The sequence below is a fragment of the Halorhodospira sp. 9628 genome, from assembly GCF_022228075.1.
GTDB lineage: Bacteria > Pseudomonadota > Gammaproteobacteria > Nitrococcales > Halorhodospiraceae > Halorhodospira > Halorhodospira halophila_A.
Window position 1 is genome coordinate 113,273 of record NZ_JAJNRF010000006.1, and the last position, 57,060, is coordinate 170,332.

A 57,060-nucleotide genomic window follows, 5' to 3' on the forward strand; every position below is an offset into this window, starting at 1 on the left:
GTAGAGCATCGGACTTTTAATCCGCTGGTCGCAGGTTCGAATCCTGCACGGCCCACCAGTCAAAACAACGCTTTACGGCACTCGCCGCCTAAGCGCCCCGCCCCAGAGTCACAGCAGCGTCCCACCCGCCCGGCTTCCATCACAGCGGGAGGGATGCGCTATGCACCTACAAACAAGAATCCCCGAGCACCGCACCGTCGCGGGTCTCACCTACGGCGCTCACGTTAGCGGCCCTGGCTGGTCTGGCTATTGGGTCACAAGCGGCACCGTGCCCGCGTGGGGCATCGCACGCCAGACGCCCGCCAGCGATGAACTACCGGGCGACGGTGACGACCGTGACGTGCGGGACGCTATCGTGGAGGAACTGGAGCGGTGCCACACCGCCCCAAGTCGAGGCGATACCCCTGAACCGCCACACGGGAGCAAAAACGCAGTTAGCCGCAATGACTATCGCCAGTTTTGCGTGCGGTATAAGCTGAACCCGGACGCCGAAGAGGGCCGGCGCGACTTTGACAGGGCGCGTGAAGCGTTGGCCGCGCTGGAGCGGGCGGCGGCGCGACGTGAGGCGAAGGAAAGCCAACAGGGAGGGGTGGACGATGCGCAGGGATGATGCGTTACCGGAGCCGGGGCACTGCCCCTGTGGACGCCGTGGGACGTGGGAACGGCCGATGTTTGGCCGTGTGGCTGGCTACCCGATGGCATGGGCAACATGCCCGGAGCACCCGGAACAGGCCACCGGGCCAGCCGTAGACCGTGAGGCGGTAGAGCGTCAGAGCAACACGGCTGCCTGACAGAAAAAACGCCGCCGCCGATGCCCCAGGGGAAGAGACAGGCACCGGCGGCGGCTCCCGTGATTTCACGCCGCTGGCTCACGGTGGGCCAGCAGGGGGAGGTGCCGCGCTTTCGAGGCCCGGTGCGCGGCGGACCGGGGCAAGTGTTACAGGTCTTTTGTCATCCGCCCCACCAGGTCACTGCCTGCCAAGCGCCGCAGCATGGCGTCCACTTCGTCGGGGGTTTCGCCAACCTTCGGCTGTGCCGGGGCTTGCTTGCCCAGGGCCTCAGCGGCCTTCGCGGCGCGATTGTGCATCGTGCCGACGCGGCTCCGGGCCTTGCGGGCCTTCGCGGCGGCCTCAAGGCGGTGGTACAGCTCCACAAGCCACGCCTCGGCATCGGCGCCAGCTTCGACCACCGCTTCCATTTCCGCTTTCCGGGCGCGGTAGTCAGCCAGGGCGCTTTCATGCTTCGCCTTGCTGGCGGCCTCGGCAGCCTCGCGCTTTGCTTCGGCTTCCTGGTCCAGCTTGGCGGCGTGATGCTTTAGGGCGTGCCAGTACCACAGCAGCTTGCCGCCGTCGCTGGTGCCATAAAGCCTGTCGATATATTGTTGGTCAGTCTCGCCCCGCTGGCGCGGCACACGGCTGGTGACGCCGTTGACGCCTTCGAACTGCTCACGGATATGGTCAGCCTTGCGCAGCGCCTCATCGCGGGCCAGGCGCCCGTGCTCGCCTTGCAAATCGGCCTCGCTGGGGTGGTGGCCTTTCCATTGGCTCGGCTCCATCGCCAGCAGGTCTACGGTTTCCGTTTCGCTCATCGCTTCGCCCCTCTCGCCTTCGCTTGCGCCATTTCGGTAGTGCTCAACGGATTCGCCATGTACTGCTCTGCCGACTGGTTCGCCCGCTGCTCACACGGCTCACACCGCCGCTTTACGGTTTCAGTGGTGGTAGGCCGTTGGCTCATAGCGTTGACGGCATCGTTTAGCCCGCCTTTCAATTCGCGCGGGTTCGGGTTATTGCGGTTCACTTGGGAAACTCGGTTATTCACAAAAAGCCGCTGCATTTTCATTTCCTCCGGTTGCTTAAAAAACACCTGCACGCTTAGTGCCCTTTTTCCAAATCAAAGCCTGCGCCGCCGCGTTTGCCACGTCATCCGCCCCGGCTCTCGGGTGGTCCACGCTATCAGGCCCATTACTGCGGGCGCGGCGCTCCAGGTTGCAAAGCTGATTTACAAGCCGTTCATTGTCGAGTAAATCCGCTTTTTGCCCTGCAATTCTCGGCAGCAAATCAAGATATAACTCGCTGCGATTTTGCTCTGCCGTGATGTATCGAATCCCCGCGCGGGTGAAAGCCTCTCTAATCCATTCCGCGCCGTATCTATCGCCCTTTACTTCTCTGACACCGTAACGGGCTAAATCTCTCGCGCATTGCGAAACCACGGCTTGCGGTGAAAACGGCGGTTTTACTTCTCGCACCATGTCGAGAACGTCCACGCCGTCATCCGTGGTGTGAGCCACCGCCCAGGTGAAGGAATCATTCGCACCGCCTGAAACATCGACGCCTGCCCGGTACTTAACGCCGCTTTCCTTCGGGCGCTCGGTTACGCCATCCGGCACCACGGCCTCAATCATCGGGCGGGGTAGGAAGCTCGCCACGTCATCACGCCACTCGGCCAGGTACTCAGCGCGGGCGGCGGCCTCATCCTCGGCCAGTGCCTCATCCACCACCGACTGGCTCAGGTTCGGGTTCAGCACGCGGCTTTCCGCCTGCACACTCAGCAGCGGGGCACCCTCTTTGCCGTGGTGCCGCTTCCAGCGCCGGTAAGCCGCTCCGTCCCGCTTGTGCGGCGTGCTAATCATCAGCAGCAGGCCATCCGTGAGACTCAGGGCGGGTTCAGCGGCGCGTAACACTTCGGCATCGGGGGAGGCGCCATCCTGGTGCCAGTGGCACAGCTCATCCGCTACCAGGACCGCGAAACTTCGCCCCCGGATTGTGCGGTGGCTCGCCGTCATCACGGTTATCTCGGTTCCGTTGTTAAGCTCTATTGACTCGCTTAACTCTCGCTCTACTAAGCTGCTAAGTAGCGGTGATTTCTCCAGGCCGCCGCGGATGTACCGAAGGGCCTGGCTGGCCTGCCGCTTGTCGGCTGCGACCATCGCGCCAACGATGCGCTCACCCGGCGAGCCGAACCCCTCCCAATCCCTCAGAGCGGTTTCGTACAGCGTCAGAGCGGCGCTTATGGCCGTTTTCCCTGCCCGCCTACCGCACAGCGCAAGCGCCGCTCTCAGCGCCTCTGTGGGCGGCTCACGGCCTGTCAGCTTGCGAACGGTGGCCCGCTCATCGTCGGACATGGGCAGCGCGTAGAGCGCCTTCACCACCGCCAGCCAGGCATCCCAGGTGCCGTCATGGACGCCGGGCAGCATCGGGGCCAGCAGGGCGTCATCCGTCAGCGCCGTGATGGGGTCAACGCGAGCCGGGGCGGTCATGTCCACGCCTCCACGCGCTCCACCTGGCGGCGGTCCTGCAGGTGGATTTTCAGGTGGGCATCCCGCGCGACCAGAGCGCCAACCTTCACGGGACCGTGCGGCCAATCGTTTTCATGCACCCGGAACAGCGAGCCGTCGAACACAATCACGTCACCCGGACGCAGCACCGCCAGCGAGGTCCACGCCGTGCGCTTGGGGCGCGGGACGCGCGTGGTCTGGGCGTAATCGCGGGCTGCCATCCGGTTCAGGCTCATGTCAGCCGTCCATCCGGGCGCGGTAGCGAGTTTCTTTGATGGGGCCATACAGCTTCCCTAGGGCGGCGCTAATCTTTTCCGCCCAACCCGGCGCCTCGCAGCGGGCGGCCTCAATCAGCGCCGCGCGTAGCTGCTCATCGGCCTGAACCAGCGCCCTATGGACGTTCAGGGCGTGTTCCATCTGTTTCCGTTCCTCATCCATCGCGGGGCTCTCCGTATTGCTGCGCTAGGTACGTCTGCAGGTCAGGCACGTCACGGCTGCGGCGCTTTAGCCCCAGGGCCTTCCAGACGCCCATGAGCGCGTTGATGCTTTGCGTGTGGCTGCCTTCGTCGATTGGCTCGCCACGGGCAAGGGCGGCCTCGCGTTGCTCAATCAGCGCTTCTAGCCACAGCGCACGGCGGCACAGCGAGCGTTCCTGATAGCTCAGAGCCCCAGGCCCGCCCAGGTCAGCCTGGAGCGCGTCAAGCCGCTGCCGAACCGCTTGGGCCAGCTTCGTTCGCCCGTCGAGTTTCTGAATCCAGTCCTGGGCGAATTGTTGGGGCACTTCTCTTAGCTTCTCGCTCATTTCAGGCCGCTATGTTGTGACTGTTTCGGGACGATTTTGCCGCCCGTTGACCATTATTGTCCGCTTTTCAGGGGTTTGTGTGCAATACGCAAGGGATTACATATCCCTTACCAGTTTTCCGACACGTTCCGGGCAAGGGTGGGCGACGGCGCTATCGGGGCGGTTCAGCGGGTGTGACGGCGGGAGGGTACGGCTCGGCGGAGGGGGCGTTTTTGTTCGCGGCGTGAACGATGCCTCCCGGCGCCACTTTTGGCGTCGGGTAGGCAGCAAGGGGGAAAATCCCCCCTTGCCCATAATGTCCCATAGCCGGTCATTTGCACGGCGGCAAGCGCCTCGGCTCGGGGCACTCTCAGGAAACCGGACAAATATGGACGGTTCCCACAATTAGGCGGCCCCGGTGAAACACCGGACCCCCTTTGTGATGGGGGCTTACCGTAGCCCCAGCCGCTGGGTCCAGAACATATGGTCTGGAATGCGGCACTTCGGGTTCCGGTTCCAATCCGCGCTAACGACTAGCCATTGGCCGGGGTACTGCTCTGCCAGCCTTTCGCGCACTCCCTCGGCGTCGTCGCGCTCTTTGTAGAACCCATCCTGCGCCCCGGTTTCTAGGTCGATCACAAGCCACGATTGCCCGTTATTCATTGCCGCGCCTCCTGGTGCCATCCGGCCAAACGATCCCGCACCGCGTCCAGCACTTCCCAATGCTCCGCCCCGGCGTCGTCTTTGATGTTGGCCGCGAGAATGTTCACCGCGTCCTGTGCATGGCCATATGCCCACCGCTCAATGGCCGATCCCGCCCGGACGCGACCGCTGCGCAGTACGCCGTAAAGCTCATCCAACTGGCGGCGGGCGGAACCCACGCGCTCAGCGGCTAGGCTCAACGCTTCAGCCGTGGACCGACCGCCGGGGCGCTCTAGGTACATGAACCGCGCCCTGCTCAAATCGGTATAGATCGACCGCGCGAGCCCTTGCACCCGCTCCCGGTCGGCCATGACCTGCTCAACGTCAACGCCGCTCGCGGGCGTCACCTTCTCTGATCGAAACCGCTTCACCTTACTGCGCATCGCTCTACCTCATCAGTTGCGTTAATGGATTGGTTCTCGCCTATAGCCTCAACCTATGCCCTAGCGCCTTTTGTTGTAAAAGTTGCAGCGGCGCGTCGCGAATCTGCACAAAGGCGCTAGGCGCAAGGCCAGCAAATACAGGAAGTTACGCGCTCCACCGGGGCGGTCTGGAATTAGTTGTATTTCTTGTATGTGCGTACGCGAGTACAGAAGGATGATAGGGACGCTTGTAACCTCCTCCCCTCGCGTACGCGCATACAACTTTTACAACTAATTCGCGAAGCCCCGTATGACGGGGCTTTCACGACGCCGCCCCCCGTGGAGCGGCTACAACTTTTACAACTTTTCCGCCCTCCGCTCTGCCGCCGCGTGCTCAATGGCCCGGCGGCGTTCCTCGCGGGCGGCCTTGATCCGCTCGCCTTCGGTCTGGAACCGCTCATGTACCAGCGGGTTCACGATCCAGTACCCGTCAGAACGGCGGCCCCGGCGCTTCTTGGGTTCCTCGGTTCGGTCCCACCACCATCCAAGCTCGACAAGTAGATCCACGGCGGCCTCGCTATCGCGGGCGTCAGCGCCACGCCAGCCGGTGGCCTGTCGGGTCAAATCGCCACGCTTCACCGTCTTCCACTTGTTGGCGAGAATCGCCTCAGCGGCGGAACGGGCTAGGGTTTGCGCCTCACTGGAGGCGTTGTCCATCACCGCGTAGACGGCTTCTGAATGGCGGTAGAGAACCCGCATCACGTCCAGGGCGTGCCGCATGGTCTCCGCGCCGATCACCTCAGACGGCTCCCGCTCCGCCGCTGCCGCGTGGATGTAATGCAGCGTGAGCGCCACGCGGGCGGCGAAGGCGGGAAACTTGTTGACGTGCTCGCGGAACCGGACGGAATTGGACCGCTCGACAATCGTGCGGATTGCCGTTAGGTATTCCTGGAGGAGCCCCACGGCATCGCGCGACAGGGAGAACTCCGGCGGCCCGTCAACGTGGTTTTGTGCCATGTCTGCGAGCGTATGGAAGACGCGCGAGGCGTTCGCCTGGGCCATTACGTCGTGCTCGGCCAACAGGTCGGGATCGCCTGCAGGGCGCATTTTGTAGAGCATGAACCGCTGCAGGAGTCCATCGCCGCTGCCCTGGCCCTTCTTGAACTGATTGGCCAGGATGTCCGGCTGTATGGCACCGATCACGCCGGCGGCCCAATGCGGGACGATCACCGTCTTCCGCGAGGCTCGGTTGATCGGCTTGTCTTCCCTGCCGCCCCATGCGTCGATCCACGCCGGGCGGTCTTTCGACGCGCTGCCGCTGTTGCTGTAAGCATCCATCCGGCCAAGCCAGCCGGTAAGCTCATCCAACGCCAGCGTTACGCCTTCCGGGTTTTCCGCCACAAGGTCGGACATGCCTTCTACGGTGGTATCGTCCGCGTGGCGTTGCTTCCATGCAGGCCGGGGCGGTTCCTCGCCTTTCTTCGCCTCGGCTGCCCGTTGCGCCCAATCGGCATAGGCCCGCGCGGACTGTCGCGAAACCTCGCTGTAATAGCTCATAGCGGGCGCACCGGCTGCGTTCAGAACGGGGCTTTTCCCGCCGCCGGAATCGTCCACAAGGGCCGCCCAATGGAAAGGCGGTTGCTTCCATTGCCCATTGATGCGAACGCGCACGCGATGATCCAACATGCAGCCCGCATGGACCATCATCGTGAATTGATACGCGCCCGCATCAAAACCGGAGCCAAGGGAAAGCGCGTTGGTATGGCGTTGCCATGATTCCGGCAGAACATGACTAGGAAAGGGCGGCACGGGCGCACTGGAGAAAATATCCGCCGGTTCAGGCCATACGCCGTCATCGTCTGCGGACTCCAGCGCGCGGCGCGTTTCCGCCTCCTGGGCCATGTGGACAAGCGTGCCGAGGGTGTAGCCGCCTTCCCGCTGGCTGAACGATTGCCACTTTTTCACCATCTGCGCCGGGTCATGCTTCGACGCTTTCATGCTCCAGGCTTCCCACAAGGCGAGCCCGGCACTACTGCCGCCCGTTTCGTGGTGAACCGCCATGCCGACCTTCAACCAGTCGTCGTAGTGGCGTTCATCGTTCGGGATTTCATTTAGCAGTTTGGCCACCCGGAGCAAGTCGCCGCCGCCTTGCGGTGCGCCCTGTGTGGCCTTCTCAGCGGCTTTGGGCTTGAACCCGGACGGGTCTATACCCTGCAGCTCAGCGGCGGCGTCTAGCCATTCTGCGGCGTCCTGCAGGCTGATTTCCCGCTCAGGGTTGCCGCCGATAACGCGGCATTGCCGGGGCTCGCCTTTCAGATGCCAGGAGCCGGGCCACCGGAGCGGGTGGACCAAAGGGGCGGCTGATCCATCGCCACCGGTGAGCGCCACGGCTAACCTACGCAGCCGCTTTAGCTCGGCATGTTCCTCCGGCGTGGTGGCCGGTTCGGTCAGACGCCAATGCAGATGCCGTTTCGGCTGAATCTCCCCGGTTGCCGGGTCGATCCATTCGCCGCCGCTGGCCACGTCCTGCGTACTCTCGCCCAAAGCGCGTTGCAGCAGCTCGGCGCCCTTGGCCGGGTCGTTTTCGTCCAAGTCCACCGATAAGGCCACGCCTTGGCAGAGGTTCCCCTCGCTGGCCCCGTGTTCGGTCTTAAACGTCGCCACAGGCGGGCAAAACACGGCGCTGTCGCTCTCATTGGCCACGGCCTCGGCAAGCTCGGCAGCTTGTTCGGCTACCGCGCCCAGGTCGCCAACATGAGGCGAACGCCAGCGCCCAGCAGGCTTGTCGTTACCGTCAAAAGCCCGGAGGCTGATATGCCCCTCCGTGGCGTTGCAGAGCATCGCTTGAACGAAGCGGCGAAGCTCATCACGGTCAGCCTTGAGCCGGGCGCACCCTTCCTGTCCCCTGTCCGGGGCCTCGATAGTCTGTGCAGTCATGGCGCACCCCCTTACCCGTGCTCTGCGACGGGTTCGACGGCGGCCTGCTCAAGCCAGGCGTCCAGGTCGGAGCGCCGGTAAAGGCACTTCCCGCCCGGCTTAACCCATCGGGGGCCGATGCGCTGGCTTCTCCAACGCTCCATCGTGCGACGGGTCACGGACAGGTACTCGGCCGCCTCAAGGGTGGTCATGGGGCGGTCACGGTATGGCGTGCTATCATTACGCATGGTTCAACCTCATCGGTTCCATGCGCACAGCGGCGGCCAGGGAAGGGCGGGGTGTTGACGGTGACTACACTTTCCCTTACCTTATCAATCGGGCGCTGGTACCGCCCGAGCTACAACCGCCGCCGTGCGGCTTGTGGTACAGGAGTTACAAAGCTTCACTAAGTGCGACGCCGGGGTGACGGGTGGTGCCGTTACCCTGGCGTTTTGTCGCACCCAGCTTGCCGCGAATATACCAATCTGCTAATTCCGAAATCAACACCCCTTGTGCGCGATTCTCGCGCGGATTCCCGCCCGTCATTTCTGAACCCCTTGGAAATCAATCACTTTCGCATCATTCTTCACGCCGCCTATTAAGTAAAAAAATCGCTTTTCCCAAGCCTGCAACGCCGCCGCTTTTTCGTTTTCGTAGCGGTGCGCATCATATACCGCAGCGATTCCCTTTCGCGTGTGGCCGATGGTCAATTCCGCTACAACCTCAGCAACGCCAGCGGCGGCCATTCCGGTCCGGGCGGTGCGGCGAAGGTCATGGGGACGCCAGTGGCCCCAGGTCGGGTCATCCTCATTGGCCAGTGGCTCGGCTGCCCGCTTCGCGGCCTTGCTCAAGGCTTGGGCGCTAATTGGCCGCCGTGGAGCGGACGCGAACAGGTACCCCTCATCCCGCGAAAGCTCCCGCGCCCTGGCGATTAGCTCGCGCGCCGTTTCGGTCAGATACACCCGGTGGTCGTCTTCGGTTTTGCCGCGCCGGGAACCTGGAATGGTCCACCACTCGCCGCTGATTTCTGATTCATGCAGCCCCAGAACCTCGCCCGGACGCTGCCCCGTGATTAGAACCAGTTTCAGCGCCAGCGCCGTAAGCGGCTCAATACCAGGCGCGCGCGTCACGCTCCACAGGCCGCGCATTTCACCCTCGGACAGTACGCGGTTGCGGGTTTTGGGCCTCATGGCCGGGTGAACGCGCCCAGGTTTCAATCCGGCGAGGGGGTTGCCTTGGATATACTCACGATCCACCGCTAAATCCATCGCCGCGCGAAGGTATTGCAGGGTGAGCGCCGCTTGCCGCCCGTTCCCCGCTTGCGCTTGCCGTTCCATAATCGGCACTAGGTCGCCACGGCGAACCGTGCTCACGCGGCGGCGCCCAATGGCCGGGCGGACGTGCAAGCGGAAAATATCAGCAGCCCGCCGCGCCGATGAAAGCCCGCCCATGCGCACGCTCAGGTATTCGTCCAGCAGGTCATCCATCGTGGGTTCCGCGCGCTCGCGGCGGCGCTCTTCTAGCAGGTCGGTACCGCCGTCAACCTCGCGGCGCATCTTCGCCGCCTGCTCTCGCGCGGCCTTGAGCGTCCAGATCGGATAATCCCCGATGCTCACCAGGCGGTCCCGACCGTGGTGCAGGTAGCGCAGAACAAAGCCACGCCGCCCGCTGGCGTTGATGCGCAACCCAAACCCCTTGGGGGCCTCGCGGTGGCGGTCGAAAATGATGCGCCGCCCCTTGGCCGGCGGCTCGGCTTCGCGCACCTTCTTGTCGGTTAGCTCCGTCACAGTCACACCCGCTGTGTCATCACGCTTGAGTCACAGCATAAACGCAGGTAGAGTGAGGGTCAATGTCGGAACGCTTCGGAATTACGAGGCCCGGCAGACAAGGGTTTTAGGACAGGCGGGAGGGTGTGACGCGGTTTCTGGGGGTGACTGGAAAGGGACTTTTAATCCGCTGGTCGCAGGTTCGAATCCTGCACGGCCCACCACCTTCTCTCTCCCAAGTCAGCAACCCAGCCTGCCACCGGAAACCGGCCCACTTCCTCATGGGCATGCATTGCCTCACGGCATTCGGCGGATCCGTAAAAGACCCATCTAGAGCGGCCACTCGAGGACAGGATGCGAACGCTACTGACGGTCATAGCCACCCTGCTTGTCGTCTGGGCAGGCCTGATCGGCTCCCTTTACGCCGTCGAACGGCTTGGGGAAAACCTCGGCTACGGCGTGGAGCGCATGGTCCTCGGCGATGAGACCGAGGAGGATATTGAGGAGTTTGACAGCTGGCTCGAAGCCCGGGCGGAGCGCCTGGATAAAGCCGGGGAGCACCTACCCCGAGCCAGAGCTCTGACATGGATCGCGCCCCCGGGCTTCCGCGCGGAGGTACGAGATCTGATCACCGAAGCGCGGGCCCTGCATGCCGATACCAAGGCGTTGCTCGACCAGGCTCAGGAACTCGACGAGCGCCATGAAGCCTTCGGCGGCGTCGTGGGCGAGCCCCTGTTCGTCGAGGGGCGAGGACTTCCGGATGAGCAGGCCCTGCTGCAACAGGAAGCCCTGGAGCTGACACAGGACCTGGAAGCCATCGTCGAACTCGCTCAACGCTGGCAGGAGCTGCGGCAGCAAACCCGTGAGCTTAGCGCCCGGGGGGAGGCGCTCCAGAGACGCGCCCATGCCGAGCGCGGCGCGCTCCAGCCTTTTTAAGTAGCATGTGTGGCATAAACTGAGGGCACGACCGAGGCAGAGACGCCGAGACCCGCCATGGAGACGAAGATCAGCGAGGAGGAGCGCCTGAGGCAGGTGCGCGGCCTAGATCTCTGCGAGGCCGCCGCTGAGGGGGAGCACCCTGCTCCCCTCGCTCTGATGAGCATCTACCTTGAGGATGCGGCCGGCCTGCGCGCCAGTCGCCAGACGGCCTCGGCAGACCGGCTGCTCGCCGCCACCGCTGCCCGGCTCCGGGCCGCTCTGCCGGAACAGGCCAGCCTCGGGCACTGGGAGGCCAACGAGCTCCTGGTCTGGGCGCCGGCCACGGCCCCCGGTTGCGATCCGGAGGCCATCGGCACCAGCGCCGCGGCGGCGCTCCAGGAGCCGATCACCACCGGCATGGAGCAGATCCGTCCCACCGTCGCCGTTAGCGTGGTCCAGGCGCCCGATGACGGCGAGCGCCTCGATGAGCTCACCAGCCTCCTCCACCTACTCACCGGCAACCAGCGCGGCGCCGGCCGGGTCCGGGTGGTCCAGAACGGCACCGGCCGGCTGGGGGTCTCGGAGCAGATCCATCTCGTCCAGCGCCTTGACAAGGCGCTGGACGAAGGCTGCATCGAGCCGCACTACCAGCCTCGCTTCGACCTGGCCTCCGGCGACATGACCGGGATGGAGGCCCTCGCCCGCTGGCACGACCCGAAACTCGGATGGATCTCGCCGGGCGAGTTCATCCCCCTCGCCGAGCGCACCGGGCGCATCGAGGAGCTCACCGGGGTGATCCTGCAGGCCGTTTGCCGCCAGGTCCGCGCCTGGATGGCTGAGGGGATCACCGTGCCGCCGGTGGCCGTGAACATCAGCCCGCAGGAGCTGCTCGAGCCCCGCTTCGCGCCCCGGCTGCGGCAGGCGCTTGCCGAGGCCCGCCTGGCGCAGCCGCAGGTGGAGCTGGAGATCACCGAGCGCGGCTTCAGCGAGGAGCTCCAGCCCATGGCGCTGGCCATGCGCACGCTCGCCGAGCAGGGGACCCCGTTCGCCATCGACGACTTCGGCACCGGCTACTCGTCGCTACTCTACCTCCAGCAACTGCCGGCGCAGCAGGTCAAGATCAACCGCAGCTTCACCCAGGGCCTCCTCGATGACCCCGTCTCCGGCCGGATCGTCAGGGCGACCGTGGGAATCGCCGCCAGCCTGGGCATGGAGACCGTCGCCGAGGGCGTGGAGACCGCTGCGGAGGCCGAGGCCCTAAGCCGGCACGGGGTGGACCAGGCACAGGGCTTCTACTACGCCCGGCCCATGCCGCCGGGCGACCTCTGGCCGCGCCTCGGGGCGGCGGCTCCCGCCTGATCCGCCGGCGCCCTCGCGGACCACCCGCGAGGCGCGCAGCGCAGCCAGTTAGCCGGCTGCGGCCTTCCGCTGCACGGAGACATGCTGCCGCCTACAACCACCACATTCCCCCGCGTGCGCTCGGGCGTGTCACCCCCTGTTGTCCATGACCACCATCTTGGAGGGTCAGTAGACGGGGCCGCTAACAGAGCAAGCCCTGCTACAAGCGGAACTTGCTCCGGATGCCACAAACTGTGCCGTAGCGGTGCCGGCATCCCCCCCCCAGCCTCCTCGCCTCTGAGTCGACCAGGATTCCACAGAACCTGTGGATAACCGTGTGGAGAAAGTCTGCCGAACCCGCTCCGCGAGGGCCTTCGAGGTCTATTGGACAAAGACTGCCCACCCACAAAACGCCAAAAATCAGTACCTTGCGAACAAGCCTCCAGATGTCAGCGGCTTAAGCGGGGTCTCGCATCGCCTGTGCAGAAATAACCGTTCTGGTTCTGCGTCGAGCGGGCACGCCAACCCTGCACGCCTTCGCGTGCGCATGAACGAGGCTCAGCGATTCACCCAAGCAACACCAGCAGCCAAAGCGCGACGGCATTGACGATCGCCACGAACACCGCTGCCGACCCCAGATCCTTGGCCCGCACACCATGCGCGGCACCCTATCACCCCGGGTGCCCCCACGCCGGCGACGGGGGCTTCGCAAAGCGCCCCGTCATGCCCACCCAGCTTCGAGTGCGTTACCCTTAGCCTTCGGATGGACACCCTGATCGATGCCGGCCAAGGAGAGCGTCCCACGTATGATTCCGCGTAGAAACGGTTCGCGCCAAACCGCCTTCACCACCCCACCCTACCGGGCTGACCGACCACTGTGGCGTTCGAGGACTGCTCAGCAACCAGCCGTCTGACGCTCCTGCAGGAACTCAGTGGCATCGGGCTATGGCGGCAGGACCTGACCACCGGGCAGATCGAGGCCGACGCCTACCTGCAACGCCTCTACGGCTATCAATCGGACCCTGCCTGCCCGGGTGGGGTGTTCGATGCCGAGACCTGGCGCAGCCACATCCACCCGCAGGATCGCGCCGAGGCCGAGGAGGCCATCGAGCAGGCCGTGCGGCATCACCAGCCCTGGAACCAGATCTTTCGCATCCGCCGCCTCGATGGAGGGCGGCGCTATGTGCGCTCCCAGGGCCGGATCGAACTCGATGCCGAAGGCAATGCCGTGCGCCTGGTCGGCACCGAGCAAGACGTCACCGAGCGGGAGACCCACCAGCAGGAACTCGAGGCGACCAGACAGCGCCTGGAGCAGGCCGAGCGGATCGGGCGCCTTGGCCACTGGGTGACGTACCCACGGACCGGACGGATGGTCTGGTCGCCGATGATGTACGAACTCACCGGGTTCGACCCGGAGCAGCCGCCCCCGAACTGGACGACCCTGATCCAGCGGATCCCGGAGACGGATCGCTTCCAGATCGCCGAGTACCAGTTCGAGGCGGACCCTTCGCTGGAATCGAGCCAGGGGGAGTACCGGATCCTCCACCCCGATGGGCGCACCCTGTGGGTGCGTGAAGCGGCGTGCCAGTGGCAGGACGAGTACGGCACCTGGATTGTCCAGACCATTGTCCAGGACATCACGGAATACCGACAGGTCCTGGACCGGGTTGAGGAGCGCCGCCAACAGCTTGAGGCCATCCTGCAGGCCGAGACCTCGGTCAGCCTGATCCAGACCGATCTGCACGGCACGATCTGCGAGGCCAGCCGCAGCGCCGAGTTGCTCTTCGGTTATCCGCGCGAGGCCCTCATCGGCAGAGATGTGCGCACATTGCACGAACCCGCGGATCGCGCAGAGGTCGCGGAGGGGATTGAGTGGCTCCGGCGCACCCGGCAGGAGTACACACGCGAGTACGAGCTGATCCGGTCAGACGGTGAGCGCTTCCGCGCCCGGGTAAGCGTGGCGCCCGTACTCAATGCGCAGGGCGAGCTAATCGGCAGGCTCGGCGCCTGTATGGACCTCAGCCAGCAATCCGCCGAGCAGCATCGGCTGCGGCTGGCCCAGGAGGCTGCCGGCTTCGGCGTCTGGGAGTGGGATACCCGGGCCGACGCCGTAACCCTGGATGCGACCTGCTGCCGGATGTTCGGGTTGGACCCGATGCAGCAGGCGCCACTCTCTTACGAGCAGTGGCGCTCCAGCGTCCATCCCGACGATATCGCGCCCATCGAAGCGACCCTGGAGCGCCAGCTAACGAGAGGGCACACGTTCACGTACGAGTTCCGGTATCGCTGCGCCGACGGGGATTGGCTCTGGGTCCAGGCCCGTGGGCAGACGCTGCGGCGGGCGGCGGATGGCACCCCGGCACTGATCGCCGGAACCTACGTTGAGGTGCAGCAGCTCAAGGAAACGGAGTTCGCCCTGCGCCGCCGTGAGCAGGAACTCGCCGAGGCCAAGCGGATCGGCCGACTCGGCCACTGGAGCTATGACACCCGGACCGGGGCGGTGGAATGGTCCGAGGAGATGTATGAGCTATTTGGGGCCGGGCCGCCCGACCACGGGATGACCTTCGAACGGTACAGGGCCATGATCCACCCGAAGGACCGGCCCCAAGTGGAAGCAGCCATTGAGCAGTCACTGTATGCCGGCACTCCGTACGTCATCGAACACCGCGTCCTGTGCCCGGACGGGCAGGAACGGACCCTGTACGCCCGTGGCTACACGGAGTTCGACGCAGAAGGACACCCCAGAATCCTCCGCGGCACAGCCCAGGACGTGACCGAGGACCGGGAGCTGCGGCGTTCACTGGCCCAGGCCAACGAGACCAAGGATGCGTTCCTGCGCGCCGTCAGCCACGATCTTCGCACCCCCCTCAATGCCTTGATGGGGTTCCTCGAGCTGCTCGACGAGCCGGATCTGCCCGAACGGCAACGCGCGGAGTACATGAAGCACTGCCGGCAGGGCGCCGAGCGATTGCTGCGGCTCATCGATACACTGCTCGATCTCACTCGCCTCCAGGCGGGACAGCTTGAGCTTCGCCCGGAAGTCTTCTCGCTACCCGATTTGATCGATGGCCAGTGCACCATGCTCGAGGCCACGGCCCGCGAACAGGGGCTGAGCCTGACCCGGCGCATCGGCACAAGCGTGCCGGAGTGGGTCGAGGGGGATGCCACGCGACTCGGGCAGGTGCTCTCCAATCTGCTCGGGAACGCCGTCAAGTACACCCCTTCCGGCTCGGTCCATCTCGAGGTGTCCTCGGACGAGACCGATGGGCGGATCCGCTTTGCCGTCCAGGACACCGGACCGGGCCTCTCCCGAGAACAGCAGGAGCAGATCTTCCAGGCCTTCCACCGCGGAGACTACCAGGGCCCACGGACAGGGCACGGACTGGGACTGGCGATTGTCCGAGAACTGGTGCAATGCCTCGATGGCAGCCTGTCGCTGGAGAGCACACCGGGGCAAGGCTCAACCTTCTCCTTCACCATTGCGCTGCCCGCCGCCGAGCGGCCCGCTGCCCCGGAGGGCAATCGAGGTAAACCGGCAACGCCCGCCCCCGCCAAATCGACGGAACACGCCCCCCGCGTTCTGGTCGCCGACGATGAGCCGACCAACGCCCTGCTTGCCCGGGCGATGCTTGAGCAGCTTGGCTGCTCGGTGGCGACGGCCCCGAGCGGTAACGCCGCCCTCAAGGCCTGGGACCAAGAAACATTCGATCTGCTGCTGCTCGACCTGCACATGCCGGATCTCGACGGCACCGAGGTGGCGCAGGCCGTTCGCGCTGACGAACAGCAGCGGGGGCTGCCCCCAGCGACCATCGCCCTGTGCACCGCCTATGCCCGCGAAGACGCCGAGCGCATGGCCCGTGGCATCACCCTCGATGCCTACCTCAACAAACCGGTCACAAGGCAGGAGCTGGCCGGCCTGGTCCGGCGGATCGCAGGCCTCGCCGAAGACCGGGCGACCGGGCGCTCATCGCCCTGCTCTCGATGAGCGTGGAGATTTTCTGAACGCGGCGGCCTCCGGAGACCGCGGCGCATGCGCGGCTGAACGATTCCACAAAACCTGTGGAAAACCGTGTGGAGAAAGTCGGCTGAACCCGCCGACCGAGGGCCTTCGAGGCCGATTGGCTAAAGTCTCGCCAGCGTCAAAGCAACGACAAATCAGGAGCTTACACTTACCCCTTCCATCACTCAGTGGGTTACGCCGGATCTTCCATTGCCTGTGCAGAAATGGACCGTACCAGTCCTGCGTCGCGTGAGATTGTCAACCGGTATTCGGCGGTAGCGCCGGTCAGAAACCGACGGCGCCCTGGGCTGTCAGGGTCGCAGCCAAACGCGCTGTCCGGCGGTCCGGCCTCCGATGGCCGCGCGCAAGACCAGACCATCATCGATGCCCCGCCCCAGGATCAACCGCCGCCGTTGGCGGCACTTGCCCCGGGCAGCTCCTGAATGAAGTTGCCCCGACTGCGGCTCGTCACATAGAGCCGGCCAGAGTGAACCGCGAAAAGCGCCTCCACGCTACTGTCATCCCGCACCTGCGCCCCGCCCGATGTTGCCAGGGCGTTCCGTATCGCTGGGCCGATATCAAGGATTTGGTCCCGATCGAATCCTGCCCGGAGCATCGCCTCCGCCAGCTCATCGGCGCCTACCGGAGTAGCCTGGCCAACCGTGATCGGCGTCACCGCCTCCCGGCTCATGGCCACGCCCCGCTCTGTGGTCGCGCAACCGCTCAATCCCAGGACGACTAGAAGCGCAAGCAGCAGCAGGCGCGGCCGACGCCGACTGCTCGCCTGTGCCCTGGTCATTCGTCCCTCCTTGCCCCGGTCTCCAGCCGGCTGAGGGCCGCTGCCAGCGCATCCCGGAACTCGTCCTCATCGATAACCTCTACCGGCGGCAGCTCGCGGCGTCCGTCGCTGAACAACCGATCCGACTCCTCGACGAGGGTGGCGGTCACGAACACGGCCACCTGCCGCGCCTCGTGGTCGAGTTGATCACTGCGGAAGGCGCGTCCGAGCAGCGGCAGCCTACCAACCCCCGGAACGCCGGTTCGCGTAAACCGCGAGCGTGTATCCACCAAGCCTGCCACGGCCGCCGTCCCCCCGTTCTCGACCTGCACCGTACTGTGCGCAGTGCGGCGGCTGACCACCGGCAGGTTCGACGCCCCCCGCCCGACCACATCGCTGACCTCGATATCCATGTCCAGGGTCAGCTCGCCGTTCGATCCGACCTGTGGCGTGATCGCGAGCACGGTTCCGGTCTCGATCTGCTCCAGCTGCGCGCGCGCGAAGGTCGTCGCATCCGTGGTTATCTCGAACCACTCCTCGGTGACGACACTGATCTCCGCCTCCTTGCCGTCCTGAGCCAACACCTGGGGGGTGGAGACGATGGTGGCCTCCTCATTCTGGGTCAGCATATTGAGCGTCATGGCCAGGGCGTTGGTGAACTCACGCCCCGGCGTGAACCCGATGCGCAGCCCCCAGGGCCAGCTCGGGTTCGTCTCGTCGTCGATGAACGTACCCGCAGTGGCTGTGGGGAAGTCCCAGTTGACGCCAAAGTCGAGCAGATCCCCGCGCTCGAGCACTACGACCCGCGCGTCGAGCATCACATGGTGGCGCGGTACGTCGATCGCGGCGAGATCTGCCAGGATCCCGGCGCGTATCTGCGCCGGCGCGGAGACCGCCAGGGTGTTGGACTCCGCGTTCGGGCGCACATAGGCGTGCAGCGCCTCCGGCAATAGGTCCATCGCCGTCCCTGCAGAAACGTGCCCTAGCTTGACCAGCTCCGTACCCCCCGATGCAGGAAGGTCAAGGTCCACGGTGAGCCCGGGCGTATCGAGCTCGTCCAGCTGCCCAAGGATCCGCTCAAGCGGTCCCGTCGGGGCCGTTACCGCGACTGTGTTCCGCTCGTCGTCCACCCGCACGTATCGCTGCAGCCGCGGCGGCAGCAAGTCGCGAGCCGACCCCGCCCTGATGTGCTCCAGCCCCACAAAGCGGGTCTGCTCACCCCCCGGGGTATCAATGACCCCGAGCTCCGCCACGATCTGCTCCAGGAGCGAGACCGGCGCCGTGATCGCCAGCATGTTGGACTCGCGACCCACCCGCGCGTAGCGCTGAAGCGCGTTGGGCAACATCGCCCGCGCCTCCTCGGCTCTTTTATGATCAAGCCGGATGAGCCGCGTCTCGGAGACCGAGGGGAAGATCGCCGACGACTCATCGGGGCTGAAAACCAGGTAATAGTCGGGATGCCGATAGACCTGGTAATCCGACCCTGCGAGCAAGAGCTCCAGGGCCTTGTCGACGCTGACCTCGTCGAGCTCAACCGTGACCAGCCCGCTGACGGTGGGATCGGCGATGATGTTCACGCCCGCCTGGGCGCTGACATCCTCCAGGGCCATGCGCAGGCGGGCATCCACGAAAACATTGCTGATCAGGATCTCGTCCTGCTCCGCCATGGCGAACGGCAGGCTGATCCACACGGCAGTGCCGAGCACAACGTGACGAAGAAACCCCTTGATCATCCGCCCCCCCCAAGCGTGCGCGCAAACCGCGCTCGCTGCTCCGCCGCCTGCGGACCAAACCGCGTCGGCACCCCCGTCTTCACTCCGCCCGCGCTGCTGCGCCCGATCCGCCCGTGACCATCAGCTCCCGCTCGCCGCCATCGGCGACGTCGCCGATGTGGACGGCGACCGACTCCTGTGCGATCCGTGTCCCACCCTGGTAGGAGGTGAGGCGCAGGGTGTACTCGCCCGGCTCCACCGCGGACAGGTCCAGCGTACCGCCGAGATCGCGCACCCCCAGCGGGAGCAGGACCCCCGCCTCACCGGCAAGGTCCGAGCGAACGACAATCCGGCCGGTCCCGCTGATCAGCTCGACACCGGCAGCCGGGTCTAGATGGACACTGCCCGTATTCGTGAGCCTCGACTGCACGACCGCGCTCGACGGCTCATCGCCGAGAGCGACACCGATACGGCCGATCGAGGCCTCCACCACCGGCTCCACCGCCTCGTGTTGCAGGCGAAGCATCGAGCGGGTCTGCCCGGCGCTCTGCCCATCCGCGTACCGGCCCTCGAGGACGATATCCGCATAGTAGTTCGCCTGCTCCACGCCCTCCCTCGGGACCCGGCTCATGACTCGGATGGTGCGCTGGCCGTCCGGGCGGATCGTGAAGCGTTCCGGGCGCATCTGCACCCAAGGCGCAGCGGAGAGCTGATCCCCCATCAGGTCGCCCATCGCTACACCCCGCAGCGCCTCCGGCGTGCGCACTGCAGCCTCCACGGTCACCGGCCTGTCGGCCGGGTTCGTCACCGCCACCGTCTCGGCTCGCGTGGCACCGGGGACCACGCCCAGGTCGATGGAGGCGGGCTCCAGACGGAGCGCCGTGTCATACGCTACCGAGTCCGTGTCCGGGTCTCCCTCGAAGTCGATCTCCTTGACGAGGCGTGGCTCGCGCCGCCCGTCCACCGCGATCTCGCCGACCAGACGGTACTCGCCCGAGGGCAGGCGCCGCTCCAGGTCCCGGGCGAGCTCCAGACTCGCACCGGGCAGGACGTTCCTCCGAGCGAGCTCCGTGCGCGTAACCAGGCGCCAGCTATCCCCGACGCGCCTCTCCACCCGCAGGTCGCCTTGCACGCTGGAGTGGGTACGCCCCCGGTTGTCGATGGCGAAGGCCACGCGGGTGGTCGGCTCGCCGATCTCGTTGCCGTCCGCATCGCGGCCGTCGTCGAAGCGCATGGACACGTCGCTAAGCCCGACATCCTGGCGCACGGGGCGGCCCTCGATCTCGGTGAGCAAGGGAATCAGGAAGCCGAAGCTCACCGCGAAAAAACCCTGCTGGTCCTGCTCCTCGCCGCGCTCAGGCGTCGGCGGCGCCTCGGTCAGCACCCGGATGGCCGAGACGTAGGCGCCGCGCGCATCGGGCGGGACCCGGAGCAGGACAGGGATCTCCGCCACCGTCTCGGGCTCGACGACCACCGTATCGGACGGCAGCTCGATCCAGTCCCGGCTGGAGGCCTGGCGCGCGAGCTCGCCGAGCGTCTCGCGCCGTGTCCCGTCAACGATGCTCAGCCGGCCATCCTTTCTCTGGGCCAGGTCCACCACCTCGAGGCGCAGCGTCTCCGCCTGGGTCGCGTGGTGGTTCTGAACCCGTAGCGTCACCCGGGAGGTCCGGTTCGCTGGGATGTCGGCCTCCACCTTCATCGGCCGCACCGTGAGATTTTGCTGGGCCGAGGCCGAGTCAATGCCGGGACCGATCAGGGCGGCCGCCAGCGCTGCCACAGCCAGCATGCGGGGCATCCGGAACACGTTGTTATCTCCTCACGTCAAGCGAGCGGCGAGCGGTGTCGCCATCAGGGCAGGATCGTCGCGGTCAGCTCGATCCTGTAGGTATCGGGGTCAGCGAACGTCGGCTCGTTCGGCAGGGTCACGTCCCACTTGCCGACCACGCTGAGATAGACATCGTGGATGCCGGCGCAGAAGTCGCCGCCCGTAGCAGCGTGACCGTTCACCTCGAACGGGGTGTCGGCCCCACCCCGCAGCGGCGCTTCGGGCGACACGCCAAAAAGCTGGCTCGTTCCCCCGAAGGCCTGGAAATTGACGCCGCTCCCGGCAGGGTCCGGGACAGCGGCAACCGGCACCACGCCGATGGTATGGCCTGTACCGATGCCAAGGGCCTCGCCGAAGAAATCACCACCGGCATCGCGGAACGCGTCGCTGCGCGGGAAGTCAATCCGGATCGCATCCACGCAGAAGTTCGTCGCAAGGCGAATCTGCCCCGGCTCGTCCGCGGCGGGGTCCGGTAGCCAGCCCGTTCGCAGGTTATCGGATATCAGGATCGAGCCACTCGCCTCGCCGACCTCCAGCACCGCAACGTCCTCGACCGTCACCGCCACCTCCACGATCTGGGCGCTTTCCGAGTGCTGCGCCTGCGCGCAGGGCGACAGCCCTATCGCCAGGAGCAGTCCGGCCCCCATTCTTGCTCGAGACTCCATGGCACCGCCCTCCGCCTCCCCTCATCCTGCGAGCGGCGGCCCTGCAGGGCCGCCGCTCCGCTACCGCAATGGTGCGACATCCATCGCGGACACCCGCAACGGCATCAATCCGGGATCACGGTCGCCGTGAGCTCGATATTGTAAGTATCCGGCGCAGCAAACTCGGGCTCCCCCAGAAGCGTCCGGTCCCAATTGGTCGAGACACCGAGGGCGAAGTAGTGCTGGCCGTTCCCGAAAGGTGCACCCGTATCATGGGTGAGGGGCTCGTCAGATCCACTGTGCGTGGTCATGGAACTCCCACCGCTAGGAATGTTTTGGGTGTCGTTATCCCAGTTCGCGATCTGGGGCCAGACCCCGAGCGTATTACCAAGGGTAGTGCCTGTAGCTACACCGAAATAGGTAGAGGAATCCGGCTGCCGAAACCCATCTAGACGGTCGAAATCGACCTCGATCGCGTTCACATCGTAGTTGGTCGAAAGACGAATGACAGCGAGGTCTTCGCCACTGAACACGCTACCGCCCGACGAGGGGTTGCCCATGAACGTATCCGAGTCATCGTCGATGACCATCGAGCCTTGTGACCTAATGACGTCGAGGACCGCGATCTCCTCGACTGTCACATCGATTTCGACCACCGCGTCCTCCGCCGCAGCCGGAAGGGCCATCCCGAGAGCCACGAGCGTGGTTGCGCCCGCTGCAATTTTCTTCATGACTTGATCCCCTTTTACATCAACACGAATGTTGAGTTGCCTGATGGACCGCTCAGGGACCCGTTGCCGGGATCCCGCCGCGGTACGCTCCTGCGCCGCGCGCGCCGTCGAACCGGCTTGCTGGCGTCCGAGTCAGGCTAGCCTCGGGGCATCCCTACGCGAATCGGCCATAGCTCCATGATGTAGCCCTCACCTCGATAGCCATTGGTAGGAGTCCGCTCCATCCCGCGCGAAAGGCGGCTTCCGGACACTATCCCGCCCCCTGCCCGGACCGCGACCCACTCAGGTACCGCCACCCGATCAGGGCCGCGGCCGTCCGGTTGGCGACACCGAGCTTGCGGTAGATGCTGTAGAGGTGCGTCTTGACCGTGCACACGCTCATGCCCAGCTCCCGCCCGATGGCCTCGTTGGTCGCGCCCTCGCCCAGCGCACCCAGGACCTCTCGCTCTTTGGCGGTGAGCCCATCCAGCCGCTCGCGCTCCGCGGCGTCACCCGCCTCGGGCATCGCAGCGGTTGCCGCGGCCGGAGTGGTGCCCTCCCTGCGCAGCTGCAGCAGATACTCGTTCAAGGCCTCCCGCGGGAACCACAGCTCGCCGTGGAGCATGGCCTGCACCCCGCGGACCAGCTGATCCGGCCCCGTACCCTCCGGGAAGACGCCCAGGATCCGGCTATGCGCTAGGTAGCGTCCGAGCTCGACGCCAGGAGGCACATTCAGCAGCGCCACACCGGGCCCCGCCCCCGGGGCACCGGCCTCTTCCATCCCGGATGCCCGGTCCAGGGCGTGAGCACTCGAGGCCACGTCCAGCAACAGGAGCCGGGCGGCCCCATCATCGAGGAGATGCTCCAGGTGAGCGTCATCCGCCATCCGGCACTCAGGGGGCAACTGTTGGTCGAGATGCTCCGCCAGCAGCCGGTTCTGCAGCCACGGCTTACAGAGCAGGCAGACCTCCGCGACGGTCACCTCATACACCATATCGTTGCCGGACGCGGGCATAGGGCATCCTTCCTCGGCGATGGCCTCTTCGGGTGCACTACCTGGCTAGCAGGCGTTCTTGCGGGTTACCCGTCGGAACCCGGATACCAGGTAAGGTAGCGCGCGGGGCTGCGCCGGAGTACCGACCAAGGGTCTAGATCACGGACGGCTCCGGCCAGGCGCGCGCTAGTAGAAAGGTGGGAGATCCGACTCTAGTCTACGACTTTCGGGTAGGGCGTCCAGCCAGCGGCACGCCCAGATGGCCGCCTCGACCCGGTTGGCGACCCGCAGCTTGCGGTAGAGCGCGTTCAGCTGGGCCTTGACGGTATGGACACTGACGCAGAGCCGGTGGGCGATGGTCTTGTTCGGCGCCCCTTCCGCGAGGGCATGGAGCACCGCACGCTCGCGGGCCGTAAGCGCATCGAGCACCCCGCCCGATGCCACCCCTGCTGTGGCGGGTCGGCACCGCTCCGCCGCGATCCAGGCGCTGAGCGCGCGGCGCGGCAGCCAGATCTCGCCATCGAGCATGGCATCGACCCCTCGGAGGAGGATCTCCGGCGACGTGTCCGCGGTGAACACGCCCACGAGGCCGGGGCACCCGAGCAGCGGCGCTACGTCCTCCGGACCCGGGACATCGAGCAGGGCCACCCGGCTGCAGGCCGCGAGCCCCGCCGCCTCCCAAGTAGACGTCGAAGGCTGCTCTTCTCCAAGGCAGCGCCACGGAACCAGGAACAGATCCCGATCACCGCCGGCTATGGCCGCGTCCAGCGAGGCCGGCTCGATCAACTCGGCCCGGCAGACACCACTGTGCTCGATCAACTCGCGCAGCAGGCGCGACTGGATATCGGCGCGGCCCACGAGTGCTACCCGCTTCGACGGCAGTTGCGCGCTGCCGGCAGAGCGCCCCGGCGCCGGGCGTGCGGGGTGCGTCGGTGCATCTCCACCAAGCGCAGCCCCGGAGGCAGCGGCGTAGCACGCCGAGCTTGCCGCGAGCGGGCCCAGCTGGTTCTCTCCGCAGCCAGCCTGTCCACTGGCCTGTTCGTCGGTCATGCCTCGCCTCCGATACCGGACATCCGGCGCCTCATCCTTGACATTCGTTAGCTCCCTGGTGACCGAGTAGAGCGAGACATTAACAGAACACAAACACCACACGGAGTGTAGCAGTAGCCTCAGATCCCTGCCCCGCCGGAAACGCAGCGACGAAACCAGCTAAAAACCGTCCTCGGTAGCGAGGTAACGCCAGAAAGCCGAAAACCGTCCACGGCAGCGGGGTAACTCCAGACCCTCACCGATGACAGCGGCTGGTGCCCCGTCAACCAGAAGACCTTCGCGGTGTTGACTGCCCCCTAGGCTGCGAACTCGATCAGCAGGTCCTTGGCCTCGATCTGGCTGCCGGGCTGAACGTGTACGGCTTTGATCTCGCCATCGCGCTCGGCTTGCAGCGCCATCTCCATCTTCATCGCCTCAATGGTCAGCAGCAGATCACCGGCCTGGACATGCTGCCCCGGTGTCGCGGCCACCGAGACCACCACACCGGGCGTGGGAGCGCCCACATGGGCGGGATTGCCCGACTCGGCCTTGGGGGCCTGCACCACGTTCGCCTTGGCCTTGCTGTCCGCCACTCGAACGGTCCGGGGCTGGCCGTTGAGCTCGAAGAAAACGCGGCGCTCCCCGTCGTCACCCGGCTCGCTGACGGTCATCAGCCGGATCTCCAGGGTCTTGCCGTGGTCGATGTCAACGCTGATCTCCTCCTCCGGCTCCATGCCGTAGAAGAAGTTGCGCGTTGGCAGAGCGCTCACGGGACCAAAGCGTTCGCGACGCCGCATGTACTCGGTGAAGACCTTCGGGTACATCAGGTAGCCATGGAGGTGCTCGTCGTCGATTTCGGCGCCGTCGAGCGCGTCGCTGACCTGTTGCCGGGCTGCTTCCAGATCGAGGGGCTCGAGGTACTTGCCGGGGCGATCCTGCAGCGGCTGCTCCCCTTTGAGCACTTTCTGCTGGATGCCCTGCGGCCAACCGCCGGGCGGCTGCCCGAGGTTGCCGCGCAGCATGTCGATGACCGAATCCGGGAAGCTCACCTCCACGGCCGGGTCCTCGACCTGCTCGCGGGTCAGGCCCTGGCTCACCATCATCAGCGCCATATCACCCACCACCTTGGAGGAGGGGGTGACCTTCACGATGTCGCCGAAGATCTCGTTCGCGTCGGCGTAGGCCTGCGCCACCTCGTGCCAGCGCTCCTCCAACCCCAGCGAGCGGGCCTGCGCCTTGAGGTTGGTGAACTGCCCCCCCGGCATCTCGTGGAGGTAGACCTCGGACGACGGTGACTGCTGGCCAGTCTCGAAGGCGGCGTAGTGGGCCCGCACCTGCTCCCAGTAATTGGAGATGGCACGGACATCCGCCATGTCGATCCCGGTGTCCCGCTCCGTGTGCCGCAGCGCCTCGACGATGGAGCCAAGGACCGGTTGCGAGGTGTTGCCCGAGAAGGCATCCATGGCCACGTCGGCCACATCGACGCCGGCATCGGCCGCGGCGAGGATGGTGGCACCGGCAATGCCACTCGTGTCGTGGGTGTGGAAGTGGATCGGCAGCCCCACCTCCTCCTTGAGCGCCCGGAACAGCACCCGCGCCGCCGCCGGCTTGAGCAACCCGGCCATATCCTTCACCCCAAGGATGTGGGCACCGGCATCGCGCAGCGCCTTGCCCATCGCCACGTAGTACTTGAGGTCGTACTTGGCGCGGCCCGGATCGAGGATATCGCCGGTGTAGCAGATCGTCCCCTCACACACCTTGCCACTTTCTAGCACCGCGTCCATCGCCTCGCGCATGTTCTCGACCCAGTTGAGGCTGTCGAAGACGCGGAAGACGTCGACGCCGCTCTCGGCGGCCTGGTGGACAAAGGCGCGCACCACGTTGTCCGGATAGTTGGTGTAGCCCACGCCGTTGGAGCCGCGCAGCAGCATCTGCGTCATCACGTTCGGCATCGCCTCCCGGATCTGCCGCAGCCGCTGCCAGGGGCACTCCTGCAGGAAGCGATAGGCGACATCGAAGGTGGCCCCGCCCCAGCACTCGACGCTGAACAGCTGCGGCAGATTGGCCGCATACGCCGGCGCAACCCGGGCCATATCGAAGGTGCGCATGCGGGTTGCCAGCAGCGACTGGTGGGCATCGCGCATGGTGGTGTCGGTGAGCAGCAACTCCTTGCGACCCGCCAACCAATCGGCCACCGCCTGCGGCCCCCGCTCTTCCAGCAGGTTGCGGGTACCCGGCACCGGCTCACCCCGCGGGGCGGGCGGCACCGGCAGGGGCAGCCCGGCCGCCGGCCGGGGCCGATCGAGGACCTCCGGGTGACCGTTGACGGTGATCTCGGCCAGATAGGTCAGCAGCCGGGTGGCCCGGTCCCGGCGCTTGTCGAACGCGAAGAGCTCCGGCGTGTTATCGATAAAGCGCGTGGTGTAGGTGTTGTCGAGGAACACCGGGTGCTTGATCAGATTCTCCACGAACGGGATGTTGGTGGAGACGCCACGGATGCGGAATTCGCGCAGGGCGCGATCCATCCGCGTAATCGTCTCCGCCGGTGTGGGCGCCCAGGCCGTTACCTTCACCAACAGCGAGTCGTAGTAGCGGGTGATGACCCCGCCGGCGTAGGCCGTGCCGCCATCGAGCCGAATCCCCATGCCGGTCGCCGAACGGTAGGCCGTGATGCGGCCGTAATCCGGGATGAAGTTGTTCTGCGGATCCTCCGTGGTGACCCGGCACTGCATGGCGTGACCGTTGAGCCAGATCTCGCCCTGGTCGGCCTTGCCCGTGGCCGTATCCAGGTGCTCGCCTTCGGCGATTCGGATCTGCGCCTTGACGATGTCGATCCCCGTAACCTCCTCGGTCACGGTGTGCTCGACCTGGATGCGCGGGTTGACCTCAATGAAGTGGAAGGCACCGGTCTCCATGTCCATGAGGAACTCGACCGTACCCGCATTCCGGTAACCCACATGACGGGCGACCTTGAGCCCCAGCTCACAGACCTCGGCGCGCTGCTCCGGGGTCAGGTACGGCGCCGGTGCGCGTTCCACCACCTTCTGGTTGCGCCGTTGCACCGTGCAGTCGCGCTCGAAGAGGTGGTAGAGGTCGCCGTGGGTATCGCCCAGCACCTGCACCTCGACGTGGCGGGCCCGATCGATCACCTTCTCGAGATACCCTTCGCCACTGCCAAAGGCCGCTTCCGCCTCGCGCCGCCCCTCCAGGACTTTCGCTTCCAGCTCTTCGGGGCCGTGGATCGGTCGCATGCCGCGTCCACCGCCACCCCAGGAGGCCTTGAGCATCAGCGGGTAGCCGATCTCGTCCGCCCAGCGCCGGGCGGCCGCCATGTCCTCTCCAAGCACCTCGGAGGCGGGGATCACCGGAACACCGGCAGCGATGGCCACCCGCCGTGCGCTCGCCTTGTCACCAAGCTCGCGCATCGTCTCCGCCCGCGGCCCGATAAAGGTGATACCGGCGCGCTCGCAGGCGTCGACCAACTCAGGGTTCTCCGAGAGCAGCCCGTAACCAGGGTGAACGGCGTCCGCCCCGGCCATCTTCGCGACCCGGATGACCTCGTCGATGGAGAGGTAGGCCTCGACCGGCCCCATGCCCTGGCCAATCTGATAGGCCTCGTCCGCCTTGAAGCGGTGGAGCCCGAGCTTATCCTCCTGGGCGTAGATCGCGACGGTACGCTTGCCAAGCTCATTCGCCGCACGCATCACCCGAATGGCGATCTCGCCGCGATTGGCGATCAAGATTTTGTGAAACAGAGCCATGGATTCCCCGTGCAAACAGTGAGTATTGCGTCAGTCTACACGGCACTGAGCTCTGCAGTCCGCCCCTTCATGGAGCCTTTAGACGAGCCAGGACACCCCCAGGGAGCTGGGCGGCGCGGCGTCCTTGAGTTCCATTGAGGGCCCCGCTACGGCATTTCGGCGGCGAGTTCCTCGAGTTGGCGGACCTCATGGGGACCACCACCGGTTAGGGAGCGCACCTCCCCATCCGGATCCTCGTAGACCAGTCGCGGCACCTGCGCGATACGGGCTGCCTGTGCCTTTTCCGTGTTGGTATCCACAGCCGCCGCGGCATCATCGAGGCGGCGCTCCGCGTCGAGCCAGTCGATGGCCCCGGCGCGCGCTTGATCGCCCAAGTAAGCCACGGGCACCCAGCGCCACTCGATGTTGGGGGTGGGCTGATCCGCCACGGCTCGGCGTAACTCCGTGCACGAGGGAGAGTGAGTCGTGGAGCCCTCATTAACCGCGCCATGGACGCCGCGTCCCGACCCGGGTAGCGTCCCGGATGGACGGATCCGGTAAAGGCGCAAGCGCAAGCATGTGGGACGAACGCTACGCAGACCCCGACGAGTACGCCTACGGCACGCAGCCAAACACATTCTTCGCCAGTGAGGCCTGGCGCATCCCCGACGGCCCGGTGCTATTTTTGGCCGAGGGCGAGGGGCGCAACGCGGTCTGGCTGGCCGAGCGCGGCCACGCCGTTACCGCAGTGGACGGCTCTGCCGCGGGGCTGGAAAAGGCACGCCGGCTCGCGGCTGAGCGCGGCGTGGAGATCGAGACCGTCCACGCGGATCTGGCCAACCACCCCATCGAGCCCGAGGCGTGGGCGGGGATCGTGTCGATCTTCGGCCACCTGCCCCCCGACATCCGCCGCGAGGTGCATCGACGCGCCGCAAACGGTCTGCGCCCGGGAGGCCTCTTCCTGCTCGAGGCCTATACACCGCGGCAGCTGGCCTACGGCACCGGCGGACCACCGACGGCGGAGATGATGATGGACCTGGAGGGCCTGCGCGCCGAGTTGCCGGGCCTGGAGTTGCTGGTCGGTCAGGAAATCGAGCGCCGGGTCGAGGAGGGGCGCTACCACAGCGGCCTGGCCCACGTCGTTCAGGTAGTGGCGCAGGCCCCGTAGCGTCGAGCGGGATCGCGGGCAGCCGGCGCACGGCCGGGCCAACCCCACCCCAGGACATCCGTGCGGAGGAGTCGTGGCTACCGAGATTCAGCTGGTCTGGTTCAAGCGCGACCTGCGCATCCACGATCACGCCCCGCTCACCGAGGCCGCACGTCGTGGCGCGGTCCTGCCTCTGTACGTGGTGGAGCCGGAGCTCTGGCGCCAGCCCGATGCCTCCGCTCGGCAGTGGCACTTCGTGCGGGCGAGCCTGAAGGATCTTCGCAAGGCGCTGGCCACCCTCGGCCAGCCGCTGGTGGTCCGCCGCGGGGACCTCTGCGAGGTACTGGCGGAGCTGCAGCAGCACTACACCATCGCCGCCGTCCACGCGCACCAGGAGACCGGTAACGGCTGGACCTACGCCCGCGACCGCCGCGTTGCCGCCTACCTGAGAGCTGCCGGCATCCCCTGGCTGGAGTACCGACAGCACGGCGTCGTCCGCGGCCTGCGCTCCCGCGACGGCTGGGCGGATCAGTGGGAGGCGCTGATGGGCGCACCCCGGGCAAGGGCGCCGCAGGCCATTCCGCCCCTGCCCGGCCTGGACATCGGTCCCATCCCCGAGTGGCCAACGCCGGAGCTCGCTCCAGAGCCACCCGAGATGCGCGTGCAGCCCGGGGGGCGGCGCATGGGACGCACCGTGCTCTTCGACTTCCTCTCCAACCGCGCCGAGCACTACTCCGGCGGGATCTCCAGCCCTGGCCCGGCCTGGCTGGCCAGCTCGCGATTGAGCCCACATCTGGCCCACGGCACGCTGAGCCTGCGCGAGGTGGTCCACGCCACCCGTGCCCGACGCGCGGCGCTGCGCGAGCAACCCCGCTCCGCTGAGCGCGGTCAGTGGCTGCGCTCCCTGAAGGGCTTCGAGGAGCGGCTGCACTGGCATTGCCACTTCATGCAGAAACTCGAATCGGAGCCGCGCTTCGAGCACGAGAACATGCAGCGCGCCTGCGACGGGCTCCGCGAGGCAGAGTTCGACCCGGCGCGATTCGAGGCCTGGTGCCGCGGCGCCACCGGCTTTCCGCTGGTGGATGCCTGCATGCGCCAGCTCAACGCCCGGGGCTGGCTGAACTTCCGCATGCGCGCGATGGTGGTTGCCTTCGCCAGCTACCACCTGTGGCTGGACTGGAAACGGACCTCGCCCTTCCTGGCGCGACAATTCACGGACTACGAGGTGGGCATCCACTGCTGCCAGATGCAGATGCAGTCCGGGACGACGGGGATCAACACCCTGCGCATCTACAACCCGGTCAAGCAGAGCCAGGAGCAGGACCCTGCGGGCACCTTCATCCGGCAGTGGTTGCCGGAGCTGGCCCACGTACCCGATCGCTGGCTCCACGAGCCGTGGCATATGCCCACCTCGGTGCAGCGGGCCACGGGGTGTTGGATCGGCCGTGACTACCCGGCGCCGGTCGTGGATCACCAGCAGGCCGCCCGGCACGCCCGCGAGCGTTTTCGCGCCATCCGCCGAGACCCTGCCGCCCATCGTGAGGCGGATGCCATCCAGCAGGCCCACGGCAGCCGCCGCCCCGCCCCCAGCCGACGAAGGCGCCCGAAACCGGACGACCACCAGGGCCGGCTCTTCTGATCAACGGGGGCGCCTCACTCAAAGCGATAGGCGCTGTGGCAGGCCACGCAGTTGTCCTGGAGCTCGGTCAGCTGCCGCTGGGTGTGGGCCGGATCGGCCACCTCGCGGGCGTCGCGGGCGATCTCCTGAAAGGCCTCGTGCTGGTGGTGCATCATGCCCTGATACGCCTCCGGCGTGGCCGCCTCCATCCGCTCCGGGCGGCCGGAACGCCCCATCCCGGCCCCGCCCTGGCCGCCCCCGCCCCCGCCCTGGCCCGCCTCGCCGCGGCCTTCACCGTCCGCCCCGGCGCCCCGCGCCGGTACCTCGGCATCCGCCAGGTCATCCTCCCGGTAACGATGTGGCACCGCGGTCAGGGCGTGGCTGCGCGCGGCCTCCATATCCGGCTCGAGCGTGGCGCGCAGGATCTCGTTGCTCACCTCCAGGTACAGGCGCATGCGCTCCAGGCAGTGCGTCCGGTCCTCCTCGGTCAGCTCGATGGCCCTGCGGTCGTCGGCCGCCAATCCGCCGATGGCCATCATCAGACCCACGGCGGTGGCCGCTGCAAGCGTGCGCCGGGACAGTCGGTTGCGCATGGTATCGCAGCCCTCCTCAGAAGCTAGCCCGCAGGCCAAGCCGGGCGTAGCGACCCGGATCGGCGTAGAGCGAGGTATCGTTGCTGGTATCGAAGACGTTGTCGATGCCGGCGTAGAGGCGGACCTGCTCCCAGGCAGGCGGCCGGTAATGGCCCTGCAGATCCACTTGGGTGAAGGCCTCCTGCGCCTGCTGGTCATCCGGGTCGATCTCATCGACATGGGAGCCGGTGTACTGCACCCGCGCCCGCCAGCCGAAGCGCTCCCCGTGCTCGCCGGCCAGGGCCGCCCGGGCGCTCCACTCCGGGGCGTAGGGCAGCTCGTGTCGCTCGCCACGCTCGATGGCGTCGAGCCAGGTCACCCCCAGATCCACCCGCAGCCCGGCTGGCAGGGCCAGCTCGAGGCTGCCCTCGCTGCCGCCAATCCGTGCCTCGTCGTCAAGGTTGTAGAAACTGACATAGGGCTCGCCCCGCCGTTCACGGGTGATGCGATCCTCGATGATAGTGTGGAAGACCGCCAGGTCGTAGCGGCTCTCGCGCACCGGGCCCAAGGCCCCGAGACTGCCGCTGAGACCGATCTCAACACTCTCGCTGCGCTCTGGATCGAGGTTGTGGGGGGCTTTCTCCGACGTCTCAACGGCGGCACCGAGCTGACGCCTCCCAGAGGGCTGCGCCGTGTCGGCGTAAAGATCACGCGCTGCAGGCACACTGTACCCTTGGGCGTAATTGAGCCGCAGCCGCGCCGCCGGCGCGAAGGCATAGACAATGCCGCCTTCGACCGCCGTATTGTCGGCGTCATCCAGGCTGCTGTCGTCGTAACGGGCGCCGTAGACCAGATCCAGCCGGTCGGTAACCGCCCACTCGTGCTGCGCGAAGGCGGCGGCATCCCAGCGGGTTTCGCTGTCGCTGACCAGCTGGTGGTCCTCGTACTCGTGGTCGCGGTGCTCGGCACCGAGTTGCACGGTGTGCGCCGGCCCCGGCGTCCAGCTGGCGATCAGTTCCTGGCGCCAGTCCGTGAGTGTCACGTCCCGGTCGCGCTCCTTGGGCCGCTCCCCCGCCGAATAGCCCAGCGTCGTCCACGGCTCGCTGGTGACGATCCGCTCCTTCTCGTAGACGCTACGGTAGCTGCGGAAGAAGAGGTTGAGCGTCCCGGTGGCCTGCCAGTCCGCCGCCGCGGTGAGCCCCAGGCGCTGGTTGTCATCGAGCCAGCGGGCGGGGATGTTCGCCACCGCGCCGTCATTCCCATCATCAACCTGCGTCGGTCCGGTGTTGATGTAATCGCGCTCCCGCTCTTCGTGCAGGTAATCGGCCTGCAGGGTAACCTGCAGGTCATCGGTGAAGAAGTGCTCCAGCGTACCGGCCAGGGTGTAGACGTCGGCTTCGTCCCGGCGGTCTTCGTCGATGGTATAGCGTTCTTGGACGTCGTAATCCGCAAACTTGTCGGGCTTAATGCCCCGTCGCCCCTCTGGCAGCACCGTGGCGGTCTCGCTGTACGCCGCCCGGGATGTAGCCTGGGCGTCGACCCGGAAGCGGGTGTCGAGACCGCCGCCGTGCAGACCGAGGGCGGCCTTGTAACGATCCGCCTCGGCATCCTCCGTGCGGGCACCGGCCTGCACGTCGATGTCCCCATGGAGACCGGGTTCCGGCTTGCGGGTGATGACATTGATCACGCCCCCGAGGGCGTCGGCGCCGTAGAGCACGCTGCCCGGCCCCTTGACGATCTCGATGCGCTCGATGCTCCCCGTGGGGATGCGGTTGAGCTCGTAGCGCCGGCTGGGCTCGCCGAGGACCCGACGGCCATCGATGAGGATCACGTTGTCCTCGCGCCGCGCCCCGCGGATGCTTGCCTGGGTGCCGTCGGGGCTGACGAACAGGCTCGACTCGCGGCGCAGGACCTCACCGAGATCCGCGCCGCCGCTGCGCTCGATCTGCTCACGGTCGATGACTTCCACACTGCTCGGACTCCGCTCCCGCGCCCGCTCGCTGCGGGTGCCCGTGGTGACGGTCACCTCGGGCAGAACCTTGGCGTGGGCCGGATCGACGCCGCCGCTTGCCGGCGCCTGCTCAGAGCCGGCCATCGCCCATCCAGAGCTGACAGCCAAGCCGAAGATCCCCAATAGGATCAGGGAACGGCCCGGTTTCCAGGTGGTCATATCGATGCCCTCTCTCGGATGCCTGCAGGATACGGGCGTAATCTAAATGAGAACGCTTCGCATTGCTATTGATGCAGCGCAATCACCGGGCCGGAAGAGGGCAGTGCGCCTTTCTGCCGCACATGGCAGGCCCCAGCGTCGGCCCAACTAGGCGGCCGGATCGAACGGCCCAGGCGAGCCGCTCAAAGGCATCGGGCTGATTCCGGCATGGAGCGACGGCGGAGCCACAGGGCTCCGCCGCCGATGGGCTGGTTGCATGGTGGTGGTGACGCCAGCTCAGGCCGTGGCGGCCGCCTGCTGCGCGTCCAGCTGCGGGGTGTCGCCGGTAAGTCGCAGGTCGTAGCGCTCGGCCAGGGCCCGGAACAGGTTGTCGCTGAGGAAGGCCGGCGGGTTGGGCCCGAGGGTGATCCCCCGCACGTCGAGGCTGAGCAGTGTCAGCAGCACCGCCACCGCCTTTTGCTCGAACCAGCTGATAACCAGGGTCAGCGGCAGGTCGTTGACGTTGCAATCGAGCGCCCGGGCCAGGCCCAGAGCCACCTGGATGGCGCCGTAGGCGTCGTTGCACTGGCCCATGTCGAGCAGCCGCGGGAAGCCCAGGTGGGTACCGAACGACTGGTCGCGGATGCGGAATTTGCCGCAGCCGAGGGTCAGCACGAAGCTGTCCGCCGGGGTGGCCGCCGCATAGTCGTTGAAGTAATTCCGGCTGCGGTGGGCGCCATCGCAGCCGCCGATCAGGTAGAACTGGCTGATCTGACCGTTCTGGTAGGCCTCGAGCAGCGTGCCGGCGTTCTCCAGCAGGACGGTGTGGTGGAAACCGACGGTGGATTCGCCCGTGATCGCCTCGTCACAGGGCGCGCAGCGACGCGCCGCCTCGATCACCGGGGTGAAGTCGCCGTCGGTGATGCGCTGGCCGCCGCTGACCGCCGTGCTGCGCGTGGTGAACAGTCGCTCCGCATACCGCTCGGCGGGCGGCATGACACAGTTGGTGGTAACCAGGATGGCCCCGGGGAACGCCTTGAACTCGCGCTTCTGCTCCTGCCAGGCCCCGCCGTAGTGACCGGCCAGGTTGGGGTGCTGGTGGAGCGTCGGGTACATGTGCGCCGGCAGCATCTCGCCGTGGGTGTAAACCTGGATGTCGGTCCCCTCCACCTGCTGGAGCAGATGGTAGAGGTCGAGCAGGTCGTGGCCGCTGACCAGGATCCCCGGACCCGCCCGGGTACCCTCGGGTACGGTGGCCGGCTGCGGCTGACCGAAGGTCTCGACATGGGCGGCGTCGAGCATCTCCATGACCCGCAGGTTCATCTGCCCGCAGCGCAGGCAGAGCTCGAGCAGCGATTCGAGATCGAAGTTGACGTTGGTCATGGTGGCGAACAGCGCCTCCTCCATGAAGGCTGCCACCTCCGGGTCGTGACGGCCGAGCCGGCGGGCGTGGTGGGCGTATGCGGCCATCCCCTTGAGGCCGTAGAGCAGCAGCTGCTGCGCCGAGTGGCAGTCCTCATCCTTGCCACAGACGCCGGGGGAGACATTGCACGCCTCCTGACGGCGGACTTGCTCGCACTGATCGCAGAACATGGGCACCCCCTCACTTAACGATGTATTTTTGGTACACCGAATAGTGCCCAGTCGGCTGCCCTCGGTCAAGGGACCGGGGCCCGGCGGTGGCCGGCAGCGATGGCGAGCGGCCGCGGGCGGTGGATCAGCCCCCGGCGAAGGTGGCCGGGGTCTCGTTGAGGGGCAGGCGCCCCAGCTGTTGCGCCGTGCCGGGGTCGGCAAGCAACTGTTCGAGGGTGAAACCGTCCAGGTACTCGATGAATTGGTCCCGGGCGCCGTTGAGGACCCGTTTGAGCGAGCAGTGCCCACACAGGGGGCAGGGACCGCGGTCGCAGTGGATGAGCTCCAGGCTGTCCTCCATCAGGCGCACCACCTCGCCGACGCGGATCTCCGCCGGCTCGCGGGCGAGCTGCAATCCGCCCGACCGGCCCTGGGTGGTGTGCAGGTAGCCGTGGCGGGACAGCCGATGGACCACCTTGCGCAGATGCTCCTGAGAGATCCCGTAGGCGCCGGCGATCTCGCGCATGGTCACGCGCCGCGCGCCCTGGGCGCCGGCGTAGAGGAGCACGCGCAGGGCATAGTCGGTGTAGTAGGTCAGCTCCATGGCGATGGGTCCTTGATCGAACCCACCCAGTATACCTATACCGCCATCGCCCCGCGTTCGCCGTGCCGGGCGCGCACCCTCAGAAGCGTGCCAGGACCGCCTGCGCCTGCTGCCAGTCGGCGCCGTCCGGGGCGGTGGCCACCGAGACGCCGGCGTCGTGGTCCCGCACCAGATAGAGCACGCCGTCGAGCACGGCAACGAGGACCTCGTGCTCGGTCTCGGCCCGCACGATCTCCTCGAACCACCGCTTGCGGGCCGGCCACGCCAGCTGGGGGTCCACCAGCACGACCTTGCGTGCAGCCACCAGTCCTTGGTGGTTACGCTGCAGCCGCTCCCGGGTCTCCATCAGCAGGGCGGCGACCGCCCCGCGGGGATCGAGCGGCGTGGCCTGGCGCGCCTCGTCGAGCCGACACTGGACATGCTCAGCGAAATCGATCAGCCGGACCACCGCCGCCCGCTCGGCGGCGAGCGCCCCGGGCGAGGCGTTGAGCGCCAGGATCATCTGCATGCTCTGGAACTGCGCCTCGCTGGTCAGGCAGGTGCACAGGGTATCGAGTTCTCGCGGGGTCCGGATCGCCGACATGGCAGGGTTGCTCCGTGTGGGTGACTGCTCCAGTGCAGGTTCCCTTGCTTGAGCAGGTTCCGTGCCAATGCGCTGCAGGCGTTGCCCGGCGGGCGCTCCGCGCCGCAATGCCCGGCCCTTGAGCTGGATTTGTAAGATTTCCAGACAGACGGCTGAGCCGCGGCCTGGCACGCCCCCCCCGCCGCCCGGCACGGATGAAGACGCGAGCGGCCATTCGTCGGTTTTTTTGACACCCGCTCGGGCAGCCCGCGGAATGCGGTCGCCGCGGCGGACGCGCCTGACAGCGTGCGCGCGCTGGGCTACATTGCAGGCTGGGAACCATGATGCGGGAGGTCGCAGGTGAACACGCCCCGGCTTTGCCACGATGTGGTGGTCGTCGGCGGTGGCATGGTGGGCGCCGCCGTGGCCGCCGACTTCGCCGGCCGCGGCTGGCGGGTGGGACTGATCGAGACCACCGGCCCCAAGCCCGTCGACGCCGGCACCCCCTACCGCCTCCGGGTCTCGGCACTGAACCTCGGCTCGGAGCACTACCTCGATGAGCTCGGGGCCTGGCACGCAATCCGCACCACCCGCGCCTGCCCCTACCGGCGGCTGCAGATCTGGGACGATGACAGCCCGGCCCGGCTGACCTTCACCGCCGGGGAGCTCGGCCCCGACACCGATCACCTCGGGCACATCGTGGAGAACGACCTGGTCCAGGACGCGCTCTGGTCGGTGCTCGAGCACGCCGGCACGGTCCACCGGTACTGCCCGAACGAGACCAGCCGCCTGGAGCCGGCCCCCTTCGGCGCCACGGTGCGCCTCGATGACGGCCGCCGGGTCCACGGCAACCTGGTCATCGCCGCCGACGGTGCGCAGTCACGGCTGCGCCAGTCGGCGGGGATCCCGGTGACGGTCCGCGACTATCGCCAGCACGCAGTCGTCGCCGAGGTGACCACCCGGCCGGGACAGCAGGACATCACCTGGCAGCGTTTCCTGCCCGAGGGACCGCAAGCCTTCCTGCCACTGCTCGGCTCGCGGGCTTCGCTGGTGTGGTACACCACCCCGGACCGGGCTCGGCAACTCGCCGAGCTGGCGCCGGAGCAGCTGGGCCAGAGCATCGAGGCGGCCTTCCCGGCCGAACTCGGCGGGATCGAGTCGGTGGTGCAGCGGGCCAACTTCCCGATCCGGGCGCAGCACGCCCACTGCTACCAGGCGCCGGGCCTGGTCCTGATCGGGGATGCCGCGCACACCATCCACCCGCTGGCCGGCCAAGGCGTCAACCTGGGGCTGCGGGACGCCCGGGCATTGGCCCGCCACGTGTCGGCAGCGGTCGAGGCGGGCTACGCACCGGACGACCCGCGGGTGCTCAGCGCCTACGCCCGCGAGCGACGCCAGGACAACCAACTGATGCAGTCGGCGATGACGGCCATCCACGGGCTCTTCGGCGCCCCGTGCCGGCGCCTGGCCTCTCTGCGCCGCTTTGGGCTGCGCCTGGCCGACCACGCCGGGCCGGCCAAGCGCCTCGCCCTGCGCTACGCCAGCCACGGGCGGTGGGCCGGCTGACGCGGCGCCGGGCGGCTACTCGGAGCCGCTGACCCGCCGCAGGCGGATGCCCAGCTCGCGCAGCTGCGCCTCGCCCACCTCGGCCGGCGCCTCGGTGAGCATGCAGGTGGCGGTCTGGGTCTTGGGGAAGGCCATGACCTCACGGATCGAGTCGGCGCCGGCCATGAGCATGACCAGCCGGTCCATGCCGAAAGCGATCCCGCCGTGGGGCGGGCAGCCGTACTGCAGGGCGTCGAGCAGGAAGCCGAACTTGGAACGGGCCTCTTCCTCGCCGATACCCAGAAGCCCAAAGACCGCTTGCTGCATCTGCGGGTCGTGGATACGGATCGAGCCGCCGCCGAGCTCGACGCCGTTGAGCACGCAGTCGTAGGCCCGCGAGACCAGCGCCTCGGCGTCCTGTTGCTGCAGCTCGGCCGGGTCCTGGACACACGGTGCGGTGAACGGGTGGTGCAGGGAGTAGAGACGCCCGTCTTTCTCGTCGTACTCGAACATCGGGAAATCGACCACCCACAGCGGGCGCCAGGCGTCCTCGACCAGTTCCATGTCGTGGCCAATACGCACCCGCAGCGCGCCGAGGGCGTCGTTGACGACGCTGGCCCGGTCGGCGCCGAAGAAGACCACATCGCCCGCCTGGGCGCCGGTGCGCTCGAGGATACCCTGTACGGCGTCCTCGGTGAGGAACTTGACGATGGGCGACTGCAGCCCCTCCACGCCCTGGCCCGGGTCGTTGACCTTGATGTAGGCCAGCCCCTTGGCGCCGTAACGGCCGACGAACTCGGTGTAGTCGTCGATCTGCTTGCGGGTCAGCGCCCCCCCGCCGGGTACGCGCAGGGCCGCCACGCGGCCACGCGGATCCTGCGCCGGCGCCGAGAAGACCTTGAAGTCCACGTCGCGGACCAGGTCGGCCACCTCGATCAGTTCGAGCGGGATGCGCAGATCCGGCTTGTCGGAACCGAAGCGGTCCATGGCCTCGGCGTAGCGCATGCGCGGGAAGGGATCGGGCAGCTCGACGCCGAGGACCTGGCGGAAGAGCTGGCGGAGCATCCGCTCGGTGACCCCCATGACGGCCTCTTCGTCGACGAAGGCGGCCTCCATGTCGAGCTGGGTGAACTCCGGCTGGCGGTCGGCGCGCAGGTCCTCGTCACGGAAGCAGCGCACGATCTGGTAGTAGCGGTCGAAGCCGGCCATCATCAGCAGCTGCTTGAACAGCTGCGGCGACTGCGGCAGCGCGAAGAAGCGGCCGGTGTGGGTGCGGCTGGGCACCAAGTAGTCGCGCGCGCCCTCGGGGGTGGCCCGCGTCAGCATCGGCGTCTCGATGTCGAGAAAGCCCTCGTCCTCCAGGTGGCGACGGATCACCGAACTCACCCGGGCGCGCAGCTGCAGTCGCTGCTGCATCTCGGGACGGCGCAGATCCACGTAGCGGTGGCGCAGGCGCACGTCCTCGCCCACCTGCTCGTGCTCGTCGAGCTGGAACGGCGGGGTCTTGGCGGTGTTGAGCACCTCCACCGCCTGGCCCAGGACCTCGACCCGGCCGGAGTGCAGGTCCGGGTTCTCGGTGCCCTCCGGGCGGTGCCGGACGCGGCCGGTGATGCGCAGGACGTACTCGTTGCGAGCGCGGTCGGCGGCAGCGAACGCCGCCTCGGTGTCGGGATCGACCACCACCTGCACCAGGCCGGCCCGATCGCGCAGATCGATGAAGATGATGCCGCCGTGGTCCCGCCGCCGGTGCACCCAGCCGCAGAGCGTGACTTCAGTGTCCAGGTGGGTTTCGCAGATCTCGCCGCAGTAGTGACTACGCATGGTTTTTTCCGGATTGGTGGTCGGGCCAAAGGGGGGCAATGGTAAGCACGCCCCCCGGGGGGTGCAAGCAAACGGGTCGCAACGCGGCGGGACGCTCAGCCCTCCTTGAGGTCGAGCCCGATGAGCACCTTTTCTCGTTCGGAGAGGTCGCCGACCACCCGGCGCACGGGGGGCGGCAGCTTCTTGATGACCACCGGAGTGGCCAGGATGCGCTCGTCCTCGGCCAGCTGGGGGCGCTCGAGGATATCGATCACTTCCAGGTCACAGGAGGCGTCGTCGCCGTAGGCCTCCCGGATGATGCGTTCAAGGTTGCGGATGGCTCGTTCCGCCGCCGGCGTCCGCCCGGCGATGTAGAGCCGCAGGACCAGCTCGCTCACGACGCTCCCCCCGTCTCGGCACCATTGGCCACGTGCACGCCGTCTCCGGACAGGTAGTACTCCAGAACCCGGTCCGAGGTCGGCAGACCGCGCGCCTTAACGACATTCAGCAGCCTGCACAACCTGCCGTCACGCTCGTCGCGGCGCAATTTGATCCAGACGTCGATAATGGAGGAGACATCCATGTTGCTGACGCCATCACTGTAGTCGGGCAGCAGTTCCGTAGCCAGGACGGTCACACCCTCGCGCTTGAGCATGTAGAACAGGCGCAGCAGCATCTCCTTGCCCTGGCGGTCGTCGTGGGGATCGCCCAGCGCGCTGGCCGGGTCGAGGACCACCACGCCCGGGGTCTGCCCCTGCACTGAGCGCATCACCCGCAGCAGGTGTTCCTCCCAGCCCAGTTCCACCGCCAGCAGCGGCTCCAGCACCAGCCGGCCGCTATCGATGCACGACGCCAGATCCAGGCCCACACTGCGCTGATTGCGCAGCAGCTCCTCGGTGGCCTCCTCGAAGCTGAGGTAGAGCACGGAGTCGCCGGCCCGGCACGCGGCAGCGGCGAAGGCTGCGGCGAAGCTCGTCTTGCCGGTGCCCGACTGCCCCGAGACCATCACCGCCGAGCCGCGGTACGGGCCGCCGCCCCCGAGCATGGCGTCGAGGCCCTCGACGCCAGTGGTGTGCCGCTCCGAGGAGGGCCGGGCCTCGAGCCGCGTACCGGTGATCGGGGACAGGAACACCCCTTCGTGATCGAGGAGGAAGGGGAACTCGTTGGTGCCGTGTCCGCCACCGCGGCGCTTGAGGATGCGCAGCAGGCGGGTCATGCGCCGGTAGCGCACCTCCTGGCGCAGGAGGATGACGCAGTCGGCAATGTAATCCTCCAGCCCGAAGCGCTCGCTGAAGCCGGAGTGTTCGCCGGAGGTGATCAGGGTGGTGGCGTCGCGCTCGCGGATCCAGTCGAACACCCGGGTCAATTCCGCGCGCAGGCTGTTGCCCGGGGCGAAGCTCTCGTCCATGCCGTCGATGGCGTCCACCACCAGCCGCCGTGCGCCGAGGGCGTCCAGGGCGTAGCCGATGCGCGCGAGCAGCGCCGTCAGCTCGACCTCACCGCCGGAGACCAGCTCGGAGCGATCGGGGCGCATGTCGAGGATGCGCCCCCGCCCCGCCGCCAGGTGCTCGTCCAGCGGGAAGCCGAGCGCGTGGGCGTGGCGCGTAAGGGCTTCCGGCGACTCGTCGAAGGTGGCCAGCACCGATGGCTCGCCCTGCTCCAGCCCGTGGCAGAAGAAGGTCAGCGCAATCGCCGTCTTGCCGGCCCCCGGGCCGCCGCGCAGCAACGTCGGCTGCCCCTCGGGTAGCCCGCCGTCGAGGATGAAGTCCAGACCCTGAATGCCAGTGGCCGCGGTCTGCGCCCCGCGCCGGGCGGCGCTGCTGCGCCGGGCGCGTTCGCTCGCGGAGGTGCTGCCTTGTGCCATGCCTTGCTCCGAGGTGGGCTGCCCGTCTGGCAGCGTGCCAAAAAGCGCCGACGGGGTCCAAGGCCGGCGCCGCGGCGTTTCAGCTGGAAGCAGAACCGGAGGAGCCAGCCGCCGCAGCCCCCGACTGCCCACCGCCACTGCCTGCGGAGGTGCCCGCCGATGACGCCGACTTGTCGCCGCTCTTGTCACTGCTCTTGTCGCTGCCGCCCTTGTCGGCGCCATTGCCGCCCCCCTCGGCGACGTTCTTGCGTTGGCCCGACTTGAAGTCGGTCTCGTACCAACCGCCGCCTTTCAGGCGGAACGCCGCCGCCGAGACCAGCCGCTTGAGCGACGCCTGGCCGCACTCGGGACAGTCGGTCAGCGGGCCGTCCGATACGGACTGGATGGCCTCGAGACGGTGGCCGCAGCCACAGCACTCATACTCGTAAATCGGCATCGATCCTCTCCCTCCTGGTCAACCACCCAAGCCGTGACGGCTTTTGAATGGGGACTGCCACGGCTGAAAACAAGGCCCGCCCGCTCAGCGGCAGAAGGGCCAGAACTGATACCACCGCCAGCACTGCAGCTCGTCCTCGCACTCGGCCAGCTGCTGCTCGTAGCGCCGGGCCCGGGACTCAACATTGCGGGCGACGCGCTGCAGGGTCGGCTTCTGGCGGTACGTGCCCCGCCGGTACCCGCCGTGCCCCTCGTGATAGGCCAGATACAGCCGCCTCGGGTCGTCCAGATCGACCCCGACCCGCTCCCGGGTGCGCTGGTTGTACCAGCCGATGAAATCCAGCGCGTCGCGCATCCGGGTCCGGTGGGCGTCCCAGTGAGCGGCATCCTCCCGATATTCGCCCCAGACCGGATCCTGCGCCTGGGCGTAGCCGTAGGCGGAACTCGGCCGGCGCCAGGGGATGATCCCGAGCAGCCGGCGCCGCGGCGGGCGGGCGTCGGCGATGAACGACGACTCCTGATGGACGAAGGCCATCTGGATGGGGATCGGCGTCCCCCAGCGCTCCTCGGAGCGCCGGGCGTGATCATACCACTCGGGGTTCTCCTCGAAGATGACGCAAATGTCGTCGATGTCCGATGGCTGCGGGCGATGGGCGCATCCGACCAGCACCACCAGCAGCACCGCAACCCCAAGGATCCGCAGGATTCGCCCTGGCGTCATGCCCGCCTCACGCGACCGGTGCTCAAAGAGGCGACAGGATACCCGATGTGGAGATCGGCGGGCGCAGGCTTTAGCCTGTCGGGCCATGAACGACGACCACACCGATCACCGCCCCGCGCTGCTGATCACCGGCTGTTCCAGCGGCATCGGCGAGACCGCTGCAGCGCACATGGCCCGGCGCGGCTGGCGGGTCTTCCCCAGCGCCCGCCGCAGCGAGGACGTGGCCCGCCTGCGCAAGGCCGGCTGGGAGGACGCCCTGGTGCTGGACCTGGCCGACAGCGCTTCCATCGAGGGCGCGGTGGAGCAGGTCGCCGAGCGCACCGGCGGGTGCATCGACGCCCTGTTCAATAACGGGGCCTATGGTCAGCCCGGCGCGGTGGAAGATCTCTCCCGGGCGACGCTGCGCGAGCAGCTAGAGACCAACCTGCTCGGCACCCACGAACTGACCACGCGGGTGCTGCCGTACATGCGCCGCCAGGGCCACGGGCGCATCGTGCAAAACAGCTCGGTACTCGGTTTCATCGCCCTGCCCTACCGCGGCGCCTACGTCTGCTCCAAGTTCGCCCTCGAGGGGCTCACCGACGCCCTGCGCCAAGAACTGCGCGGCAGCGGCATCCACGTGAGCCTGATCCAGCCCGGGCCCATCGCCAGCCGTTTTCGCGACAACGCCCACCGCGCCTTCCAGGCCCGGATCGATCCACAGAACAGCGCCCACGCTGCCACCTATCGTGCGGTGGAGCAGCGCCTGGCCGGCGCCGGGGCCTCGACGCCCTTCACGCTCGAAGCCGAGGCGGTGGCCACCAAGCTGGTCCACGCCCTGGAGCACCCGCGCCCGAAGGCCCGCTACCACGTCACCGTTCCCACCCACCTCTTCGCCGCCCTCAAGCGCCTGCTGCCCACGCGCTGGCTGGACCGGCTCCTGCTGGCGGCCACGGCCTCGGAGCGCCGCATCCGCTAGCCCGGCTCAGACCACCTCGCCCTCGACCACCGGCTCGCCGCGCTCGAAGCGGAACGCGCCGTCTTGCACATCGACCCGGATGCGATCGCCCTGCCCGAAGTTGCCCTCGAGCATCTCCCGGGCCAGCGGGTTCTCGACCTCGTGCTGCAGGACCCGCTTGAGCGGGCGGGCGCCGTAGACCGGGTCGAAGCCCGCTTCGCCGATGCGGTCCAGGGCCGCTTCGCTGAGTTCGAGCGCCATGTCTCGCTCGGCCAGCCGCTCGCTGAGGTAGCGGACCTGGATGCTGGTGATGGCGCGGATCTGCTCCCGCGACAGCGGCCGGAAGACCACCACCTCGTCGATACGGTTGATGAACTCGGGACGGAAGTGGGTCCCGACGATGTCCATCACCGAGCTCTTCATCCGCTGGTAGTCCTCTTCCTCCTCCCCGGCCATGCTCTGGATGATCTCCGAGCCGAGGTTCGAGGTCATCACGATGACCGTGTTGCGGAAATCCACGGTGCGGCCGTGGCTGTCGGTCAACCGACCGTCATCGAGGACCTGCAGCAGGACGTTGAAGACGTCACCGTGGGCCTTCTCGACCTCGTCGAGGAGGATCACCGAGTACGGCTTGCGACGCACGTGCTCGGTGAGATAACCGCCCTCTTCGTAGCCGACGTACCCCGGCGGCGCACCGATCAGCCGCGCCACGGAGTGCTTCTCCATGAACTCGGACATGTCGATGCGCAGCATGGCCTCTTCCGTGTCGAACAGGAACTCGGCGAGCGCCTTGCACAGCTCGGTCTTGCCCACGCCGGTGGGGCCCAGGAAGAGGAACGAGCCATTGGGGCGGTTCGGGTCCGACAGCCCGGCCCGGGAGCGGCGGATGGCGTTGGCCACCGCGGCGATGGCCTCATCCTGGCCGACCACCCGCTCGTGCAGGGCCTGCTCCATGCGCAGGAGCTTGTCCCGCTCGCCCTCGAGCATCTTCGAGACCGGGATGCCGGTCCACTTGGAGACCACCTCGGCGACCTCCTCGTCGCTGACCCGGTTGCGCAGCAGCTTCATGTCGTACATGTCCGCCTGCGAGGCCATGTCCAGCTGGCGCTCCAGCTCGGGGATGCGGCCGTACTGCAGCTCGGACATGCGCTGCAGGTCGCCGGCGCGACGGGCGGTCTCCACCTCCTGGCGGGCGCGCTCAAGCTCCTCCTTGATCGACTGCGTGCCCTCGACCGCGGCCTTCTCGGAGTTCCAGATCTCCTCGAGGTTCCCGTACTCCTGCTCCAGCTCGTTGATCTCGTCCTCGAGGGTCGCCAGGCGCTTTCTGGAGGCGTCGTCCTCCTCGTTGCGCAGCGCCTCGCGCTCGATCTTGAGCTGGATCAGCCGGCGCTCGAGGCGATCCATCGACTCCGGCTTGGAGTCGATCTCCATGCGGATCCGCGACGCCGCCTCATCGACCAGGTCGATGGCCTTGTCCGGCAGGTTGCGATCCGTGATGTAGCGGTGCGAGAGCGTCGCCGCCGAGACGATGGCCGGGTCCGTGATCTCGACACCGTGGTGGACCTCGTAGCGCTCCTTGAGCCCGCGCAGGATGGCCACCGTGTCCTCGACGCTCGGCTCATCCACCTGGACCGTCTGGAAGCGGCGCTCCAGGGCGGCGTCCTTCTCGATGTTCTCGCGGTATTCGTTGAGGGTGGTGGCACCGATGCAGTGCAGCTCGCCCCGGGCGAGCGCCGGCTTGAGCATATTGCCGGCGTCCATGGCGCCTTCGGCCTTGCCGGCGCCGACGATGGTGTGGAGCTCGTCGATGAACAGGATGATCTGCCCCTCCTGCTGACCGAGCTCCTTGAGCAGCGCCTTGAGCCGCTCCTCGAAGTCGCCGCGGTACTTGGCCCCGGCGAGCAGTGCACCGAGGTCGAGCGATAGGACCCGCTTGTTCTTGAGCCCCTCGGGCACCTCGGCGTTGACGATGCGCTGGGCCAAGCCCTCGACGATGGCGGTCTTGCCGGTGCCCGGCTCACCGATGAGCACCGGGTTGTTCTTGGTCCGGCGCTGGAGGACCTGCACCGTGCGCCGGATCTCGTCGTCGCGGCCGATGACCGGGTCGAGCTTGCCCTGCTCGGCGCGCTCGGTCAGGTCGATGGTGTACTTCTCCAGCGCCTGGCGCTGGTCCTCGGCGTTGGGATCATCCACCGCCTGGCCGCCGCGCACCTGCTCGATGGCCTGCTCAAGGGGCTCCCGCGCGGCACCGGCCTGCTCGAGGATCTTCGCCAGCCGGCTCTTGCCATCCTCGAGCACGGCGAGCACGAAGAGCTCGCTGGAGAGGTACTGGTCCTTGCGCTTCTGTGCGAGCTTGTCGGTGAGATTGAGCAGCCGCCCCAGCTCGTTGGACAGGTGCACCTCGCCGCCGGTGCCGGAGACCTGCGGCATCTGCTCGAGGGCCTCGCCGAGTTGCGAGCGCAGCTTGTTCAGGTTGACGCCGGCCTGCTGGAGCAGCGGACGCACGCCGCCGCCCTCCTGATCGAGCATGGCCAGCATCAGATGGACCGGTTCGATGAACTGGTGGTCGCGCCCCACCGCCAGGCTCTGCGCCTCGGCGATGGCCATCTGGAATTTGGTGGTCAGCTTGTCCATCCGCATGTCTCTACCCCCTTGGCCGCATCACGGGCCGACAATCCGCTCCACCGCGCTGCGGCGGTGGCTGGTTTCTTGTCAGGATAGATGGGGCAGCGGCGACGGGTTTTCAATCCGGCGCGGGCAGGCCGGCGACACGGTTGCGGCCCTGGCGCTTGGCCTCGTAGAGGGCCAGATCGGCGGATTTCAGGACCTCCTCGACGGAGCCGCCGTCGAGCACGGCCACGCCGACGCTGGCGCTGAGGGCCACGGTCTCGCCCTCGTAGACCAGCTCCAGGGTCTCGATGCCATTGCGGATACGCTCGGCCAGGGTCCAGGCACCGGGACCATCGATCCCCACGGTGACAATGAAGAACTCCTCGCCGCCGGAGCGGATGAGCACGTCGGCGCGGCGGACGGTCTCGCGCAGCTGCGCAGCCACCCGCTGGAGCACCGTATCGCCGCCGAAGTGGCCGAGGCGGTCGTTGATCGCCTTGAAGTGATCCAGATCGACCACCAGCGCCGCCAGCGGCTGCCGCGTCCGCCGCGCTGTCTCGCCGAGCTGATCGGCGATCTCGTCGAGGTAGAGCCGATTGTGCAACCCGGTCAGCGGGTCGCGCCGGGCCCCTTCGCGGGCCTCGCGCAGCAGCTCCATCAGGTCCACGTTCTGGTTGACGCGGACGCTGAGCTCCTCCTCCAGGAAGGGGCGGGTCAGGAAGTCGTCGGCCCCGGCCTTGAGCAGCCGCGCGGAGAGCAGCCCCGAGCCGTGACTGGAGACACCGATGATCCCCAGCCGCGGGGCCGCGTGCCGGCGGCGCAGCTCGCGGATCAGGGTGATGCCGTCCATGCCCGGCATGTTCTGGTCGCAGAGCACCAGGCGGATGGTGGCGTCCTCATCCGAGGTGATCCGTTCCAGCGCCTCTTGGCCATTGCCGGACTGGTAGCAGCGGAACCCCCAGCGGCTGAGCAGGTGCACCAGGTACTCGCGGGCCGAGCGGGAGTCGTCGACCACCAGCACGCCGATGGACCGGTTGCGGTGGATGCGCTGCAGGGTACGCAGCACCGAGTCCACCGCGTCCGGGGCATCCTTGAGGATGTAGTCGCACACCCCGGCCCCCACCAGCTGATCGCGCAGGTCGTCCTCGATGGTGGCGGTCAGAACCACGGAGGGGATGTCGCGCTCCACCAGGTCCCCGACCACCTCGCCGCGCGGAGCATCCGGCAGGTCGAGATCGAGCACGGCGGCGACGATCCGTTCACCGTCATGCTCCAGCAGCTGCCGCGCGGCGGCGCGGCTGCCGGCGACCAGCGCCTTCAGCCCCAGGGCGTCCTCGATGCGCCCGGCCAACCAGCCGGCCACGGAGCGACTGTCCTCCACCACCAGGATGCGGCCGGCGGCGTACTGCTCCTCGGACATGCTCACGGCTCCTCTCGGTAGATCAGGCTTGCCATCCGGCCGGTGGATCCGTCCCGGCGATGGGAGAAAAAACGCGCCCGATCCGTGTGCGTGCACCAGCCGCCACCGTGGACCGATGTCACCCCGGCCTGCCGCAGGCGACTCCGAGCCAGGCTGTAGAGGTCAGCGTACCAGCGATCACCGGCCGCGGGGGTGAGCCCCTCGGCCGCAGCGGGATCCCGTGCGCGCAGCGCCTCGGCCACCTCCGGCCCTACCTCGAAGGCGTCGGGCCCGATGGCCGGCCCCAGCCAGGCGTGGAGTTCGCCGGCCGGCACCGGCAGCGCCGCCACCACGGCCTCGAGGATGCCCGCGGCGAGGCCCCGCCAGCCGGCGTGGGCGGCGGCCACCGCCCGCCCGTCCCCGGCGGCGAGGAGCACCGGCAGGCAGTCGGCGGTGAGCACGGCGCAAACCACGCCGGCGCGATCGGTCCAGGCCGCGTCGGCACGTGCGCCGGGGGCGACCCGGTGCGCGGCGACCACCTCGGTGCCGTGGACCTGCTCCAGCCACACGGGCTCGGCGGGCAGACCGGCGCGGGTGCGCAGCAGATGCCGATTGGCGGCCACGGCGGACGGGTCATCCCCGGTATGCTCGGCCAGATTGAGGCTGTCGCGCGGCGCGGCGCTGCAGCCGCCGCAGCGCAGCGTGCTCAGGGCCCGCACACCCTCCGGCGCCGGCCACCGGGGCGTGAAGAACAGGCCACCGTCCACCTCATCCATGGCGCAGGGCCTCCAGCAGGTGGTGCCAGTCCTCCGGCGGCGGCGCCTCCCAGTGCATGGTCTCGCCGGTGCGCGGGTGCTCGAGGCGCAGATGGCGGGCGTGCAGGGCCTGGCGGCGGAAGCCGTCGAGGACGGCGCGCAGGGTGTCGCTCGCGCCCCGCGGGTAAACCGGCCGACGGCCGTAGACGGGATCACCCACCAGCGGCAGCCGGACGTGCGCCAGGTGCACGCGGATCTGGTGGGTGCGGCCGGTCTCCAGTTCCACGTCGAGCAGGGTGTGGGCGCTGAAGCGCTCCGCGACCCGGTAATGGGTCACCGCCGGGCGACCGGTGGCCACCACGGCCATGCGTTTGCGGTCCCGGGGGTGGCGGGCGATGGGGGCGTCCACCCGCCCGCCGGCGGTGGGGCGGCCGACCACCACGGCCTGGTAGCCGCGCCCCACCGTACGCGCCTGCAGCTGCGCGACCAGGGCATGGTGGGCGGCGTAGGTCCGCGCCACCACGAGCAGCCCCGAGGTCTCCTTGTCCAGCCGGTGCACGATGCCGGCCCGTGGCAGGGCTTCGAGCCCCGGATCGTGGTGGAGCAGCGCGTTGACCAGGGTGCCGCCCGGATTGCCGGCCCCCGGATGAACCACCAGCCCCGCCGGCTTGTCCACGACCAGCAGATCCCCGTCCTCGTAGAGCAGCCGCAGCGGGATGGGCTCCGGGGCCAGCGGGGTCTCCGGCTCGGGCTCGGCATCGACGTGGATTCGCTCGCCGGCGTAAACCGGATCGCGGGGACGGCGCACGGCGCCGTCGACGGTGATCCAGCCGGCCTTCACCCACTGCTGCAGGCGGCTGCGTGAATAATCGGGAAACAGGGCCGCCAGGGCCCGATCCAGACGCTGCCCGGCCAGTTCCTCGGGGACGTCGGCTTGGTGACGGGGTCGTTCCATACGTATAGTACGAGCCTTTGCTATCGCTACAATGACGGGCCTGCATCAGGCCGCGGAGTCACGGAAATCATGCACCGCATCCAGCGCTGGGCCACGATCGCCCTGGTGGCACTCTTTCTGGCCGGCTGTGCCGGCACCGACCCCGACGGGGCCGCCGAGCGCAGCGTCGAGGAACTCTACGCCGACGCCCGCAGCAGCTTGAGTTCCGGGAACTACTCACAGGCCGTGGAGCGCTTCGAGAACCTGGTGGCGCGCTACCCCTTCGGCGATCACGCGGTTCAGTCCCAGCTGATGATCATCTACGCCCACTACCTGGCTGGCCAGCACGAGTCGGCGATCGCCGCCGCGGAACGCTTCCAGCGCATGCATCCGCGCAATGAGCACGTCGCCTATGCACTTTACATGAGCGGCGTGGCACGGCAGGCCCAGGGGCCCGGCGGCCTCGGCGATCTGTTCAATGTCGACCCGAACTTGCGCGACCCCGAGCCCAAGCGCCGCGCCTTCGCCGACTTCCGCGACCTGACCGAGCAATACCCGGACAGCGAGTATATCGACGACGCCACCGAGCGCATGGAGCAGATCCGCACGGCGCTGGCCGAGCATGAACTCCACGTCGGGCGGTTCTACCTGGAGCGGGGCGCCTACATCGCCGCCGCCAACCGGGCGCGGACGATCATCGCCCGCTACCCCGGCACGCCGGCCGTGGGCGAGGCCATGGGGATGCTCGCCGAGGCCTACCGCAGCCTTGGCCTCGACCCCCTGGACGAGGACGTGGAGCGGGAACGGCGCGAGCGCCACGAGGTTCCCGCCCCGGAGTTCGGCGGGCGGTAGGCCGCACAGCGGCCCCCGCCCGGGGAACTAGATGGCGTTCTCGTCCTCTTCGCCGGTGCGGATGCGGATGACCCGCTCGACGTTGGTGACGAAGATCTTGCCATCACCGATCTTGCCGGTCTGGGCCGCCTGGGTAATAGCCTCGACGCAGCGGTCGACATCGGCATCCGCCACGACGACCTCGAGACGCATCTTGGGCAGGAAGTCGACCACGTACTCGGCGCCCCGATACAGCTCGGTGTGCCCCTTCTGACGGCCGAACCCCTTGACCTCGGTGACGGTCATGCCCGTGATCCCGATGTCCGAGAGGGCCTCCCGGACGTCGTCGAGCTTGAAGGGTTTGATGATCGCCTCGACTTTCTTCATGGGAGCAGCTCCTTGGGGTGGGGCACGGTTCGGTTTGATTTTCCAGATTCAGGACTCAGTTATCAGGATAGCGTGGGCCAGTCCCCACAGCCCTGACAACCGGACCAGCCCGAGGTAATCGGGTAACGCCGGTCACGCCCGAAGGCGCGCCGGGTCACCTTCACCCCGGGGGCCGCCTGGCGGCGCTTGTACTCGTTGCGGTAGAGCAGCCGGATGACCCGGCAGAGTTCCGCCTCGTCCAGCCCATCGACACGGATCTCGTGCTCGGCGGCGTCGGCCTCCAGGTACTGGCGCAACACGGCATCGAGGACCGGATACGGCGGCAGGCTGTCACTGTCACGCTGATCGGCGCGCAGCTCGGCGGTGGGCTCGCGCTCGATGATGGCCTGCGGCACGGCGGGCCCGAGGCTGTTGCGGTAGGCGGCCAGGCGGTAGACATCGGTCTTGTAGACGTCCTTGAGCGGGGCAAAACCGCCGCACATGTCGCCGTACAGGGTCGCATACCCCACGGCCAGCTCACTCTTGTTACCGGCTGCCAGCAGCATGAGCCCGAGCTTGTTGGACAGCGCCATCAGGCAGTTGCCGCGGATCCGCGCCTGGATGTTCTCCTCGGTGGCGTCCGCCGGGCGCCCGGCGAAGGCCGGCGCCAGGGCCTGCTCGTATTCGGCGAAGAGCGACTCGATGGGGATGCTCCGGTAGTCCAGTCCGAGCGTCTGCGCTGCCGCGCGAGCGTCTTCCAGGCTGCGCTCGGCGGTGTAGCGGGTGGGCATCATCACCGCCAGCACCTGCTCCCCGCCCAAGGCGTCGGCGGCCACCGCAGCCACCAGGGCCGAGTCGATCCCGCCGGAGAGCCCGAGCACCACGCCGGAGAAGCCGTTGCCACGGACATAGTCGGCGGTGGCCCGGACCAGCGCCTGGTAGATCGCCGGCGGCCCGGTGGTGCGCTCGGCGCATTCGCCGCGCAGCGCCCCGCCCTGCCAGTCGAGGGGGTGGAGCCCGTCGGCAAACGCCGGCGCCCGGGCAGTGACCGCACCGGTATCGTCCAGTGCGAAGGAGCTGCCATCGTAGACGACCTCGTCGTGGCCACCGACCAGGTTGGCGTAGAGCAGCGGGATCCCGGTCTCCGCCACGCGGCAGGCCGCCACCTCCTCGCGCTCGGCCTGCTTGCCGTCGTGGAACGGCGAGGCGTTGATGCTGATCAGCAGCTCGGCGCCGGCGCCGGCGGCCTCGGCGGCCGGTGTGGCCGCCCAGATGTCCTCACAGATGGTGACCCCGATGCGCCGGCCGGCGACCTCGACCAGGCAAGGGGCGTTTCCGGCGCGGAAGTGGCGGTTGTCGTCGAAGACGCTGTAGCTCGGCAGGCAGCGTTTGTAGGCCACTTCGGCCTCGGCGCCGTCGGCGAGGACCACGGCGGCGTTGCGCACCACACCGTGGCGGTGGAGCGGCGTCCCCACCACCGCGGTGATCCCGGTGCACGCCGCAGCGATCCGGCCGAGCGCCCGCTCGACGGCGGCATGGAAGTCGCTGCGCAGCAGCAGGTCGTCGGGCGGGTAGCCGGTCACCGCCAGCTCGGGGAAGACCACCAGATCGGCGCCGAACTCATCCCGCGCCCGGCTGATGGCGTCGATGATGCGCGCGGCATTGGCGTCGATGGCGCCGACGGGGAAGGCCAGCTGGGCGGTGACGATACGCACGGTGCGCCTCAGCCTGCCGTCAGCTGCCGAATGCGTTCGCCGATCTCCGTCGGCGAGCGCACCGTGGCCACGCCGGCGGCCTCGAGGGCCGCGAACTTGTCATTCGCCGTCCCCTTGCCGCCGGAGATGATCGCCCCGGCGTGACCCATGCGCTTACCCGGCGGCGCAGTCACCCCGGCGATGTAGGCGACCACTGGCTTGCTCATGTGGTCACGAATGAACGTCGCCGCCTCCTCCTCGGCGCTGCCGCCGATCTCGCCGACCATGACCACGCCGTCGGTGGCCGGGTCAGCCTCGAACTGCGCCAGGCAGTCGACGAAAGACCACCCCTGGATCGGGTCGCCGCCGATACCGACACAGGTCGACTGCCCCTGCCCGGTGTCCGAGGTCTGCTTGACCGCCTCGTAGGTCAGGGTCCCGGAGCGGGAGACGATGCCGATTCGCCCGGGCAGGTGGATGTGCCCGGGCATGATGCCGATCTTGCACTGGTCCGGGGTGATGATCCCGGGACAGTTGGGCCCGATCAGGGCCACGTCCTCGCCCCGCAGGGCCTCCTTGACGTGCAGCATGTCGAGCACCGGGATGCCCTCGGTGATGCAGGCGATCACCCGGATGCCGGCGTCGGCGGCCTCAAGGATGGCATCGGCGGCGAAGGGCGCCGGGACGTAGATGACCGAGGCGTCGGCGCCGGTCTCGGCCACCGCCTCGCGGACCGTATCGAACAGCGGGCGGTCCAGGTGTGTGCCGCCGCCGCGCCCCGGGGTCACGCCGCCGACCACCTGGGTGCCGTAGGCGATGGCCTGCTCGGCGTGGAAGGTCCCCTGCTTGCCGGTGAACCCCTGGACGAGCACCCGGGTGCTCTGATCGACGAGAATGCTCATGTTCTGCTCCTCTCTTGACCTGGGGATCAGGCCGCGTCACCGGCGATGTCGACGATCTTGGCGGCGGCGTCTGCCAGGTCGTCGGCGGGGATGAGGTCGAGCCCGCTGTCGGCGAGGATCTGCTTGCCCTGCTCGACGTTGGTGCCCTCGAGCCGGACGACCACTGGGACGTCGACCCCGACGTCGTGGACGGCGGCCACGATGCCCTCGGCGATCATGTCGCAACGCACGATCCCGCCGAAGATGTTCACCAGGATCCCCTCCACCGAGGGGCTGGAGAGGATGATCTTGAAGGCCTCGGCCACCCGATCGGCGTTGGTGCCACCGCCGACGTCGAGGAAGTTGGCCGGCGAGCCGCCGTGGAGCTTGATCACGTCCATGGTGGCCATGGCCAGGCCCGCGCCGTTAACCATGCAGCCGATGTTGCCGTCCAGGGTGATGTAGTTGAGGCTGTGCTCGGCGGCCCGGACCTCGGTCTCGTCCTCTTGGGTCAGATCGCGCATGTCCTGAATCTGCGACTGCCGGCCGATCTCCACGGCATTGTCGTCGACGGTCACCTTGGCATCCAGGGCTAGCAGCCGCCCCTCGCCGGTGACGATCAGCGGGTTGATCTCGACCAGCGACAGGTCCCGCTCCAGGAACAGACGGTAGACCCCCTGCATCATCCGCGTCAGCTCCCCCACCTGCGCCTTGTCCAGGCCGAGGGCGAAACCCAGCTGCCGGCACTGGTACGGCTGCAGCCCGGCGGCCGGGTGGACCCGCACGGTGTGGATGCGCTCGGGCTCGCTGGCCGCCACCTCCTCGATGTCCATGCCGCCGGCGGCCGAGGCCATGAAGACCACGCGCTGGCTGGACCGATCGATCAGGGCGCCGAGGTAGAGCTCACGGGCGATCTCCAGCCCCTCCTCGACCAGCAGGGCGTGGATCGGCTGACCGCGATCGTCGGTCTGGTGGGTCACCAGGCGCTCGCCGAGCAGTGAGTCCGCGTAGCGCTCGATCTCGTCGGTCTTCCGGAGCACCCGGACCCCTCCGGCCTTGCCCCGTCCGCCGGCGTGGACCTGGGCCTTGACCACCCAGGCCGAGCCACCGAGGCGCTCGGCGGCGGCGCGGGCCTCGGCGCTGGAGCGCGCCACATACCCGCGGGGGATGGCGATCCCCGCCTCGGTGAAGAGGTGCTTGGCCTGGAACTCGTGCAGATTCATTGAACAGCTCCTCCCATGGGGTCGCGGTCGCCGGGCGGTCGATTATAGTGGTTCAGCGACCCGCGCTTTTCAAAACCGTCCGGCCGTGCCAACTTGGTTGGCCGCGCGCCCGGGCCTCTGCGCCCGAGGGCTCAAGGTAATCACGGAAAAGCACGTGCATGCTAGGCCAGATCCTTCTTGTCATCCTGCTCATCCTCGCCTGGATCGGTGCGCGCAGCCTGCTTCAGAAACGCCTGCGCGATGATGGCGAGGGACAGCGCAACCAGGGCGGCGGCGACGGCGGGCGCACCGAGGAGATGGTGCGCTGCGCCCGATGCGGCGTCTTCCTGCCGCGCTCGACCGCCTATCCCCGCGACGGCGCCTACTACTGCTCGCCGGAGCACCGTCGGCTGGGACGGGATGACCACCCGTCGGCCGGTTCCGGCCGCGACCGGCGGGGGTAGCGCGACGGGCAGGCCGGGGCGGCCTGATCCCCCGGCCCGGCCGGCGAAGGCCGGGCCGGCTCGGGCGGCCCTCACTCGGCACACAGGCCGGTGGCGATCTCCGCCAGGCCGCCTGGATCGCAATCCCACCCCCAGGCGCCCTCATCGTCCTCCTGGCCAGTGAAGGTCACCGACTCGCCGGCCAGCTCGGTGTTGACCCCCTCGTCGGCGAACTGCATGGACACATCCACCGTGTCCCCGCCGGCGGAGACGTCGATGGCATCGACGTAGTCGCCACCATCGGCCCCCACCAGCTCCTCGATGCGTCCGGCGTCCAGCCCGTCGGGGCCCCGCAGATGGACCTCGGAGTCCACCGCCGTACGCACACCGGAGAAGAGGGTCAGGGCCTCGGCGAACTGGGTGCGGGCGATGTAGTTCTGGTACTGCGGGACCGCGATGGCGGCCAGCATGGCGATGATCGCCACCACGATCATCAGCTCGATGAGGGTGAAGGCGGCGCAGAGCCGGCGCCGCTGGATACGCGATTGCATGGCTCACCTCCCTGTGAGTCCGGAAAAAGTGCGTTTGAACGGATCAGTCCGTGCCGCCGGCGGTCAGGCGGCGGATCACGCAGCCCGGGGCCGATGGCCAGGACGCCGCGCAGGTTGTAACGTGCCGGGTGAAACCTCGCCACGACGGGCCCGGAACCATGCGCCGATTCGTGCTCGATACCAGCGTCTTCACCAACCCCGACGTCTACCTGCGCTTCGATGAGGAGCCGATGCAGGCCATCTCGGTCTTCCTCGGGCTCGCCCGGCGCGCCGACGCCGAGTTCTACATGCCGGGGCCGGTCTATCAGGAGCTGTGCAACCTGCGCTCGATGGACATGATCGGCGCCGAGTTCGAGACCGAGGTGCACATCCGCTCGCCCCGGCGTTTCTCGATGACCATCCCCTCGGAAGTGCTCTACGAGTTCATCGAGGAGGTGCGCACGCGCATCCAGCGGGGCCTGCGCATCGCCGAGGAGCACGCCCGGCAGGCCGGCCAAGCGGAATCGCTGCCGCCGGAGCTGATCACCCAGCTGCGCGAGCGCTACCGCGAGGCTATGCGCCGCGGGATCCTCGACTCGCGGGAGGACATCGACGTGGTGCTGCTCGCCTACGAGCTGGACGCCACCCTGGTCTCCGCCGACGAGGGGATGCGCAAGTTCGCCGAGCGGATCGGCATCAAGCTGGTCAATCCGCGCTACCTGCGCGGGGTGATGCAGAACCTCGCCGGCGAGGAGCCCAGTCACACCGCCCCCGACGGCCCCGACCAACCGACCGGGTAAAGCCCGGCGGCCTGGCAGCGGCGAAAGGAGCTATAGCGCCACCCCTCGGGGCGGCCGGCCAGCCCGCGGCGCACCGGCTCCCAGTGGATCTCGTCGAGGGCCTCGCGCCACCGGTCCGGCTCCACCTCCCACCAGTGCACACCGGGCTGCCAAAGCCGCCCGCGGGGCAGCCCCGGCCAGTTGCGCAGGTGGCGGGTGCAGTGGGCCTTGGCCGCCTGCCAGCGGGGCCGCGGGTCCGGGTCATCCCGGGGCAGGCGCCACAGGCCGTGGACGGCGTCGGGCAGGACGACGGCGGCGTCCCAGGTCAGCGGACGGCGCCGGGCCACCTGGCGGAAGGCGGTGCGCAGCCGCTGTACGGCCTCGGGCCGGGCCAGCCACGGGTGGTTGCCGTGCGTGGTCAGGCAGAAGCGGACGCACCGCTCCTGCCGGCTCACCTCCTGGTGCATGCGCGCTCCTCCCTGAACGCGTCGCGCGCCCCTTATCGTGCCAGCACGCCAACGGCTGTCAATCGGCCGGGGCACAGCGGCGCGCGTCGCTGGCAGCCGGCGGCGGCTCGGTTATCATGGCGCCTTTTCCACGGCACCGAGGTTTCACGAGAGATGGTCAGTGAGTCGATCCCGCAGCGCATCGCCCAGGAGCTGGGCGTGGGCAACCGGCAAGTCGAGGCCGCCATCGAGCTGCTCGACGGGGGCGCCACCGTCCCCTTCATTGCCCGCTACCGCAAAGAGGTCACCGGCGGCCTCGACGACAGCCAGCTGCGTTCGCTCGAGGAGCGGCTGACCTACCTGCGGGAGCTCGACGAGCGCAAGGAGACGGTGCTCAAGGCCATCGACGAGCAGGGCAAGCTCACCGACGAGCTGGCCGAGGCGATCCGCGCCGCCGAGACGAAGACCCGCGTCGAGGACCTCTACCGCCCCTACCAGAAGAAGCGCCGCACCAAGGCGCAGATCGCCCGCGAGGCCGGGCTGGAGCCGCTAGCCGACAGCCTTCTGGCCGATCCGTCCCTCGTCCCCGAGGAGGCGGCGGCCCCCTACGTCACCGGCCCCGCCGAGGAGGAGCAGGAGACCCCGGCCGTGGCCGATGTCGACGCTGCCCTCGACGGCGCCCGGCAGATCCTCATGGAGCGCTTCGCCGAGGACGCCGATCTGCTCGAGGAGCTGCGCGACTACGGCTGGCGCAAGGGCTACCTGGTCAGCCGCGTGGCCGCGGGCAAGGAGAAGGACGGCGCCCGCTTCCGGGACTACTTCGAGCACGCCGAACCGCTGCGCAAGATCCCCTCCCACCGCGCCCTGGCCATGCTGCGCGGGCAGAGTGAGGAGATCCTGCGGCTGGAGATCGCCTGGTCCGACGCCGAGGCGCGGGGCGAGAGCGACGAGCCGAGCGTCGGCGAGGCCGCCATCGCCCGGCGTTTCGGCATCGCCGACCGGGGTCGGCCGGCCGACGCCTGGCTGGCGCGCACCGTGCGCCTGGCCTGGCGGGCGAAGCTCTCCACCCACCTGGACCTGGCGCTCAAGCGCCAGCTGCGCGAGCAGTCCGAGGAGGAGGCGATCCGCGTCTTCGGCGCCAACTTGGAGGACCTGCTGCTGGCCGCACCGGCGGG

Annotated in this window: 51 protein-coding genes and 1 tRNA gene (2 of these 52 only partly in view); 13 read left to right on the forward strand and 39 right to left on the reverse strand. The window is 67.9% G+C overall.

What is annotated here, in order from left to right:
* Both LRG10_RS08030 and LRG10_RS08035 read left to right on the forward strand, forming a co-directional pair.
* Positions 1-58: transfer RNA gene (locus tag LRG10_RS08030), tRNA-Lys, on the forward strand; it begins 18 nt to the left of the window's first position.
* A gap of 102 nt (positions 59-160) precedes the next feature.
* Positions 161-610, forward strand: coding sequence for a hypothetical protein (locus LRG10_RS08035; RefSeq protein ID WP_238635091.1), 450 nt, complete (start codon positions 161-163; stop codon positions 608-610).
* 327 nt (positions 611-937) lie between these two features.
* Here LRG10_RS08035 and LRG10_RS08040 read toward each other — a convergent pair whose 3' ends face one another.
* From LRG10_RS08040 to LRG10_RS13260, 9 genes are all read right to left on the reverse strand, one after another.
* Positions 938-1,588, reverse strand: coding sequence for a hypothetical protein (locus LRG10_RS08040; protein WP_238635092.1), 651 nt, complete (start codon positions 1,586-1,588; stop codon positions 938-940).
* 264 nt (positions 1,589-1,852) lie between these two features.
* Entirely contained in the window at positions 1,853-3,256 is a 1,404-nt protein-coding gene (locus LRG10_RS08045; protein ID WP_238635124.1) for a terminase large subunit domain-containing protein, read from the reverse strand.
* Complete coding sequence (locus LRG10_RS08050) at positions 3,253-3,510, reverse strand: hypothetical protein (RefSeq protein ID WP_238635093.1); 258 nt, start codon at positions 3,508-3,510, stop codon at positions 3,253-3,255. The genes LRG10_RS08045 and LRG10_RS08050 overlap by 4 nt, the downstream gene beginning before the upstream one ends.
* A 1-nt stretch (position 3,511) precedes the next feature.
* Positions 3,512-3,712: a hypothetical protein gene (locus tag LRG10_RS08055; protein WP_238635094.1), complete on the reverse strand. Its 201-nt coding sequence runs from the start codon at positions 3,710-3,712 to the stop codon at positions 3,512-3,514.
* Positions 3,705-4,076 carry a hypothetical protein gene (locus LRG10_RS08060; RefSeq protein ID WP_238635095.1) on the reverse strand — a complete coding sequence of 124 codons (372 nt, stop codon included), beginning with the start codon at positions 4,074-4,076 and terminating at the stop codon, positions 3,705-3,707. Before LRG10_RS08060 ends, LRG10_RS08055 begins: the two co-directional genes overlap by 8 nt.
* Before the next feature lie 638 nt (positions 4,077-4,714).
* Complete coding sequence (locus tag LRG10_RS08065) at positions 4,715-5,140, reverse strand: hypothetical protein (RefSeq protein WP_238635096.1); 426 nt, start codon at positions 5,138-5,140, stop codon at positions 4,715-4,717.
* Positions 5,141-5,476: 336 nt separating this feature from the next.
* A complete protein-coding gene (locus LRG10_RS08070) occupies positions 5,477-8,056 on the reverse strand; it encodes a DUF3987 domain-containing protein (RefSeq protein ID WP_238635097.1) in 2,580 nt (859 codons plus the stop codon).
* A gap of 11 nt (positions 8,057-8,067) precedes the next feature.
* Positions 8,068-8,283, reverse strand: coding sequence for a helix-turn-helix domain-containing protein (locus tag LRG10_RS08075; protein ID WP_238635098.1), 216 nt, complete (start codon positions 8,281-8,283; stop codon positions 8,068-8,070).
* A 294-nt stretch (positions 8,284-8,577) separates the two neighbouring features.
* The gene (locus LRG10_RS13260; protein WP_238635099.1) at positions 8,578-9,822 is read right to left on the reverse strand and encodes a site-specific integrase; all 1,245 of its coding nucleotides are present in this window, start codon (positions 9,820-9,822) and stop codon (positions 8,578-8,580) included.
* Positions 9,823-10,155: 333 nt separating this feature from the next.
* Between LRG10_RS13260 and LRG10_RS08085 the strand changes: the two genes are divergently transcribed.
* Positions 10,156-10,737 carry a hypothetical protein gene (locus LRG10_RS08085; RefSeq protein ID WP_238635100.1) on the forward strand — a complete coding sequence of 194 codons (582 nt, stop codon included), beginning with the start codon at positions 10,156-10,158 and terminating at the stop codon, positions 10,735-10,737.
* A gap of 57 nt (positions 10,738-10,794) precedes the next feature.
* Entirely contained in the window at positions 10,795-12,078 is a 1,284-nt protein-coding gene (locus LRG10_RS08090) for a bifunctional diguanylate cyclase/phosphodiesterase (RefSeq protein ID WP_238635101.1), read from the forward strand.
* A 545-nt stretch (positions 12,079-12,623) separates the two neighbouring features.
* On the opposite strand, the gene LRG10_RS13265 is transcribed toward LRG10_RS08090, so the two are convergent.
* Positions 12,624-12,710 carry a diacylglycerol kinase gene (locus LRG10_RS13265; RefSeq protein ID WP_201241715.1) on the reverse strand — a complete coding sequence of 29 codons (87 nt, stop codon included), beginning with the start codon at positions 12,708-12,710 and terminating at the stop codon, positions 12,624-12,626.
* A gap of 224 nt (positions 12,711-12,934) precedes the next feature.
* Here LRG10_RS13265 and LRG10_RS08095 point away from each other — a divergent pair, with 224 nt between their 5' ends.
* Positions 12,935-16,042, forward strand: a complete 3,108-nt coding sequence (locus LRG10_RS08095) for a PAS domain-containing protein (protein WP_238635102.1) — start codon at positions 12,935-12,937, stop codon at positions 16,040-16,042.
* Between the two features lie 415 nt (positions 16,043-16,457).
* Here the strand turns inward: LRG10_RS08095 and LRG10_RS08100 are convergent, their stop codons facing one another.
* The 9 genes from LRG10_RS08100 to LRG10_RS08140 all read right to left on the reverse strand — a co-directional run bounded on the left by LRG10_RS08100 (position 16,458) and on the right by LRG10_RS08140 (position 27,938).
* Positions 16,458-16,856, reverse strand: a complete 399-nt coding sequence (locus LRG10_RS08100; protein WP_238635103.1) for a hypothetical protein — start codon at positions 16,854-16,856, stop codon at positions 16,458-16,460.
* Positions 16,853-18,568, reverse strand: coding sequence for a type II secretion system protein GspD (locus LRG10_RS08105; RefSeq protein WP_238635104.1), 1,716 nt, complete (start codon positions 18,566-18,568; stop codon positions 16,853-16,855). The genes LRG10_RS08100 and LRG10_RS08105 overlap by 4 nt, the downstream gene beginning before the upstream one ends.
* Before the next feature lie 79 nt (positions 18,569-18,647).
* The gene (locus LRG10_RS08110) at positions 18,648-20,351 is read right to left on the reverse strand and encodes a hypothetical protein (RefSeq protein WP_238635105.1); all 1,704 of its coding nucleotides are present in this window, start codon (positions 20,349-20,351) and stop codon (positions 18,648-18,650) included.
* Between the two features lie 44 nt (positions 20,352-20,395).
* Positions 20,396-21,019 carry a hypothetical protein gene (locus LRG10_RS08115; protein WP_238635106.1) on the reverse strand — a complete coding sequence of 208 codons (624 nt, stop codon included), beginning with the start codon at positions 21,017-21,019 and terminating at the stop codon, positions 20,396-20,398.
* 122 nt (positions 21,020-21,141) lie between these two features.
* Positions 21,142-21,747 carry a hypothetical protein gene (locus LRG10_RS08120; RefSeq protein WP_238635107.1) on the reverse strand — a complete coding sequence of 202 codons (606 nt, stop codon included), beginning with the start codon at positions 21,745-21,747 and terminating at the stop codon, positions 21,142-21,144.
* A 250-nt stretch (positions 21,748-21,997) separates the two neighbouring features.
* Positions 21,998-22,741: a response regulator transcription factor gene (locus tag LRG10_RS08125; protein ID WP_238635108.1), complete on the reverse strand. Its 744-nt coding sequence runs from the start codon at positions 22,739-22,741 to the stop codon at positions 21,998-22,000.
* Positions 22,742-22,906: 165 nt separating this feature from the next.
* On the reverse strand, positions 22,907-23,770 hold the full coding sequence (locus tag LRG10_RS08130) for a response regulator transcription factor (RefSeq protein ID WP_201168206.1): 864 nt from the start codon (positions 23,768-23,770) through the stop codon (positions 22,907-22,909).
* A gap of 296 nt (positions 23,771-24,066) precedes the next feature.
* Entirely contained in the window at positions 24,067-27,510 is a 3,444-nt protein-coding gene (gene pyc, locus LRG10_RS08135) for a pyruvate carboxylase (protein WP_238635109.1), read from the reverse strand.
* A 146-nt stretch (positions 27,511-27,656) separates the two neighbouring features.
* Positions 27,657-27,938, reverse strand: a complete 282-nt coding sequence (locus LRG10_RS08140; RefSeq protein WP_201243071.1) for a hypothetical protein — start codon at positions 27,936-27,938, stop codon at positions 27,657-27,659.
* A 128-nt stretch (positions 27,939-28,066) separates the two neighbouring features.
* On the opposite strand from LRG10_RS08140, the gene LRG10_RS08145 reads away from it, so the two are divergent.
* Together LRG10_RS08145 and LRG10_RS08150 are read left to right on the forward strand one after the other, a co-directional pair.
* A complete protein-coding gene (locus tag LRG10_RS08145; protein ID WP_238635110.1) occupies positions 28,067-28,657 on the forward strand; it encodes a cyclopropane-fatty-acyl-phospholipid synthase family protein in 591 nt (196 codons plus the stop codon).
* 73 nt (positions 28,658-28,730) lie between these two features.
* Positions 28,731-30,275, forward strand: coding sequence for a deoxyribodipyrimidine photo-lyase (locus tag LRG10_RS08150; protein ID WP_238635111.1), 1,545 nt, complete (start codon positions 28,731-28,733; stop codon positions 30,273-30,275).
* Positions 30,276-30,289: 14 nt separating this feature from the next.
* Here LRG10_RS08150 and LRG10_RS08155 read toward each other — a convergent pair whose 3' ends face one another.
* The 5 genes from LRG10_RS08155 to LRG10_RS08175 form a co-directional block, all read right to left on the reverse strand.
* Positions 30,290-30,847 (reverse strand): hypothetical protein, encoded by a 558-nt coding sequence (locus LRG10_RS08155; RefSeq protein WP_238635112.1) that lies wholly within the window; start codon positions 30,845-30,847, stop codon positions 30,290-30,292.
* A gap of 16 nt (positions 30,848-30,863) precedes the next feature.
* A complete protein-coding gene (locus tag LRG10_RS08160; protein ID WP_238635113.1) occupies positions 30,864-32,996 on the reverse strand; it encodes a TonB-dependent siderophore receptor in 2,133 nt (710 codons plus the stop codon).
* 276 nt (positions 32,997-33,272) lie between these two features.
* The gene (gene hcp, locus LRG10_RS08165) at positions 33,273-34,568 is read right to left on the reverse strand and encodes a hydroxylamine reductase (RefSeq protein ID WP_201173012.1); all 1,296 of its coding nucleotides are present in this window, start codon (positions 34,566-34,568) and stop codon (positions 33,273-33,275) included.
* A gap of 124 nt (positions 34,569-34,692) precedes the next feature.
* Positions 34,693-35,151 carry an Rrf2 family transcriptional regulator gene (locus tag LRG10_RS08170; RefSeq protein WP_238635114.1) on the reverse strand — a complete coding sequence of 153 codons (459 nt, stop codon included), beginning with the start codon at positions 35,149-35,151 and terminating at the stop codon, positions 34,693-34,695.
* A gap of 79 nt (positions 35,152-35,230) precedes the next feature.
* Positions 35,231-35,734, reverse strand: coding sequence for a hypothetical protein (locus tag LRG10_RS08175; RefSeq protein WP_201173018.1), 504 nt, complete (start codon positions 35,732-35,734; stop codon positions 35,231-35,233).
* A gap of 339 nt (positions 35,735-36,073) precedes the next feature.
* Between LRG10_RS08175 and LRG10_RS08180 the strand changes: the two genes are divergently transcribed.
* Positions 36,074-37,279: a UbiH/UbiF/VisC/COQ6 family ubiquinone biosynthesis hydroxylase gene (locus tag LRG10_RS08180; protein WP_238635115.1), complete on the forward strand. Its 1,206-nt coding sequence runs from the start codon at positions 36,074-36,076 to the stop codon at positions 37,277-37,279.
* A gap of 15 nt (positions 37,280-37,294) precedes the next feature.
* On the opposite strand, the gene aspS is transcribed toward LRG10_RS08180, so the two are convergent.
* The 5 genes from aspS to LRG10_RS08205 form a co-directional block, all read right to left on the reverse strand.
* The gene (gene aspS, locus LRG10_RS08185; protein ID WP_201173024.1) at positions 37,295-39,079 is read right to left on the reverse strand and encodes an aspartate--tRNA ligase; all 1,785 of its coding nucleotides are present in this window, start codon (positions 39,077-39,079) and stop codon (positions 37,295-37,297) included.
* 95 nt (positions 39,080-39,174) lie between these two features.
* Positions 39,175-39,456: a circadian clock KaiB family protein gene (locus tag LRG10_RS08190; protein ID WP_201173032.1), complete on the reverse strand. Its 282-nt coding sequence runs from the start codon at positions 39,454-39,456 to the stop codon at positions 39,175-39,177.
* Positions 39,453-40,922 (reverse strand): circadian clock protein KaiC, encoded by a 1,470-nt coding sequence (gene kaiC, locus LRG10_RS08195; RefSeq protein ID WP_201241700.1) that lies wholly within the window; start codon positions 40,920-40,922, stop codon positions 39,453-39,455. Before kaiC ends, LRG10_RS08190 begins: the two co-directional genes overlap by 4 nt.
* A gap of 79 nt (positions 40,923-41,001) precedes the next feature.
* Complete coding sequence (locus LRG10_RS08200; protein WP_201173038.1) at positions 41,002-41,358, reverse strand: FmdB family zinc ribbon protein; 357 nt, start codon at positions 41,356-41,358, stop codon at positions 41,002-41,004.
* Positions 41,359-41,442: 84 nt separating this feature from the next.
* On the reverse strand, positions 41,443-42,078 hold the full coding sequence (locus LRG10_RS08205; RefSeq protein WP_201173040.1) for a hypothetical protein: 636 nt from the start codon (positions 42,076-42,078) through the stop codon (positions 41,443-41,445).
* Positions 42,079-42,163: 85 nt separating this feature from the next.
* Here LRG10_RS08205 and LRG10_RS08210 point away from each other — a divergent pair, with 85 nt between their 5' ends.
* Complete coding sequence (locus tag LRG10_RS08210; RefSeq protein WP_238635116.1) at positions 42,164-43,036, forward strand: SDR family NAD(P)-dependent oxidoreductase; 873 nt, start codon at positions 42,164-42,166, stop codon at positions 43,034-43,036.
* Between the two features lie 6 nt (positions 43,037-43,042).
* Here LRG10_RS08210 and clpB read toward each other — a convergent pair whose 3' ends face one another.
* From clpB to rluD, 4 genes are all read right to left on the reverse strand, one after another.
* On the reverse strand, positions 43,043-45,655 hold the full coding sequence (gene clpB, locus LRG10_RS08215; protein ID WP_238635117.1) for an ATP-dependent chaperone ClpB: 2,613 nt from the start codon (positions 45,653-45,655) through the stop codon (positions 43,043-43,045).
* 103 nt (positions 45,656-45,758) lie between these two features.
* On the reverse strand, positions 45,759-47,045 hold the full coding sequence (locus tag LRG10_RS08220; RefSeq protein ID WP_201173061.1) for a diguanylate cyclase: 1,287 nt from the start codon (positions 47,043-47,045) through the stop codon (positions 45,759-45,761).
* Between the two features lie 2 nt (positions 47,046-47,047).
* Positions 47,048-47,800: a peptidoglycan editing factor PgeF gene (gene pgeF, locus LRG10_RS08225; RefSeq protein ID WP_201241697.1), complete on the reverse strand. Its 753-nt coding sequence runs from the start codon at positions 47,798-47,800 to the stop codon at positions 47,048-47,050.
* Positions 47,793-48,734, reverse strand: coding sequence for a 23S rRNA pseudouridine(1911/1915/1917) synthase RluD (rluD, locus tag LRG10_RS08230; RefSeq protein ID WP_201173067.1), 942 nt, complete (start codon positions 48,732-48,734; stop codon positions 47,793-47,795). The genes pgeF and rluD overlap by 8 nt, the downstream gene beginning before the upstream one ends.
* A gap of 69 nt (positions 48,735-48,803) precedes the next feature.
* Between rluD and LRG10_RS08235 the strand changes: the two genes are divergently transcribed.
* A complete protein-coding gene (locus LRG10_RS08235; RefSeq protein ID WP_201173069.1) occupies positions 48,804-49,565 on the forward strand; it encodes an outer membrane protein assembly factor BamD in 762 nt (253 codons plus the stop codon).
* Positions 49,566-49,592: 27 nt separating this feature from the next.
* Here the strand turns inward: LRG10_RS08235 and glnB are convergent, their stop codons facing one another.
* From glnB to sucC, 4 genes are all read right to left on the reverse strand, one after another.
* The gene (gene glnB, locus LRG10_RS08240; protein WP_201173081.1) at positions 49,593-49,931 is read right to left on the reverse strand and encodes a nitrogen regulatory protein P-II; all 339 of its coding nucleotides are present in this window, start codon (positions 49,929-49,931) and stop codon (positions 49,593-49,595) included.
* 62 nt (positions 49,932-49,993) lie between these two features.
* The gene (locus tag LRG10_RS08245; protein WP_238635118.1) at positions 49,994-51,625 is read right to left on the reverse strand and encodes an NAD+ synthase; all 1,632 of its coding nucleotides are present in this window, start codon (positions 51,623-51,625) and stop codon (positions 49,994-49,996) included.
* Between the two features lie 8 nt (positions 51,626-51,633).
* A complete protein-coding gene (sucD, locus tag LRG10_RS08250) occupies positions 51,634-52,506 on the reverse strand; it encodes a succinate--CoA ligase subunit alpha (protein ID WP_238635119.1) in 873 nt (290 codons plus the stop codon).
* Positions 52,507-52,532: 26 nt separating this feature from the next.
* Positions 52,533-53,708, reverse strand: coding sequence for an ADP-forming succinate--CoA ligase subunit beta (sucC, locus tag LRG10_RS08255; RefSeq protein WP_238633710.1), 1,176 nt, complete (start codon positions 53,706-53,708; stop codon positions 52,533-52,535).
* A 158-nt stretch (positions 53,709-53,866) separates the two neighbouring features.
* Here sucC and LRG10_RS08260 point away from each other — a divergent pair, with 158 nt between their 5' ends.
* The gene (locus LRG10_RS08260) at positions 53,867-54,151 is read left to right on the forward strand and encodes a PP0621 family protein (RefSeq protein ID WP_201173091.1); all 285 of its coding nucleotides are present in this window, start codon (positions 53,867-53,869) and stop codon (positions 54,149-54,151) included.
* A 71-nt stretch (positions 54,152-54,222) separates the two neighbouring features.
* Here the strand turns inward: LRG10_RS08260 and LRG10_RS08265 are convergent, their stop codons facing one another.
* On the reverse strand, positions 54,223-54,681 hold the full coding sequence (locus LRG10_RS08265) for a pilin (RefSeq protein ID WP_274519760.1): 459 nt from the start codon (positions 54,679-54,681) through the stop codon (positions 54,223-54,225).
* 158 nt (positions 54,682-54,839) lie between these two features.
* Here LRG10_RS08265 and LRG10_RS08275 point away from each other — a divergent pair, with 158 nt between their 5' ends.
* Positions 54,840-55,460, forward strand: coding sequence for an RNA ligase partner protein (locus tag LRG10_RS08275; RefSeq protein ID WP_201173096.1), 621 nt, complete (start codon positions 54,840-54,842; stop codon positions 55,458-55,460).
* Here the strand turns inward: LRG10_RS08275 and LRG10_RS08280 are convergent.
* Positions 55,421-55,906, reverse strand: coding sequence for a transposase (locus LRG10_RS08280; protein WP_201173099.1), 486 nt, complete (start codon positions 55,904-55,906; stop codon positions 55,421-55,423). The genes LRG10_RS08275 and LRG10_RS08280 overlap by 40 nt on opposite strands.
* 153 nt (positions 55,907-56,059) lie before the next feature.
* On the opposite strand from LRG10_RS08280, the gene LRG10_RS08285 reads away from it, so the two are divergent.
* Positions 56,060-57,060: the 5' end (the start) of a Tex family protein gene (locus LRG10_RS08285; protein WP_238635120.1), read on the forward strand. The gene runs 1,408 nt beyond the window's last position; 1,001 of the gene's 2,409 nt are visible here — the first part of the coding sequence; the start codon lies at positions 56,060-56,062; its stop codon lies beyond the right edge, outside the window.

Coding starts and splice junctions, on each gene's coding strand:
- LRG10_RS08035 (WP_238635091.1), top strand. CDS start 161: ATGCACCTACAAACAAGAATCCCCGAGCACCGCACCGTCGCGGGTCTC.
- LRG10_RS08040 (WP_238635092.1), bottom strand. CDS start 1,588: ATGAGCGAAACGGAAACCGTAGACCTGCTGGCGATGGAGCCGAGCCAA.
- LRG10_RS08045 (WP_238635124.1), bottom strand. CDS start 3,256: ATGACCGCCCCGGCTCGCGTTGACCCCATCACGGCGCTGACGGATGAC.
- LRG10_RS08050 (WP_238635093.1), bottom strand. CDS start 3,510: ATGAGCCTGAACCGGATGGCAGCCCGCGATTACGCCCAGACCACGCGC.
- LRG10_RS08055 (WP_238635094.1), bottom strand. CDS start 3,712: ATGGATGAGGAACGGAAACAGATGGAACACGCCCTGAACGTCCATAGG.
- LRG10_RS08060 (WP_238635095.1), bottom strand. CDS start 4,076: ATGAGCGAGAAGCTAAGAGAAGTGCCCCAACAATTCGCCCAGGACTGG.
- LRG10_RS08065 (WP_238635096.1), bottom strand. CDS start 5,140: ATGCGCAGTAAGGTGAAGCGGTTTCGATCAGAGAAGGTGACGCCCGCG.
- LRG10_RS08070 (WP_238635097.1), bottom strand. CDS start 8,056: ATGACTGCACAGACTATCGAGGCCCCGGACAGGGGACAGGAAGGGTGC.
- LRG10_RS08075 (WP_238635098.1), bottom strand. CDS start 8,283: ATGCGTAATGATAGCACGCCATACCGTGACCGCCCCATGACCACCCTT.
- LRG10_RS08085 (WP_238635100.1), top strand. CDS start 10,156: ATGCGAACGCTACTGACGGTCATAGCCACCCTGCTTGTCGTCTGGGCA.
- LRG10_RS08090 (WP_238635101.1), top strand. CDS start 10,795: ATGGAGACGAAGATCAGCGAGGAGGAGCGCCTGAGGCAGGTGCGCGGC.
- LRG10_RS08100 (WP_238635103.1), bottom strand. CDS start 16,856: ATGACCAGGGCACAGGCGAGCAGTCGGCGTCGGCCGCGCCTGCTGCTG.
- LRG10_RS08105 (WP_238635104.1), bottom strand. CDS start 18,568: ATGATCAAGGGGTTTCTTCGTCACGTTGTGCTCGGCACTGCCGTGTGG.
- LRG10_RS08115 (WP_238635106.1), bottom strand. CDS start 21,019: ATGGGGGCCGGACTGCTCCTGGCGATAGGGCTGTCGCCCTGCGCGCAG.
- LRG10_RS08120 (WP_238635107.1), bottom strand. CDS start 21,747: ATGAAGAAAATTGCAGCGGGCGCAACCACGCTCGTGGCTCTCGGGATG.
- LRG10_RS08125 (WP_238635108.1), bottom strand. CDS start 22,741: ATGCCCGCGTCCGGCAACGATATGGTGTATGAGGTGACCGTCGCGGAG.
- LRG10_RS08130 (WP_201168206.1), bottom strand. CDS start 23,770: ATGACCGACGAACAGGCCAGTGGACAGGCTGGCTGCGGAGAGAACCAG.
- pyc (WP_238635109.1), bottom strand. CDS start 27,510: ATGGCTCTGTTTCACAAAATCTTGATCGCCAATCGCGGCGAGATCGCC.
- LRG10_RS08145 (WP_238635110.1), top strand. CDS start 28,067: ATGTGGGACGAACGCTACGCAGACCCCGACGAGTACGCCTACGGCACG.
- LRG10_RS08155 (WP_238635112.1), bottom strand. CDS start 30,847: ATGCGCAACCGACTGTCCCGGCGCACGCTTGCAGCGGCCACCGCCGTG.
- LRG10_RS08160 (WP_238635113.1), bottom strand. CDS start 32,996: ATGACCACCTGGAAACCGGGCCGTTCCCTGATCCTATTGGGGATCTTC.
- hcp (WP_201173012.1), bottom strand. CDS start 34,568: ATGTTCTGCGATCAGTGCGAGCAAGTCCGCCGTCAGGAGGCGTGCAAT.
- LRG10_RS08170 (WP_238635114.1), bottom strand. CDS start 35,151: ATGGAGCTGACCTACTACACCGACTATGCCCTGCGCGTGCTCCTCTAC.
- LRG10_RS08175 (WP_201173018.1), bottom strand. CDS start 35,734: ATGTCGGCGATCCGGACCCCGCGAGAACTCGATACCCTGTGCACCTGC.
- aspS (WP_201173024.1), bottom strand. CDS start 39,079: ATGCGTAGTCACTACTGCGGCGAGATCTGCGAAACCCACCTGGACACT.
- kaiC (WP_201241700.1), bottom strand. CDS start 40,922: ATGGCACAAGGCAGCACCTCCGCGAGCGAACGCGCCCGGCGCAGCAGC.
- LRG10_RS08200 (WP_201173038.1), bottom strand. CDS start 41,358: ATGCCGATTTACGAGTATGAGTGCTGTGGCTGCGGCCACCGTCTCGAG.
- LRG10_RS08205 (WP_201173040.1), bottom strand. CDS start 42,078: ATGACGCCAGGGCGAATCCTGCGGATCCTTGGGGTTGCGGTGCTGCTG.
- LRG10_RS08210 (WP_238635116.1), top strand. CDS start 42,164: ATGAACGACGACCACACCGATCACCGCCCCGCGCTGCTGATCACCGGC.
- clpB (WP_238635117.1), bottom strand. CDS start 45,655: ATGCGGATGGACAAGCTGACCACCAAATTCCAGATGGCCATCGCCGAG.
- LRG10_RS08220 (WP_201173061.1), bottom strand. CDS start 47,045: ATGTCCGAGGAGCAGTACGCCGCCGGCCGCATCCTGGTGGTGGAGGAC.
- pgeF (WP_201241697.1), bottom strand. CDS start 47,800: ATGGATGAGGTGGACGGTGGCCTGTTCTTCACGCCCCGGTGGCCGGCG.
- rluD (WP_201173067.1), bottom strand. CDS start 48,734: ATGGAACGACCCCGTCACCAAGCCGACGTCCCCGAGGAACTGGCCGGG.
- LRG10_RS08235 (WP_201173069.1), top strand. CDS start 48,804: ATGCACCGCATCCAGCGCTGGGCCACGATCGCCCTGGTGGCACTCTTT.
- glnB (WP_201173081.1), bottom strand. CDS start 49,931: ATGAAGAAAGTCGAGGCGATCATCAAACCCTTCAAGCTCGACGACGTC.
- sucD (WP_238635119.1), bottom strand. CDS start 52,506: ATGAGCATTCTCGTCGATCAGAGCACCCGGGTGCTCGTCCAGGGGTTC.
- sucC (WP_238633710.1), bottom strand. CDS start 53,708: ATGAATCTGCACGAGTTCCAGGCCAAGCACCTCTTCACCGAGGCGGGG.
- LRG10_RS08260 (WP_201173091.1), top strand. CDS start 53,867: ATGCTAGGCCAGATCCTTCTTGTCATCCTGCTCATCCTCGCCTGGATC.
- LRG10_RS08265 (WP_274519760.1), bottom strand. CDS start 54,681: ATGCAATCGCGTATCCAGCGGCGCCGGCTCTGCGCCGCCTTCACCCTC.
- LRG10_RS08275 (WP_201173096.1), top strand. CDS start 54,840: ATGCGCCGATTCGTGCTCGATACCAGCGTCTTCACCAACCCCGACGTC.
- LRG10_RS08280 (WP_201173099.1), bottom strand. CDS start 55,906: ATGCACCAGGAGGTGAGCCGGCAGGAGCGGTGCGTCCGCTTCTGCCTG.